Annotated in this window: 43 protein-coding genes (1 of these 43 only partly in view); 17 read left to right on the top strand and 26 right to left on the bottom strand. The window is 64.9% G+C overall.

Annotated elements, in window-relative coordinates:
* The 7 genes from EJV47_RS26780 to recO form a co-directional block, all read left to right on the top strand.
* Positions 1 to 856: the 3' portion of a DHH family phosphoesterase gene (locus EJV47_RS26780; protein WP_126696289.1), read on the top strand. It extends 173 nt beyond the left edge of the window; the window shows 856 of its 1,029 coding nt (coding positions 174-1,029); the start codon falls outside the window, past its left edge; the stop codon is at positions 854 to 856.
* A 181-nt stretch (positions 857 to 1,037) separates the two neighbouring features.
* Positions 1,038 to 2,051 carry an FKBP-type peptidyl-prolyl cis-trans isomerase gene (locus EJV47_RS26785; protein WP_126696290.1) on the top strand — a complete coding sequence of 338 codons (1,014 nt, stop codon included), beginning with the start codon at positions 1,038 to 1,040 and terminating at the stop codon, positions 2,049 to 2,051.
* 166 nt (positions 2,052 to 2,217) lie between these two features.
* Complete coding sequence (locus EJV47_RS26790; RefSeq protein ID WP_126696291.1) at positions 2,218 to 2,769, top strand: FKBP-type peptidyl-prolyl cis-trans isomerase; 552 nt, start codon at positions 2,218 to 2,220, stop codon at positions 2,767 to 2,769.
* A gap of 113 nt (positions 2,770 to 2,882) precedes the next feature.
* A complete protein-coding gene (locus tag EJV47_RS26795) occupies positions 2,883 to 3,299 on the top strand; it encodes an FKBP-type peptidyl-prolyl cis-trans isomerase (RefSeq protein ID WP_126696292.1) in 417 nt (138 codons plus the stop codon).
* A 132-nt stretch (positions 3,300 to 3,431) separates the two neighbouring features.
* Positions 3,432 to 4,061, top strand: coding sequence for a thymidine kinase (locus EJV47_RS26800; protein ID WP_126696293.1), 630 nt, complete (start codon positions 3,432 to 3,434; stop codon positions 4,059 to 4,061).
* Between the two features lie 57 nt (positions 4,062 to 4,118).
* Positions 4,119 to 6,452, top strand: a complete 2,334-nt coding sequence (porZ, locus tag EJV47_RS26805) for a type IX secretion system anionic LPS delivery protein PorZ (protein ID WP_126696294.1) — start codon at positions 4,119 to 4,121, stop codon at positions 6,450 to 6,452.
* 94 nt (positions 6,453 to 6,546) lie between these two features.
* On the top strand, positions 6,547 to 7,266 hold the full coding sequence (recO, locus tag EJV47_RS26810; protein ID WP_126696295.1) for a DNA repair protein RecO: 720 nt from the start codon (positions 6,547 to 6,549) through the stop codon (positions 7,264 to 7,266).
* A gap of 241 nt (positions 7,267 to 7,507) precedes the next feature.
* Here recO and EJV47_RS26815 read toward each other — a convergent pair whose 3' ends face one another.
* On the bottom strand, positions 7,508 to 7,831 hold the full coding sequence (locus EJV47_RS26815) for a 2Fe-2S iron-sulfur cluster-binding protein (protein ID WP_126696296.1): 324 nt from the start codon (positions 7,829 to 7,831) through the stop codon (positions 7,508 to 7,510).
* 40 nt (positions 7,832 to 7,871) lie between these two features.
* On the opposite strand from EJV47_RS26815, the gene EJV47_RS26820 reads away from it, so the two are divergent.
* Positions 7,872 to 9,170 (top strand): hypothetical protein, encoded by a 1,299-nt coding sequence (locus tag EJV47_RS26820; RefSeq protein ID WP_126696297.1) that lies wholly within the window; start codon positions 7,872 to 7,874, stop codon positions 9,168 to 9,170.
* 246 nt (positions 9,171 to 9,416) lie between these two features.
* Here the strand turns inward: EJV47_RS26820 and EJV47_RS26825 are convergent, their stop codons facing one another.
* The 8 genes from EJV47_RS26825 to purH all read right to left on the bottom strand — a co-directional run bounded on the left by EJV47_RS26825 (position 9,417) and on the right by purH (position 20,949).
* The gene (locus EJV47_RS26825; protein WP_126696298.1) at positions 9,417 to 10,886 is read right to left on the bottom strand and encodes an ArnT family glycosyltransferase; all 1,470 of its coding nucleotides are present in this window, start codon (positions 10,884 to 10,886) and stop codon (positions 9,417 to 9,419) included.
* Positions 10,886 to 12,415, bottom strand: a complete 1,530-nt coding sequence (locus EJV47_RS26830; RefSeq protein ID WP_126696299.1) for a hypothetical protein — start codon at positions 12,413 to 12,415, stop codon at positions 10,886 to 10,888. Before EJV47_RS26830 ends, EJV47_RS26825 begins: the two co-directional genes overlap by 1 nt.
* Positions 12,416 to 12,672: 257 nt before the next feature.
* Positions 12,673 to 13,962 carry a rod shape-determining protein RodA gene (rodA, locus tag EJV47_RS26835; RefSeq protein ID WP_279389080.1) on the bottom strand — a complete coding sequence of 430 codons (1,290 nt, stop codon included), beginning with the start codon at positions 13,960 to 13,962 and terminating at the stop codon, positions 12,673 to 12,675.
* 255 nt (positions 13,963 to 14,217) lie between these two features.
* Complete coding sequence (gene mrdA / locus EJV47_RS26840; RefSeq protein WP_126696300.1) at positions 14,218 to 16,065, bottom strand: penicillin-binding protein 2; 1,848 nt, start codon at positions 16,063 to 16,065, stop codon at positions 14,218 to 14,220.
* A gap of 517 nt (positions 16,066 to 16,582) precedes the next feature.
* On the bottom strand, positions 16,583 to 17,107 hold the full coding sequence (locus EJV47_RS26845) for a hypothetical protein (RefSeq protein WP_126696301.1): 525 nt from the start codon (positions 17,105 to 17,107) through the stop codon (positions 16,583 to 16,585).
* The gene (gene mreC / locus EJV47_RS26850) at positions 17,107 to 18,030 is read right to left on the bottom strand and encodes a rod shape-determining protein MreC (protein ID WP_126696302.1); all 924 of its coding nucleotides are present in this window, start codon (positions 18,028 to 18,030) and stop codon (positions 17,107 to 17,109) included. Before mreC ends, EJV47_RS26845 begins: the two co-directional genes overlap by 1 nt.
* A 90-nt stretch (positions 18,031 to 18,120) precedes the next feature.
* On the bottom strand, positions 18,121 to 19,143 hold the full coding sequence (locus tag EJV47_RS26855; RefSeq protein ID WP_126696303.1) for a rod shape-determining protein: 1,023 nt from the start codon (positions 19,141 to 19,143) through the stop codon (positions 18,121 to 18,123).
* A 225-nt stretch (positions 19,144 to 19,368) separates the two neighbouring features.
* Positions 19,369 to 20,949, bottom strand: a complete 1,581-nt coding sequence (gene purH / locus EJV47_RS26860; RefSeq protein WP_126696304.1) for a bifunctional phosphoribosylaminoimidazolecarboxamide formyltransferase/IMP cyclohydrolase — start codon at positions 20,947 to 20,949, stop codon at positions 19,369 to 19,371.
* Between the two features lie 284 nt (positions 20,950 to 21,233).
* Between purH and EJV47_RS26865 the strand changes: the two genes are divergently transcribed.
* The 3 genes from EJV47_RS26865 to EJV47_RS26875 all read left to right on the top strand — a co-directional run bounded on the left by EJV47_RS26865 (position 21,234) and on the right by EJV47_RS26875 (position 23,909).
* Positions 21,234 to 22,415, top strand: coding sequence for an acyl-CoA dehydrogenase family protein (locus tag EJV47_RS26865; RefSeq protein WP_126696305.1), 1,182 nt, complete (start codon positions 21,234 to 21,236; stop codon positions 22,413 to 22,415).
* Positions 22,416 to 22,487: 72 nt separating this feature from the next.
* Complete coding sequence (locus tag EJV47_RS26870) at positions 22,488 to 23,237, top strand: PIG-L deacetylase family protein (protein WP_126696306.1); 750 nt, start codon at positions 22,488 to 22,490, stop codon at positions 23,235 to 23,237.
* A 75-nt stretch (positions 23,238 to 23,312) separates the two neighbouring features.
* A complete protein-coding gene (locus EJV47_RS26875) occupies positions 23,313 to 23,909 on the top strand; it encodes a class I SAM-dependent DNA methyltransferase (RefSeq protein ID WP_126696307.1) in 597 nt (198 codons plus the stop codon).
* On the opposite strand, the gene EJV47_RS26880 is transcribed toward EJV47_RS26875, so the two are convergent.
* From EJV47_RS26880 to EJV47_RS26920, 9 genes are all read right to left on the bottom strand, one after another.
* A complete protein-coding gene (locus EJV47_RS26880) occupies positions 23,826 to 25,103 on the bottom strand; it encodes a glycosyltransferase family 2 protein (protein ID WP_126696308.1) in 1,278 nt (425 codons plus the stop codon). The genes EJV47_RS26875 and EJV47_RS26880 overlap by 84 nt on opposite strands.
* A gap of 109 nt (positions 25,104 to 25,212) precedes the next feature.
* On the bottom strand, positions 25,213 to 26,385 hold the full coding sequence (locus tag EJV47_RS26885) for a BamA/TamA family outer membrane protein (protein WP_126696309.1): 1,173 nt from the start codon (positions 26,383 to 26,385) through the stop codon (positions 25,213 to 25,215).
* 206 nt (positions 26,386 to 26,591) lie between these two features.
* Positions 26,592 to 27,797, bottom strand: a complete 1,206-nt coding sequence (locus EJV47_RS26890) for a BamA/TamA family outer membrane protein (protein ID WP_126696310.1) — start codon at positions 27,795 to 27,797, stop codon at positions 26,592 to 26,594.
* A gap of 143 nt (positions 27,798 to 27,940) precedes the next feature.
* Positions 27,941 to 28,837 (bottom strand): geranylgeranylglycerol-phosphate geranylgeranyltransferase, encoded by an 897-nt coding sequence (locus tag EJV47_RS26895; RefSeq protein ID WP_243651331.1) that lies wholly within the window; start codon positions 28,835 to 28,837, stop codon positions 27,941 to 27,943.
* 160 nt (positions 28,838 to 28,997) lie between these two features.
* Positions 28,998 to 29,192 carry a cold-shock protein gene (locus tag EJV47_RS26900; RefSeq protein WP_126696312.1) on the bottom strand — a complete coding sequence of 65 codons (195 nt, stop codon included), beginning with the start codon at positions 29,190 to 29,192 and terminating at the stop codon, positions 28,998 to 29,000.
* A gap of 112 nt (positions 29,193 to 29,304) precedes the next feature.
* Positions 29,305 to 29,787: a KdsC family phosphatase gene (locus tag EJV47_RS26905; protein WP_126696313.1), complete on the bottom strand. Its 483-nt coding sequence runs from the start codon at positions 29,785 to 29,787 to the stop codon at positions 29,305 to 29,307.
* 112 nt (positions 29,788 to 29,899) lie between these two features.
* Positions 29,900 to 30,136, bottom strand: coding sequence for a Fe-S cluster assembly protein IscX (iscX, locus tag EJV47_RS26910; RefSeq protein WP_126696314.1), 237 nt, complete (start codon positions 30,134 to 30,136; stop codon positions 29,900 to 29,902).
* Positions 30,137 to 30,269: 133 nt separating this feature from the next.
* Positions 30,270 to 30,602, bottom strand: a complete 333-nt coding sequence (locus tag EJV47_RS26915; protein WP_126696315.1) for a 2Fe-2S iron-sulfur cluster-binding protein — start codon at positions 30,600 to 30,602, stop codon at positions 30,270 to 30,272.
* A gap of 97 nt (positions 30,603 to 30,699) precedes the next feature.
* The gene (locus tag EJV47_RS26920) at positions 30,700 to 31,518 is read right to left on the bottom strand and encodes a Rossmann-like and DUF2520 domain-containing protein (protein ID WP_165903952.1); all 819 of its coding nucleotides are present in this window, start codon (positions 31,516 to 31,518) and stop codon (positions 30,700 to 30,702) included.
* Positions 31,519 to 31,724: 206 nt separating this feature from the next.
* Between EJV47_RS26920 and EJV47_RS26925 the strand changes: the two genes are divergently transcribed.
* Positions 31,725 to 32,774 (top strand): T9SS type A sorting domain-containing protein, encoded by a 1,050-nt coding sequence (locus EJV47_RS26925; RefSeq protein WP_126696317.1) that lies wholly within the window; start codon positions 31,725 to 31,727, stop codon positions 32,772 to 32,774.
* 92 nt (positions 32,775 to 32,866) lie between these two features.
* Here EJV47_RS26925 and ccsA read toward each other — a convergent pair whose 3' ends face one another.
* From ccsA to EJV47_RS26965, 8 genes are all read right to left on the bottom strand, one after another.
* On the bottom strand, positions 32,867 to 35,446 hold the full coding sequence (gene ccsA / locus EJV47_RS26930) for a cytochrome c biogenesis protein CcsA (RefSeq protein WP_165903953.1): 2,580 nt from the start codon (positions 35,444 to 35,446) through the stop codon (positions 32,867 to 32,869).
* A 118-nt stretch (positions 35,447 to 35,564) separates the two neighbouring features.
* Positions 35,565 to 35,990: a cytochrome c maturation protein CcmE domain-containing protein gene (locus EJV47_RS26935; protein ID WP_126696319.1), complete on the bottom strand. Its 426-nt coding sequence runs from the start codon at positions 35,988 to 35,990 to the stop codon at positions 35,565 to 35,567.
* Between the two features lie 109 nt (positions 35,991 to 36,099).
* The gene (locus EJV47_RS26940; protein WP_207896011.1) at positions 36,100 to 36,351 is read right to left on the bottom strand and encodes a CcmD family protein; all 252 of its coding nucleotides are present in this window, start codon (positions 36,349 to 36,351) and stop codon (positions 36,100 to 36,102) included.
* The gene (locus tag EJV47_RS26945) at positions 36,332 to 37,003 is read right to left on the bottom strand and encodes a cytochrome c biogenesis protein (RefSeq protein WP_126696320.1); all 672 of its coding nucleotides are present in this window, start codon (positions 37,001 to 37,003) and stop codon (positions 36,332 to 36,334) included. The genes EJV47_RS26940 and EJV47_RS26945 overlap by 20 nt, the downstream gene beginning before the upstream one ends.
* 99 nt (positions 37,004 to 37,102) lie before the next feature.
* Entirely contained in the window at positions 37,103 to 37,735 is a 633-nt protein-coding gene (locus EJV47_RS26950) for a heme exporter protein CcmB (RefSeq protein ID WP_126696334.1), read from the bottom strand.
* Positions 37,736 to 37,921: 186 nt separating this feature from the next.
* The gene (locus EJV47_RS26955) at positions 37,922 to 39,466 is read right to left on the bottom strand and encodes a T9SS type A sorting domain-containing protein (RefSeq protein WP_126696321.1); all 1,545 of its coding nucleotides are present in this window, start codon (positions 39,464 to 39,466) and stop codon (positions 37,922 to 37,924) included.
* A 198-nt stretch (positions 39,467 to 39,664) separates the two neighbouring features.
* Positions 39,665 to 42,922: a TolB-like translocation protein gene (locus EJV47_RS26960; protein WP_243651332.1), complete on the bottom strand. Its 3,258-nt coding sequence runs from the start codon at positions 42,920 to 42,922 to the stop codon at positions 39,665 to 39,667.
* Positions 42,923 to 42,956: 34 nt separating this feature from the next.
* Positions 42,957 to 44,051, bottom strand: a complete 1,095-nt coding sequence (locus tag EJV47_RS26965) for an NAD(P)/FAD-dependent oxidoreductase (protein WP_126696322.1) — start codon at positions 44,049 to 44,051, stop codon at positions 42,957 to 42,959.
* Between the two features lie 101 nt (positions 44,052 to 44,152).
* On the opposite strand from EJV47_RS26965, the gene EJV47_RS26970 reads away from it, so the two are divergent.
* The 5 genes from EJV47_RS26970 (at position 44,153) to EJV47_RS26990 (ending at position 52,246) form a co-directional block, all read left to right on the top strand.
* Positions 44,153 to 44,797, top strand: coding sequence for an MBL fold metallo-hydrolase (locus EJV47_RS26970; RefSeq protein WP_126696323.1), 645 nt, complete (start codon positions 44,153 to 44,155; stop codon positions 44,795 to 44,797).
* A gap of 6 nt (positions 44,798 to 44,803) precedes the next feature.
* Positions 44,804 to 45,559, top strand: coding sequence for a CDP-alcohol phosphatidyltransferase family protein (locus tag EJV47_RS26975; RefSeq protein WP_126696324.1), 756 nt, complete (start codon positions 44,804 to 44,806; stop codon positions 45,557 to 45,559).
* A gap of 132 nt (positions 45,560 to 45,691) precedes the next feature.
* On the top strand, positions 45,692 to 49,717 hold the full coding sequence (porU, locus tag EJV47_RS26980; RefSeq protein WP_126696325.1) for a type IX secretion system sortase PorU: 4,026 nt from the start codon (positions 45,692 to 45,694) through the stop codon (positions 49,715 to 49,717).
* A 49-nt stretch (positions 49,718 to 49,766) separates the two neighbouring features.
* Entirely contained in the window at positions 49,767 to 50,969 is a 1,203-nt protein-coding gene (gene porV / locus EJV47_RS26985) for a type IX secretion system outer membrane channel protein PorV (protein ID WP_126696326.1), read from the top strand.
* Between the two features lie 5 nt (positions 50,970 to 50,974).
* Positions 50,975 to 52,246: a M16 family metallopeptidase gene (locus tag EJV47_RS26990; protein ID WP_126696327.1), complete on the top strand. Its 1,272-nt coding sequence runs from the start codon at positions 50,975 to 50,977 to the stop codon at positions 52,244 to 52,246.
* Positions 52,247 to 53,052 lie beyond the last annotated feature (806 nt).

The following is a 53,052-nucleotide window of genomic DNA, read 5'->3' on the forward strand; positions in this document are numbered from 1 at the left end:
CCTCAGCTGGATGCCCGGCAACGAGGACGTAGTCGTTTTCGAGCCCGGCCGCAACGACCGGCGCATTCAGGACATCCTGGACCAGTGCGACGTGCTGTTCTGCCTGGATTTCTCGGCCCTGGGCCGCATCAACGAGCTGGGCGAGTACGTGCGCCGGGCCCGGGCCACCAAGGTCCTCATCGACCACCACGAGCAGCCCGAGCCCTTCGCCGACCTGGCGTTTTCGTTTCCGTCGGCGGCGGCTACGGCCGAGCTGGTGTTCGAAATCATCCGTGACCTGGGCGACCAGGCGCTGATTACGCCCGAAATCGGGGAGTGCCTGTACGCGGGCATCATGACGGACACGGGCTCGTTCCGCCACCCCAGCACCTCGCGCAACGTGCACATGATCATTGCCGAGCTGCTCGACGCGGGCATCAACCTCTCGGCCGTGCACCGGCGCATCTACGACTCGCACTCCGAGGAGCGGCTGCGCTTCCTGGGCTTCGTGCTCAAGGACAAGCTGCGGGTGCTGCGCGAGTACAACACGGCCTACATTGCCATTACGGCCGACGAGCTGCGCCAGTACCACTCCAAAACCGGCGACACCGAGGGCCTGGTCAACTTCGCGCTCAGCATCGAGGGCATTGTGTTTGCCGCCATTCTCATCGACCGCGTCAACGCCGTCAAGATTTCCTTCCGCTCGGTGGGCGAATTTTCGGTGAGTGAGTTTTCGCGGCGGCACTTCAACGGCGGCGGCCACCACAACGCGGCCGGCGGCATCAGCTACGAGCCCCTGGACGCGGCCGTGCAGCGCTTCCTCGATTTGCTGCCCGAGTACCAGACCCAGCTCGTCACGGCCCCGCTGACGGTGTAAAGGACGCTAGGTGAAGAACGAAGAAACCGGCCAAAAAGCAGCTGAATTACCTGGCTAACACGGCTTTTCCCCGTTAGACGCCGGCCTGATTTCAGCGGTTCCGCCTTTCGTCCTTCCCCATTCCTGCTTCCTCCTTAATCCGTCCTACCTTCGCCCCGCATTTTCTCTCTTTTCCTCATACATGCTCCGCAAATCCTTTCTTCTGTGGCCGGCCGTTGTGGCCAGCGCCGTCGGGCTGAATGCCTGTAACCAGGTCGCCAACTTTGCCAAGACCAAGTCGGGCATCGAATACAAGATTTTCGACAAGGCCGGCAAGGCCAAGACCATCAAGCCCGAAACGGCCGAGGCCGACTACAAAAAGAACGTAGGCCAGATCATTGCGCTGCACGTGGAATACCGCACGGCCAAGGACTCGGTGCTGTTCCAGTCGCGCAAGCAGCAGATGGGCTACCCGGTGCGCGTGCCGCTGCAGGAAGTAGCCCGCAAGGGCGGCCTGGAGGAGGCCATTTCGCTGCTGCAGCCCGGCGACTCGGGCGTGTTCCGCTTCAACGCCGACTCCCTGTCGCTGAAGACCACCGGCCAGCCGGCCCCGCCGCAGATCAAGAAGCACGGCAACACGATGACCTTGTACGTGAAGGTCGACGCCATCCAGAGCCAGGCCGACGCCATGGCTGCCCAGCAGAAGGCCATGCAGGAAATGCAGGCCAAGATGAAGCAGCACGAGGAAAAGCAGAAGCCCCTGGACGACAAGACCATTCAGGAGTACGTGCAGAAAAACAACCTGCAGGCCCAGAAAACGGCTTCGGGTATCTACTACATCATCACCCAGCCGGGCAGCGGCCCCAAGCCCACCCCGGGCCAGACGGTATCGGTGAACTACCGCGGCACCCTGCTCAACGGCAAGGAGTTTGACTCCTCGGCCAAGCAGGGCCGCCCGATTGAATTCCCCATCGGCGTGGGCCAGGTCATTCCGGGCTGGGACGAGGGCATTCCGCTGCTCAACAAGGGCGCCAAGGCCGTGCTGCTGATTCCGTCGAGCCTGGCCTACGGGCAGCGCGGTGCCGGCGCCGACATTCCGGCCGACGCCGTGCTGCGCTTCGACGTGGAGCTGGTAGACGTGAAAGCTGCTCCGCCCCAGCCGCCCATGGGCATGATGCCCGGCGGTGCCCCGCAAGGCGCGCCCCAGGGTCGGTAGCAGTTGCTAAATGGCCGGATGATTAAATGGCTGGTCGTGCCGACCACCGAGCCAGGAACCATTTAGCCATCTAATCATTTAACCATTCAACCACCGACGTAATGCAACCCGCTGGCGGGCGGCCGGCTCTACTAGCTGGCTGCCCGCCTTTTTTTCCGCTTTCGTTATGCAACCCACTCCCGCTTTTACCCTGCTGCGCCGCTTGCTGTGGGCCCTGATGCTGCCGCTGCTGCTGCTCGGCACCGCCGCCTGCGACGACGACAACAACTCCCAGGAAGAACTGAACCGGCTCATTGAAGAGCAGAAGGTGAAGGACGAAGCCGCCATTCAGGCGTACCTGACGGCCAACAACATCACTAACGCTACCCGTACGTCCTCGGGCCTGTACGTCATCCGGACCAACACCCCGGGTACGGGACCCACGCCGGTCGACAAGGCCCAGGTAAAAACCAAGTACATCGGCCGCTACTTCAGCTCGGGCCTGCGCTTCGACGCCTCCATCGACAACGGCACGGAGTGCGGCTGCGCCGTGTTTACCGTCGGCAGCGTGATTCCGGCCTGGAACGAAGTGCTGGTGACCATGCACAAAGGAGACCGGGTAACCATTCTGGTGCCCTCTCATTTAGGTTACGGCGCGGCCGGCAACCCCGGCGGCGGTATTCCGGCCTTCACCCCGCTCATGTTCGACATTGAGCTGATAGACTTCACCAACCCCTAAAACGCCGGTTGCGGCTTGCCCGCCGACGTTTTCCGACGCGGACCCTGCCCCAGGGTCCGCGTTTTTTTGTCGCTGGCCGCCGGCCCCGCGCCGTTCGGCTTACCTTAGCCCCGATGCTGACTACGGTTTTTCTTCTCGCTCTGGCGGCCCCTGGCTCCCCGGCCGCCGACACGCTGCGCACCCCGGGCGGCGTGCAGTACGTGGTGCACCAGCCGGGCCAGGGCCAGCCGCCGGGGCCTAAGGGTTCCGTGCGCGTGCACTACACCGGTTTTCTGCCCAACGGCAAGTATTTCGACACCTCGGCCACCGACCGCCGGCCGCTGCGGGTGCGCCTGGGCCGCGGCGAAATCATTCCGGGCTGGGAGGAGCTGCTGCCGCTGCTGCCCGCGGGTGCCCGCGTGTGGGCCCGCGTTCCGGCCCGGCTGGCCTACGGCGCCAAGGGCGTGCGCGACCCCGACGACGACACGCGCTACCGCATCCCGCCCGACACCGACCTGGTGTTCGAGCTGGAAATCGTGCGGGTGAATTGATTGCCGCTTGCAGGTGTTCAGGATCAGCACCTTTCCCGGGCCCACTCGGCCCGCCGCGGGTGGCCGACTTGATAAAGCGGCCCGCGGCGGTGTACCTTCGGATTTCCAAGCAGCCCGTTTTTCACCCCGCGCATGTTTATTGAACCCCGTGTCGGCAATGGCCGCGAGTTGCCCCGCCGGGGCTGGATTGAGGTGGTCGTCGGCTCGATGTTCTCGGGCAAGACCGAGGAGCTGATTCGGCGCCTGAACCGGGCCAAGATTGCCCGGCAGCGGGTCGAAATATTTAAGCCCGCCCTCGATACGCGCTACCACGTGGAGGATGTGGTGTCGCACAACGCCACCAGCATCCGCTCCACGCCCATCACCTTCCCGCAGGAAATGCTGCTGCTGGCCAGCAACTGCGACGTGGTGGGCATCGACGAAGCCCAGTTTTTCGACGCCTCGCTGGTGGAAGTCTGCAACCAGCTGGCCAACCACGGCGTGCGCGTCATCGTGGCCGGGCTGGACATGGACTACCTCGGCCAGCCTTTCGGACCCATGCCGGCGCTGCTGGCCGTGGCCGAGTACGTGACCAAGGTGCACGCCGTGTGCGTGCGCTGCGGCGACATTGCCACCTACTCCTTCCGCAAAGCCGCCTCGGCCGAGCAGGTACTGCTGGGCGAAACCGATTCCTACGAAGCCCGCTGCCGCCACTGCTTCCTGGAAGGCCAGCAAGAAAAAAGCGCGGCCGAAACCGATGCCGTGGCTACTACCAAGCACTAATTGGGGCGCGGCGGCGTTACGGGCGTACCCTTATCCGCTGATACTCTTCTTCGACGTATGACACAAGCGCTACGCTCTGCGCTGCTGCTGGCTTTCACGCTGCTGGCTGGCATCCTTTCCGCTTCGGCCCAGCGCACCGCCGCCTACGGCGACTGGCAGCTGCACCTGCCCACCAACCGCTCCCGCACGCTGGCCGACGCCGGCGACCGGATCTTCGTGGCGGCCGAGGACGCGTTTTACGTGTTCGACAAGCAGACCACCAGCATTCAGCGCCTCTCCCGCCGCGACGGGCTGAACGACGTGGACGTGGATGCGCTGGCCTTTGACTCGCTCACCCAGCAGGTGGTGGTGGTGTACCGCAGCGGCACCATCGATTTGCTTTCGCCCGAGGGCCGGGTCGTTGGTACGCTCTCGGACATCAAGCGCAAGGCCATCGTGGGCAAGACCATCAACAGCGTCAGCGTGGCGCGGCGCCTGGCCTACGTCAACACCAACTTTGGCATTGTGGTAGTGGACTTGCAGCGCCGCGAGGTGCGCGACACCTACTCCAACATCGGCGCCGGCGGCGTGGTAGCCGAAACGTTTGCCACCACCGTGCTCGGCGACTCGCTGTACGCGGCCACCAGCAGCGGTTTGCTGCGCGGCCGCCTCACCGACAACCTGCTGAACTACCAGAACTGGCGCGTCAGCCCGAGCTACGGGCCGCGGCCCGGCAACCCCTACCGCTGGCTGGTCACGCACCAGGGCAAGGTGTACGCGGGTATGTTCGGCGACAACGTGCTGCGGGCCGTGGGGAACAACTGGGTCCGCATCGGCTTTTACACCCCCGACGTGCGCGGGCTGCGTTCTTCGGCCGCCGGGCTCATCATCAATGAGCTGCAGCGCGTGACTATTCTGGACACGCGCACCAATACCGTGCGGCAGCAGGTGCAGAACCACCCGAAAATGCCCATCCCGCTGGACGCTAGCCGCAGCCGCAGCGGCCCCCTGTACGTGGCCGACTTCACCAACGGCCTGCTGCGCATCGAGGGCCAGAACGTGGAAAGCTTCGTGGCCAACGGTCCGGCCTCGGTGCAGGCCTTCAACATCCTGCCGGATGCGGCCAGTAAGACGGTGACGGTATTCTCGGGCGGCTACGGCAGCAACTACGCGCAGAATGGGTACCAGGATGGGTTTTACGTCTTCGATGAAAACGGCCGTTGGACCAACTACAACAGCCAGAACTACAGCGCGACGGATTTTCCGAATTTCAGAGACTTCAGCCGCGGCGTCCGCACGCCCGACGGCACCCTGTACGCGGCCAGCTACGGCTTTGGGCTGCTGGAGTGGAAAGGGCCGGGCCAGTGGAAGCAGTACACCTACGGCATGCCCGGCGTGCCCCTAAGAACGGCCAACAGCGGCGGCGACCCGGAATACACCCGCCTGACCGATGCCGCCACCGACCCCAGCGGCAACGTGTGGGTGGTCAACCGCTCGTTCGACCGCGGCGGCCCCGGCTTGTTCCGCTTCACACCCTCGACGGGCGAGTGGCAGTCTGGCCCCACCTTCGCCGGCTCCGACAACCTGGAGCGCCTTGCCATCGACGACCTGGGGCACCTGTGGGTGGCCCGCGCCCTGGCCCTGAATCCGGGGGTAGTGGCCTACAACCCCGAAACGGCGGCCCTGCGCAACCTCAACTCCACTGACGGCCTGCCCAACTCCTCGGTGCGCGACATCGTGAAGGACCGCCGGGGCGCCATCTGGGCGGCCACCAACGTCGGCGTGGCGGTGTACGATGACCCCAGCTCGGCCTTTACGCCGGATGCCGCCGGCTTCCGCACGCCCATCGTGCGCCGGGGCGCGGGCAGCGGCTACGCGGCCCTGTCGACGGAGGTGGTGCGCTGCGTGGCCGTGGACGGGGCCAACCGCAAGTGGTTCGGTACCGATAACGGGCTGTGGCTGTTCAACGAGGACGCCGACGAGGGCCTGCTCTACTTCACCACCGACAACAGCCCGCTGCCCTCCAACCGCATTGTGGACGTGGCCGTGGACGACCGGACCGGCGAAGTGTGGGTAGCCACGGAGGCTGGCCTGGTATCGTACCGCGGCTCGGCCACGGTGACGGAGGGCACGCCCACGGCCAAGAGCTGCGCCAAGGTGTTCCCGAACCCGGTGCGCCAGGATTTCAGCGGGCAGGTGGGCATTTCGGGCTTGGCCAACAACGCCGAGGTCAAAATCACCGACGTGAGCGGCAAGCTGGTGTACCAGACGCGCGCCACCGGCGGCACCGTGGTCTGGAACTTGGCCGACTACAACGGCCGCCGCGTGCAGTCGGGCGTGTACCTGGTACTGAGCGCCGACGCCGACGGCAAAAACGGCTGCATCTCGAAAGTGGCCGTATTGACCAAATAGAACGGCTAAATTGTTGAATTGTTAAATGGCTGGTCGTTCACGAATCGGTAGAACGGCCAGCCATTTAGCCATTTAACAATTCAACAATTGACCCATGCTGATCAAGACCCGGGGCATCGTCCTGAACTACCTGAAATACCGCGAAACGAGCATCATTGCGCGCATCTACACCGAGCAGCGAGGGGTGCAGTCGTACGTCGTGAACGGGGTGCGCAAGGCCAAGCCGCCGGGGCGCATTGCGCTGTTTCAGCCCTTCACCCTGCTCGACATGGTGGCCTACGTCTCGCCCCGCGGCGGGCTGACGCGCCTCTCCGAGTACCGCTGCCTGCGCCCTTTCCACACCCTGCCCTACGACGTGCGCAAGAGCAGCGTGGTGCTGTTCCTCTCGGAAGTGGTGAGCCGGGTGCTGCGCGAGGAAGAGGCCAACGAGGCCCTGTTCGAGTTTCTGTACCAGGCCATTGTGGCGTTTGACGAGCAGGAAGAGGGCTTCGAGAACTTCTCCCTGATGTTTCTGCTGCGCCTGGCCCACTACCTGGGTTTCGGCCCCGAGTCGGGCCAGCAGATAACGGAGCAGGTAGCCTTTGCCACCGACGCCAACCTGCCCGGCACCACCCGCCCCACGGTGCTGCGCTTCCAGGAGTTCGAGCATTTCTTCGACGAGCTGCTGGCCGGCGACCCCAACGCCTCGGTACCCAACGGCCGCGTGCGCCGCGAGCTGCTGACCATCCTGCTGCGCTACTACCAGCTCCACGTCGAAAACCTCGGCGACATCCGCTCCCTCGACGTGCTGTCGGACGTGCTGGCAGAATTGTAGTCACCGGTACGGGTGTCTGTCATTGCGAGGAGGCACGACGAAGCAATCCTTCCTCCAGTAGCACCGCCGAAGCAATGTTTGCTGACCGAAAACGCCCCGCCCGGAACCTCGTGTCTGAAGGTTTTGAGCGAGGCGTTTTTGAATATTACGGGTTGAACCGTCGTGCCACGAGGGGAAGGATTGGCTACGCCTTCCTACGGTTGCCGCGGCTTCGCCTCGCAACGACTGCCCGTGCGGCCGCCTATTCCACGTACTGCACGTGCGGCAGCTTGGTGGCCTCGGGCACGCGGCCGACTACCTCGCCCTCGGGCAGTTGGGCCTGGCAGGTGAGGCGGGCAGTGGCGGCCAGGCGGCCGGTGCTGAGGTAGCGCAGCTCGTGGGCGGTGGGCGGGGCCAGGTTCTCGGCGCCGCTCAGCAGCTCGATGCGGCAGGTGGTGCAGCGGCCGCGGCCCCCGCAGGCGTGCATCCAGTCGTGGCCGGCTTCGTGCAGGGCCCGAAGCAACGTCTGGCCCGGGCTTACGTTGATAGGGCCGCCGGGCAGATTCTGCACGGTTAGTGTAGGCATTTTGGCTAACTTGCCCGCTTGAAGCAGGCTTTTTCTGAGGATGCAAGATACGTATAGCAACGACCAGCTCACCGCCTACGGACGCCGGCTGGCCGCTCGCCTCTGCGACCAATACTTCGCCGCCCAACCGGTCGGCGCCACGCTCGACGGCCCGGCCGTGCTCAAACTCGCCCCGGTGCGCCAGCTCAATCTGTACGTGGTGCAGCAGCTGCTGGCCCAGTGGACCGGCGAAATGGGCCGGCTGCGCAGCCCTTATTTCGACTACGAAGACCCGGCCGTGCGCCAGGCCCTCACGCAGCTTATGAACCTGCTGAGCCGGCGCATCCGCCTCACGCGCAGCACCTACGAGCCCCTGCTGGCCCAGGCTGCCGCCGACACGCTGCGCACCGCCCTCGACCCGCAGGCCATCTTCGAAAGCAAGCTGCTGCCCGACGGCTTGTCGTCCGCCGCGCCCGCCCAGCTGCGCGACGCCCTGCGTTACGTGGACGTGAACAAGGCGCTGTTTCAGGACTTCATCGACAGCCTGCCGGCCGATTTGCCCCAGGAGCGGGACTTCCTGCTCAACCGCTTCCGCCTCTACCGCGACGCTCACTACAAGGACGCTACCCCCATCGGTGCCCTGCTCGACGAGCTGAGCCAGGTGCTGCCCGTAACGGAAGCCGAACTGCGCCCGGCCGCGGCGGCCCCGCAGCCGGCCCCTGCCCCGGCAGCCCCCGAAGTAGCCGCAGCCGCTCCGGCCCCGCCGACCGTCGCAGCCCCGGAGCCGGTGGCTGCCCCGGTGGTAGTGCCCCCGCCGGCCCCCGTTGCCGCGGCGGAGCCAGCCCCGGCAGTGGCCCCGACGCCCGCACCGGAGCCGCAGCCAGTAGTAGCCGCCGCGCCCGTTATCGAGCCGGTTGTAGTAGCTGGACCGGCCCCCGTTGTTTCGGCCCCCGAAGCCCCCGCTCCGGCGGCAGCCGAGAAGCCCAAGCCCCTGGCGGCAGCAGCCCCGGCCGCGCCCACCCTGGCCGACCGGCTGGCCGCTACGGCCAGCGGCTCCGGCACGCTGAACGAGAAGCTGGCCTCGACTGCGGCCCCGGCCGCCACGCTGGCCGAGGCTCAGCCCAAGGTGGAATCCTTGCGCAGCGCCATTTCCATCAACCAGCGCTTTAGCTTCATCAACGAGCTGTTCAACGGCGAAAACATGGAATACCACGCCGCCGTGGAGCACCTCGACGCCCTGCCCACGGCCGACGCTGCCAAACGCTACGTGACCGAAGACCTGGCCCAACGCTACCAGTGGACGCGCAAGGACGAGCACATCAACAAGCTGCTGCGCCTCATCGACCGGAAATTTGCCTGAACCAGGTGATGAGGTGACACGTGACAGGCACGGCCTCCGCCCGCGTGTCACGTTACCAGCCACCGGCAAGCGTAACTGATTTCGAGCTCCGTAGGAGCGGCACCTTGACTGCGTCGGTCGGGTGCCGCTCCTACGGAGCTCTTCTGTTACCGTAGCTCTTCGGGCTATTGACGTGACGCCGCTCCGCGGCTGGGGCCCAACCCGTTCCCACTCACCTGTCACCTGTCACGTGTTACCTGTCACGTGTTACCTGTCACCTCTCACCTCATAAAGGCGGAAGTACACCTGCCCGGCCCGCTCTTCGTGGCGCAGGTGCCAGTATTGCTGCAACGAATCCAGCGCGGCGTCGCCGAAGTTCATCACGTTGGATTGTAGCACGTAGCGGTTGCGGCGCAGGTCGACGGGGGCGAAGCGGCGGGCGTCGCCGGTGAGGTCTACGTCGTGCAGGGGGTAGGCGTTGGGGAAGCTGCTGCCGACGGTGCCGAGCGGAATGCCTTGCGCGTCGAGCCAGGCTATGCTTTGCTGGCGCAGGCGGAAGTAGGGCCAGTGCGCCAGGGAAGCGTCCCAGCCGTTGGCAATGCGGTCGGGATACACCCAGCAGTGGCCGCTGAGCAGGCCCAGCAGGGCCAGCGCGGCCAGGATGCGGGGCAGACCGCGGGCCGACGGCCGGGGCAGCGCCGCCAGCTCGGCCAGCAGGTGGGCTACCAGCAGGGCCAGCAGCAGCAGCGCGGGCAGGTAGTAGCGGTGGCCGATGGGGTTAGCGTACCACACCATCAGGCCGGACATGATGAGCACCGGCGGCAGCCACAGCGCCAGCAGCTGCCCGGTGCGCGGGCCGGGCCGCCAGCCGCCGCGCCACAGTAGCCCGGCGGCCACGGCCCCCACCAGCCACAGCGTCAGCCGGCCATTATCCACCAGCCGCCAGCCGATGATGACCACGTTGCGCAGCACCCCGGCCGGGCCGAGGCGCTGGTAGTTGCCGGCCCAGGGCGAGTCGGGGTTGTAGCCCACCCAGCCGGTGAGGCAGTAATGCAGCCCCAGCCAGCCCGCGGCCAGCAGTAACGCCGGCAGCAGGGGCCAGATTAGAGCCAGCAGGGTACGAACGGTCAAGTCGAAGCGTCGTTTGCCCTCGGCTGCGCGGCGCGGCCACCACTCGGGCCAGCGCAGCAGCAGAGCCGTGAGGCCCAGAGCGGCCCAGAGCAGCAGGCCGCGGGTGCTCAGCAGCACCAGCGGCGCGGTGCCGGCCGCGGTTTGCCCCGGGCGGCGGGCCAGCAGGCCGTTCAGGGCCAGCAGGTAGCAAAACGTCACGGCCACGTCGGGCGAGACGAGGGTGCTCTGGGCCAGCCAGGTGGCATCGAGCCAGACCAGCAGCAGGCCGGGCAGCACCCAGGCGGCGGGCAGAAAGCGGCGCACCAGCCGGTACAGCTGCCAGAGCGTGCCCAGCACCAGCGGCAGCATGGCCCAGTGGCTCACCGCTACCGACGGGCCGAACAGACGCCACACCCCGGCCAGGGCCAGCCCGAACAGCGGCGGGTGGCCGGCGTCGAATTCGGCGGGCAGCACGGGCCGCTGCAGGCCGTGCTGGTAGTACCACTGGGCGTAGCGCGAGGCCTGCAGCACGGCGTCCCAGAAGAAACCGTGGTGCCGGGCCAGGGCGGTGAGCAGGACGCTGCCGAGGGCCAGCGCGAGCAGCAGGAAGCGGTGCGAGCGGGGCATCAGCGCAGGTCGGTGAGGTAGCGGGGGCCGAAGAAGGTGGGAAACGAGTCGCGGCGCTGCTGGTGGAAGCCGCGCAGCAGCTCGGCGTCGGCATTCGACTGCAGGAGGCGGGCCCGGTCGAGCAGCTGGGGGCCGCCGAGGGCGTCGGTGCTGAGGCGGCGGCCGGCCTGCTGCTGGGCGCGCAGCCAGGCTTGCAGCTGCGCGGGGCGCCAGTGGCGCTGCTGGGCCAGCAGGGCGGGCGCGGGCAGCACGTTGGGCTGCCCGTCGCGGCCGGTGAGGTAGTGCAGGCGGTTCAGGGCCAGGTTGTGGTTGTCGAGCAGAAACCAGGTGCCCGGCTCCTGCTGCACCCGGCGCAGCAGCGGGGCGAGGTTGGTGTAGTCGAGCAGGTGACTGGGCAGCAGGCCGAAAGCCAGATTCCAGGCCAACAGAGCCGCCCCGGCAGCCAGCAGCGGGGTGGCGGGCAGCTGCGGGTACAGCCGGGGCCGGGCGGTCAGCACCACCGCCAGCAGTACCGGCAGCATCACCATAAACTCGGCGTTGCCCGAGGCCCAGGCCGCAAAGCCCAGGTGCAGCAGCAGAATCAGCCCGTGGGTGCGTCCGGCAGCCCGCAGCAGCGTGGGCGGCGCGGTGCTTTCGGCGCCGGCCGCCGATGCGCTCCGGCTGCGGCGGCGCCAAGCCCAGACCACGCCCACCAACCCGAGTAGCGGCACCAAGGCTAGCCAGGGAAGCCGGCGCACCAGCGCCAGGGTGGAGCCGTGCACCTGCGCGAAGCTGCGCACCAGGTTGGCCACGGTCAGCAGCAGGGCCTTGGCGGCGGAGGCCGGGGCGCCGGCCGAGCCGCTCACGAAGTCGTGCAGGGCAAAGCGCAGCAGGGCTGTCGGCGTCAGCGGCAGCTGCCAGTAGGCCAGGGCCAGCCCGTAGGCCAGCGGAATCAGCAGGGCCGGGGCCAGAAACCAGCGCACAGCCCGGCGGTGCGGGGCGTAGACCAGCGTCCCGATCAGCAGGCCCAACCACCACCAGGCGTGCAGTTGGTGCAGCAGGCAGGCCCCGGCAGCCCAGCCGCCAGCCGCCAGCAGGGCTCCGGCGCGGCCCGCCCGCAGGTAGCGCAGCCAGCTGCCGCTGGCCAGCACCGAGAGCAGCAGGGGCAGCATGTACGTCTCGTTTTCGGTGGCGAAGCGCAACAGGCCGAAGCTGCCGCCCGCCAGCAGCAGCAGGGCCAGGCGCAGCGCGGACGGCGCACCGAGCTGATGCAGAATGCCTCGCAGCCCGAGCAGCACGCCGCCGTAGGCCAGGGCGTTTAGGGCCAGCAGAGCCGCCAGGGCATCGGGGCCCAGGGGGCCGAGCAGCTGCAGCCACAGCCAGCCCACCGCGTTGTAGAGCAGGTGGTGGGGCAGCAGCAAATCGTGGCCGTGGCGCACGCAGGCGGCGTAGTACCAGGCGTCGGAGGTGCTGTTGCGGGTGGGCAGCAGCAGCACCAGCAAAGTCAGCAGCAGAATCAGCGCCCATTCGCGGCGCGCGGCGGAAAGCATCGGCGCAAGATATGGCCGGACGGCGGTAGGCGCCCTACCGGGGCATTTTCAATTGAAAACACGGCGGTAGGTACCCTACCGGGACGTTTTCAATTGAAAACACGCCGGTAGGGTGCCTACCAGGGCAAAACCGATTGATTTCGTCTTGGTAGGCATCCTACCAAGGCAAAATCAATTGATTCTGTCTTGGTAGGAGCCCTACTGAAGCAAAACCAATTGATTCCGTCTTGGTAGAGGCGCTACCAGGACGGCTCACGCTACCGCACCAAATCCTGCTTGCGGTAGGCATCGATGGCCAGCAAAATGAACAGCAGAATGGTAAACGACCAGAGCGAGGAGCCGCCGTAGGAGAAAAAGGGCAGCGGAATACCCACCACCGGGGCCAGCCCGATGGTCATGCCGATGTTGACGCAGAAGTGGAAGAAAATGATGCTGGCCACGCAGTAGCCGTAGGTGCGCCCAAACACCGATTTCTGCCGCTCGGCCACCACAATGACGCGGAAAATCAGGGCCATAAAGAGGATGATGACCGTCATGGTGCCCAGCCAGCCCCACTCCTCGCCCACCGTGCAGAAGATGAAGTCGGTGCTCTGCTCGGGCACGAAGTCGAAGCGCGTCTGGGTGCCTTCGAGGAAGCCCTTGCCGGCCAGCCCGCCCGAGCCGATGGCAATTTTGGACTGCGTCACGTTCCAGCCCACGCCCAGCGGGTCGGCCGAGGGATTCAGCAGCACCTCGATGCGCTTCTGCTGGTGGGGCTGCAGCACGTTGTTGTAGAAGAAATCCACCCCGAACACCATGCCCAGCACGATGCCGTACACGCCCACGGCCAGCGGCAGATGGTGGCGCAGCACCCGCGGGTTCAGGGCCAGCACCGCGGCCAGAATCAGCGTGAAGGCGCCCACCAGCCAGAGCTTGGGTACCAGCAGCGACAGAATGAGCACCAGCCCCGCCGCCGCCAGAATCAGCAGAATCAGCGGCGACATGCCCTCCCGGAAGTAAGCCAGCAGAAAGGCCCCGAACACCAGCGCCTGCCCCGTTTCGTTGGAGGCAATGATGAGCAGCGGGGGCAAAAGCGTGAGGCCCGCCAGCACCAGCTGCTGCTTGAAGGCCTGCTGGCGCAGGTTGATGCCCGCCATAAAGCGCGACACGGCCAGGGCCGTGGTGAACTTGGCAAACTCGGCCGGCTGCAGGCGCATGGGCCCCAGCTCCAGCCAGGAGCGGGAGCCGGCAATGGGCCGGGCAATGACCAAGGTGACGATGAGCAGCACAATCATGCCCCCGTACATGACGTAGGCGAAGGTGTCGTAGGCCTTGTGGTCGATAACGAGCAAGACCACGATGAGCAGCACGCTCACGCCAATCCAGACCAGCTGCTTAAACCAGTTGAAGGCCATCAGCCCGCTCCAGTCGGCCGAAAACACGCGCGAAAACGGCACCTCCGCCGCGTAGGAGGCGGCGTACACGTTCAGCAGGCCCACGCCCACCATGGTGAGGTAGATGAGCAGGGTCACCCAGTCGATGCTGCGGCTGTAACGGACTTGGTTCAAGGCAGGGAGGTGTGGTTAGGGGCAGACAAAGAGTAAATAGAACGTCATCCTGAGCAGAGCGAAGGACCTTCCTCCTACCCTGCACCAACGGTTAAGTCCTGGCTTCGACGTTCTGAATGTAAGAGCGTTGGTGGCTGCGCTTGTCGGTTGATGCGGCTATTAAATCAGCGTCAGCACTTCGTAGGTGGCGGCGGTGCAGGGTTGGAGGAAGGTCCTTCGCTCTGCTCAGGATGACGTTTTTTTCTCCCCATAGACTTACCGCCTATTCCTATTTTTTACAAACCGATCCGCCGAGCCGGGCAGCCACTCTTCCCAGCGGTGACGCCAGGGGGCCACTTTGCGGCGCAGGTACTTCTCCATCATCAGGCCGGCCATGGGCGCGGCCGAAGAGCCCCCGAAGCCGGCGTTTTCGATGAAGACCGAAATGGCAATTTTCGGGTCGTTGGCCGGGGCGAAGCCGCCGAAGGTGGCGTGGTCGATGCCGTGGTAGTTCTGCACCGTGCCGGTTTTGCCCGCTACCGAAATGCCCACGTCGAGCAGGCTGGCGTGCTCCCCGGTGCCGCCGCGGCCGTCGACCACCGCCACCATGCCCGGCACGATGGCGTTGAAGTGGCTGCTGTCGACGCTGGTGTAGTGGCGCTGCTTGAAGCGCTCCAGCGGCCCCTTATTGCCCACGCTGCGCACGAAGTGGGGCGGGTAGTAGTAGCCGCGGTTGGCAAAAATGGCCATGAGGTTGGCCATCTGCAGCGGCGTCACCTGAATTTCGCCCTGCCCGATGCTGAGCGAGTAGATGGTTTTGTAGGTCCAGCGGTTCTCGCCGTAGCGCTTGTTGTAGAAGTTGGGCGAAGGAATCAGCCCCATCCGTTCGCCGGGCAGGTCCACGTCGAGGTGCTGGGCCAGGCCGAAGGAGGTGACGTGCTTGCGCCAGTCGGCCAGCCCGAGGGCTACGTCCTTGAACTTGCTGGGGGAACGGCCGCGGCGCACCGTGGCAAACATCACCTGGTAGAAGTAAGGGTTGCAGCTGTTCTTGGTGGCAATGGTGAGGTTGCTGGGGTACTCGTGGCGGTGGGTGCAGCGCACCAGCTTCCAGTTGCACGGAAAGCCGGTGCTGGGCGTCACCACGCCTTCCTGCAGGGCAATGGCCTCGTTCACCAGCTTAAACACCGAGCCGGGCGAGTAGGCCGCCGCCAGCGGGCGGTTGAACAAGGGCCGGGCCGTGTCGCGCAGCAGCTCCATGTAGCGGTTGCCCGAGCCCTTGCCCGTGAGCATGGCCGGGTCGAACTCCGGCGCCGACACGAAGGCCAGGATTTCCCCGGTCTTGGGCTCGATGGCCACGATGGAGCCGCGCTTGCCCTGCATCAGGTATTCCCCGTAGGCCTGCAGCTCCGGGTCGATGCTCAGGTGCAAATCCTGCCCCGCCACCGACAGCGTATCGAACTCCCCGTCGCGGAAGGCGCCCTTCTCAATGCCGCGCACGTTCACCATGCGGTACTGCACCCCGCGCCGGCCCATCAGCTCCTGCTCGTAGTAGGCCTCCACCCCGCTGATGCCCAGAAAGTCGCCGGCCAGGTAGTGGGCGTACTTGGGCTTTTCCAGCATGGTGGGCGAAATCGGCCCGACGTAGCCCAGGGCGTGGGCCAGGTGCTGCGTCTGGTACGAGCGGGCCATGCGCGGCTTGATGCTGAAGCCGGGAAAGTCGATGAGGTTGTCCTGAATAGCGGCCAGCTCCCGGGTGCTCAGGTTCTGCACCAGCGGCGAGGCCTTGACGCGGGAGTAGATTTTGGCCGCCTTGAGCCCGTCGCGCAGCTCCTGCACGGGCATCTGCAGCAGCTGGCAGAAGCGCAGGGTATCGAGCTTCTTCACCTCCCGCGGAATGACCATGAGGTCGTACACCGGCGTGTTCTGCACCAGCAGCTTGCCGTTACGGTCGTAGATGAGGCCGCGGTAGGGCACCTGCACGATGCGCTGCAGGGTATTTTTGTCGGCGGCCAGCTTGTAGCTGCCGTCGAGCACCTGAATGTGGAAGAGCCGCACCGCAAACACCACCGCCACCGCCAGGAAGATGCCCAGCACGACAAATTTGCGGCCTTCTAAGTACTGCAAGACGCGTTACGTTCTGAAGGTGAGTTGACTGCCCGAGGGGCAATCAGCCCGCAAAGGTACCACCGCCACGCCGTTATCCCTACGTGCCCAGCCGATTCGCCCGGCAGTCGGCCCCTGAACAAACTGGGCGGCGGTTTTGCTCCCGAGCAGGTTCGGCGGGTTGGTAAAGCAGCGCTGTCAGGTCGGGCGCAGCGAGACGTCTGGGGCAGCTGCAACTGCCTTTACGTGTCGTCCCCAGCCGCAGCGCGGCGCTATATTGGTAGGAATACCAGCGCGTATGCACAACCGAGCTGCAACGCAGCGGCATGGCATAGCTGATGTTGAACGAGTGCGCTGACGTTCACGCGGCCCCTTTGCCATGCCGCTGCGCTGCAGCTCGATACGTTCTGCTGCGGCAGGCTACCAACATGGCGCCGCGCTGCGGCTGTAGTTCTGCGCTTCTACTGCTGGCGGAGTTCTACGCAGATAACAGCGTCCGCACCCAGATGGCTTGCTGCGCTCGACATGACAGGCCCGCCTACCGCCGGCGCCTTGCCGGGAACAGCAGCAGCTGCACGATGAGCATGGTCACGCCCGTAAACAGGGTGCTGGCCAGAATCTTGAGCAGCGTCAGGCCGATGGCCGAGAACGAGCCCAGCTCCAGGAAGAAGAACACGAAGTGGTGAATGGGTACCAGCACGCCCAAGAACACCCCGAACCACTGCCAGCCCATCTGGTGAATGTTCACCGCATCCTGGGCGTCGTACCCGTCGCGGGGGGTGAGGATGCGCAGCACCCAGGGGCGCAGGTAGCCCAGCAGCACCGCCGAGGCCGCGTGCAGGCCGCCGGTGTCGTAGAACAGGTCCATGGAGAAGCCCATCAGGAAGCTCACTACCAGCGTGACGACGATGGGCGTGGCAATGGGCAAAAAGAGCAGGAAGCCCAGGTAAAAAAAGCACCAGCCCACGTCGAAAAGCTGCAGGCGACTGATGAGCAGCACGTGCACGGCGGCGTAGAGCAGAAAGCGGCCGGCCTGCAGCAGGAGTTGCAATGCGTTACCCATTACGGCTTGCCTCCTTCCTCTTCCGCCGCGGCGCGCAGGCCCGAGCGGGTTTCCAGCGTGTCGCGCTCGGCCACCCGCGGCTGCGGGCCCACCACGTACACGTAGGTCAGCTTCGAAAAATCCACCGCCAGCCGCACCCGCACCGTCCAGAAGTTCTTGTCCGGCTCCTTGGCGAAATAATCAACGGTGCCAATCATGACGCCCTCCGGGAATACCTGGTTGTAGCCCGACGTTACCACCGTGTCGCCCATCAGCAGCTTGTTCTGGCGCGGAATGTAGTCGAGGATGACGTGGGTGGGGTCCTCGCCCAGCCACTTGATGGTGCCGAAGGTCCCGTCGTGGCGCAGCTTGGCCGATACATTGGTCTTGGAGTGCAGCACGGAGGTGACGGTGGCGTAATGCTCACTGACCTGCCGCACCCGGCCCACCACGCCCGCGCCCGTCAGCACGCCCATGCCCGCGCGCACGCCCTGCTGGGTGCCGGCGTTAAGGGTCAGGTAGTTATCCACCCGGCGCAGGGTCTGGTTGATGACGCGGGCCGGCACCAGCGGGTAGTCCGAGGAGCGGGTCAGCAGCTGCTGCAGGCCGACGAGTAGGGTATCGGGCCGCAGGCGGGTGCCGGTGGTGTCGCCGGAAGCGGCCAGGCTGTCGGGCATGCGGGCGGCCAAATCGGAGCGGTAGAGCTGGCGGCGCAGCTGGGCGTTTTCGGCGGCCAGGGCTTTGTTCTTGTCGATCAGGCTGAAGTAGTCGTACACCTGCGTGCGCACCTCCAGCACCCGCCCGATATAGGCGTTCGAAGAGTTGAAAAACGCTGCCCGCTGGTAGGCGCTGTTGCGAATAAACAGCACCAAACTCACGACTTCCAGCAACGCAAATACCAGGAAGCCCCGGTAGCGGTACAGAAAGTCGAGCAGGTTTCTCATGGGTTAAATTGTCAAATGGTTGAATGGTTAAATGGCTGGTCGTTCCACGTCGGAACGACCAGCCATTTAACCATTCAACCATTCAGCCATTTACGACAGCAGCACGCTGCGGAAGCCGGTAATGTTCTTGATGGCGGCGCCGGTGCCGCGCACCACGGCGCGCAGCGGGTCTTCGGGCACGTGCACGGGCAGCTTGGTCTTGGCCGCCAGGCGCTTGTCGAGGCCGCGCAGCAGGGCCCCGCCGCCGGTCAGGTGAATGCCGTTGTCGTAGATGTCGGCCGACAGCTCCGGCGGGGCAATTTCCAGGGCCTTGAGCACGGCTTCCTCGATTTTGGCCACCGACTTATCCAGGGCAATGGCAATTTCAGCCGACGTCACCTTGATAACCTTCGGAATGCCGGTCATCAGGTCGCGGCCGCGCACCTCGTAGTCGGGCGGAGTCACGTCCAGCTCGGTGAGGGCCGCGCCCACCTCGATTTTGATTTTTTCCGCGCTCCGCTCCCCGATCAGCAGGTTGTGCTGCCGGCGCATGTAATCCAGAATGTCCTGGTTGAACACGTCCCCGGCCGTCTTGATGGACTGGTCGCAGACGATACCCGACAGGGCAATAACCGCAATTTCGGTGGTGCCCCCGCCGATGTCGATAATCATCGAGCCCACGGGCTGCTCCACGTCGATGCCGATGCCGATGGCGGCGGCCATGGGCTCCTGAATCATCCACACTTCCTTGGCGCCGGCGTGCTCGGCCGAGTCGCGCACGGCGCGCTTCTCCACTTCGGTAATGCCCGACGGGATGCAGATAACCATGCGGTGCGAGGGTTGAAACAGGCGCGTGCCGGTGTTAATCATCCGGATCAGGCCCTTAATCATTTCCTCGGCGGCGTGGAAGTCGGCAATAACGCCGTCTTTCAGCGGCCGAATGGTTTTGATGTTGTCGTGGGTCTTCTCGTGCATCTGCTGCGCTTGCCGGCCCACGGCAATGACTTTATTGGTCGTTCGGTCTTTGGCAATAATGCTGGGCTCGTCCACGACAATCTTGTCGTTGTGGATGATCAGCGTATTGGCCGTACCCAAGTCGATGGCAATGTCGCTGGTGAAATTGAAGAATCCCATGGAGTAGCGGCTGAAAAGCAGCGGCGCAGAGCGCGCCACGCAAAAAGGTGGGCAAAGGTAAGCAAGGTTTCTGGTACGGCCTTGTATATGAATTGTCATCCTGAGCAAAGCGAAGGACCTTACCCCGTTAGAACGGAAATCGTTACAACGACTCGTTCCTCCGTGACAAGGTCCTTCGCTTTGCTCAGGATGACAGACGATTAACCGCTTGTCGAAACCACCCAATTAGTGTTTAAAGTGCCGCACGCCGGTCAGCACCATGGCCATGCCCAGGCGGTTGCAGGCGTCGATGCTGTCCTGGTCCTTGATGGAGCCGCCGGGCTGCACCACGGCGCGGATGCCGGCCGCGCCGGCAATTTCCACGCAGTCGGGGAAGGGGAAGAAGGCGTCGGAGGCCATGACGGCGCCCTGCAGGTCGAAGCCGAAGGACTTGGCCTTTTCGATGGCCTGCTTCAGCGCGTCCACCCGCGAGGTCTGGCCCACGCCGGAGGCCAGCAGCTGCCCGGCCTTGGCCAGCACGATGGTGTTGCTCTTGGTGTGCTTGCACACTTTCAGGGCGAATTCCAGCGCCTCTACCTCCTCGGCCGTGGGGGCGGTTTCCGTCACCGGGCGGAACTCGTTGCGGCCTTCTACCACGCGGTCGAAGTCCTGCTCCACGAAGCCGTTGAGCAGCGTCTTCACCTGCTTGGTGGGCAGCTCCACCGGCTTTTGCAGCAGCAGGATGCGGTTTTTCTTGCTTTGCAGCGTCGGCAGCGCATCAGCGGCGAAGCCCGGCGCGATGAGCACCTCGAAGAACAGCTTGTTCAGCTCCTCAGCGGTGGCCGCGTCCACTTCCTTGTTGACGATAATCACGCCGCCGAAGGCCGAAATCGGGTCACAGGCCAGGGCGTTGACGTAGGCCTCGTGCAGCGTTGCCGCCTGGGCCACGCCGCAGGCGTTGGTGTGCTTGAGGATGGCCACGGCGGGCTGGCCCTGCTGGAATTCCTGCATCAGCAGTACGGCCGCGTCCACGTCCACCAGGTTGTTGTAGCTGAGCTGCTTGCCGTGCAGCTGCTCGAACAGGGCCGACAGGTCGCCGTAGAAGGTGCCCTGCTGGTGGGGGTTTTCGCCGTAGCGCAGCGGCGTGGCGGGCCCCTCGCTGATTTTCAGCGCGGTGCCGGCTACTTCGGTGCCCTGGGCGAGGTAGTTGAAGATGTGGGTGTCGTAGTGCGAGGTCTGCTGGAAGGCGGCGGCGGCGTAGTGCCGGCGCTGCTCCAGGGTGGTGGCCCCGTTCTGGGCGGCCAGCAGCTCGGTCACGGCCGCGTACTGCTCGCGGGAGCTCACCACCAGCACGTCGCGGAAGTTCTTGGCGGCGGCGCGCAGCAGCGAGATGCCGCCGATGTCGATTTTCTCAATCACGTCCTGCTCCCCGGCGCCGCTGGCTACGGTTTCCTCGAAGGGGTAGAGGTCGACGATAACCAGGTCGATGGCGGGAATCTGGTGCTGCTCGGCCTGCTGCAGGTCGCCGGCCTCGTGGCGGCGGTGCAGGATGCCGCCGAACACCTTGGGGTGCAGGGTTTTCACGCGGCCGCCAAATACCTCCGGAAAGCCCGTCAGGGCATCAACGGCCGTTACGTCGGCGCCCAGCTCCTCGATAAACTTGAGGGTGCCGCCGGTGGAGTACATCTGCACGCCGTGCTGCTGCAGCAGGCGCACCAGCGGCTCCAGCCGGTCTTTGTAGTACACGGAAACCAGCGCCCCGCGGATGGGCAGCTGCGCGGCGGCAGCAGTTTCCGGGGTGGCGGCGGCGGGCGAAGACGAACTCATGGCAAACGAAAGGTTTGGGGGTGAAACGCGCCGCGAAGGTAGGTTTTCCCGCCCGGAGGCGCGGCCTGCCCCGGCGGAATTGTGCGGCCTCTCAGGGCTTTTGGCCTTCGGCTGTCATTGTCACAACCGACCGGCCCAGGGCTTGACAACTCGTCAACGGCCTTGCCTCCCCCCTCCGCCCCCGGCCACCCGCGCAGCACGGCCCAGGCGGCACGCAGCCCTTTGCCCGCTGGCTGCGTATTGCCGAGCTGGGGAGCCGCTTCCCCCGTAGTTGCCGCCCATCTATGCGTATTGCCATTGCCTGGCCGGACGCCCCGGCCCCCGATACTAATCCATTATTGCCCGCCGCGGCCGTAGCTGCCGCCGCCCAGCTTACTCCGCGCCTGCTGGCCCAGGCCCCCGAATCCGACCACGAAGGCGGCTTTCCGCGCCAGGAATTCGACTGGCTGCGCGCCGCCGGGCTGCTGACGGGCCCGCTGCCGCCCGGCCTCGGCGGGGCGGGCCTGAACCAGCCGGCGCAGCTGGCCGAGCAGCTGCAGGTACTGCGCCACATCGGGGCCGGCAACCTGGCCGTGGGCCGGGTGTACGAGGGGCACCTGAACGCGCTGCAGCTCATCGAGCGGTTTGGCACTCAGGGGCAGCTGCGGCGCTACGCGGCCGACGCGCAGGCGGGCCACCTGTTCGGCGTGTGGAACACCGAGGCCCAGGACGGGGTGCAGCTGATGCCGCTGCCCGACGGCCGCTTCCGCCTGCGCGGCGCCAAAACCTTCGGCTCGGGCGCGGGGCAGCTCACCCGCCCGCTGCTTACCGGCAAGCTGCCCGATGGCGGCTGGCAGATGCTGGTGCTGCCCGCCGACGAGCAGGTGCCCCGGCTCGACCCGAGCTTCTGGCAGCCGCTGGGCATGCGCGCCACCGCCAGCTTCCGCGTCGACCTCACCGGGCTGGAAATCGGCTCCGAGGACCTTGTGGGCCAGCCCGGCGACTATTACCGGCAGCCCTGGTTTAGCGGCGGGGCGGTGCGCTTTGCGGCGGTGCAGCTGGGCGGGGCCGAGGCCGTGCTCGACGCCACCCGCCGCTTCCTGCAGGGCCTGGGCCGCACCGACGACCCGTACCAGCGCCAGCGCCTGGGCGAAATGGCCCTGCTGGTGGAAAGCGGCCAGCTCTGGCTGGCGGGCACCGCCGCCCGCTACCCCGGCACCGACGAGGAAGAAGCCCAGGCCGAAAGCATCGTCGCCTACGCCAACATGGTGCGCACCGCCATCGAAGAAATCGGCCTGCGCGTGCTGCAGCTGGCCGAGCGCAGCGTGGGGGCCCGGGGCCTGCTGCGCCCGCACCCGCTGGAGCGTCTGCACCGCGACCTGACGCACTACCTGCGCCAGCCCGCCCCCGACGCGGCCCTGGCCGACATCGGCCGCTTCGCCCTGGCCCGGACTGAACCCGCCGCCCAACTCTGGCGGGCCATCTAAGCTCTGCGCACCTCCGCGCTATCCTCCGCGCACCTCGGCGAGAAACGCCACCCGCGCCGCTCGTTGCTGCTTATGACAAACCGCCCCGCCGCCCTGCTCGACCTGCCGCTGCGCCTCCCGGAATCCGCCGCCGCCCTCGGCCCCACGGCCATCCTCATCCCCCACCCCGACGATGAGTCTTTGGGCTGCGGCGGCCTGCTGGCCCTGCTGCGGCAAGCCGGTCTGCCGGTATCGGCCGCCCTGGTCACCGATGGCACCATGTCGCACCCGAACTCGGTGCGCTTTCCGCCCCAGGCCCGGCAGCAGCTGCGCGAACAGGAGCTGCGCCGGGCCCTGCACGAATTGGGGGTAGATGACGGCAACCTCCTGACGCTGAACTTACCCGACGGCGCCGCGCCGCACTCCTCCGCCCAACCGGGCTTCGCTGAGGCCGCCCAGCGGCTGGCGCACTGGCTGCAACAACAGCAGCCGCAGACCCTGCTGCTGCCCTGGCGCCGCGACCCGCACCCCGACCACCGCGCCACTTACGCCCTGGCCCAGGCCGCCCTGGCGCGGTTGCCGCAGCCCCTGCGGCAGCTGGAATACGTGGTGTGGGCCTGGCAGCGGGCTGCCGCCGACGATTTGCCCCGCCCCGACGAAGTGCAGGGCTGGCGCCTCGACGTCGGCCCCGTGCTGGCGCAGAAGCAGCAAGCCATTCACGCCCACCAGTCCCAGCTCGGCGGCCTGATCGACGACGACCCGGCCGGCTTTCAACTCAGCCCCGACATGCTGGCCCACTTCGCCCAGCCCTTCGAAACCTACTTTGAGGCCCTCCATTCCTGATGCCGCCGGCCTGCTACAGTTTTTCAGTCCTTGCAAAAACTGTAGCAAGCGCCCGTCTTTCCCGCTCCGCTATCTATGAATCCTAACCAGCCCCATACCCTCGGCCCGGAGTATTTCGACGAGGTGTACCGCGCCAATGCAGACCCCTGGAACTTCGAAACCAGCCCTTACGAGCACGCCAAGTACACCGATACCCTGGCCGCACTGCCCGATGAGCACTACCCCCACGCCTTCGAAATCGGTTGCTCCCTGGGGGTGCTGACGGCCCGACTGGCCCCACGCTGCGGGCACCTGCTTAGCGTGGACGTCTCGGAGGCGGCCCTGTCGGTGGCCCGGCGGCGTTGCGCAGCCCTACCGCAGGTGGAGCTGCGCCGCCTGCTGGTGCCCACGGAGTTTCCCGATGGGCAATTTGAGCTGGTGCTGGTGTCGGAGGTGGGCTACTACTGGGATGCGCCCACGCTGCAGCAGGCCGCCGACCGCATCGTCGGGGCCCTGCCGCCGGGCGGGCAGCTGCTGCTGGTGCACTGGACGCCTCTGGTACACGATTACCCCCTCACCGGCGACGAAGTGCACGAGTATTTCCTCGGCTTAAGCGGGCCGGGCGGTGCTTTGCGCCACCTGCACGGCCACCGGGCGGAAACGTACCGGCTCGATTTGCTGGCCCGCCGCTGAGGCTTCGGCGGCCGCCAGCAGGCTCCGCAGCTCGGCAGCAGCGGCAACCAGCGGCAACGCGGGCCAGCGCTGCGCCCAGGCCGCCACGGCTGCCGGCCGCAACGCCTCCCACAGCGTTCCGAACGTAGCGGCGGTGCGCAGCTGCCGCAGCAGTGCGGCTGGTGAAGCGGCCAGCGCCGCGGCCAGGGGCAGCAGCTCGGCCCACTCCACCGCGCCCGGCCCGGTTTGGGGCCGTTGCCAGAGGGCCCGCAGCCAGCGCCGCGCCTGCCACTCGGCGGCCAGGCGGCGCGGGTGTTCCGCCTGCGGCTCCCGGCCCGCGGCGGCATCCTCGGTCCAGACGCGCAGCTGCCACGACAAGCCCACCGCCACCCGCCCCTGCTGCCGGGCCGAGGTGTGCACCCGCACCAATGGGCTGTGACGCAGGCGCAAATCGTGGCGCCGCAGCAGTTGCCACAGGGCTTCATCTTCCAGAAACGGCACCACCGGCAGGCCGCCCACGCGCTGGTAGGCTTCCACCGTCAGGGCCAGGCTGCCGCCAAAGTGCTGGTGGTGGCGCGGCCAGGGGTCGGCGGCGCAGGGGTCGAGCAGGTGCTCCAGGCGGGCCAGGTGCAGGCGGTGCACGGCGTCGCGCAGGTGCAGGCGGCGGCTGGGGCAGCAACGGGCCGCCGGGGCCTCGGGCAGGATGCGGCCGCCCACGGCGTCGGCACCGGCGGCAAACTCGGCTTGCAGCGCGGCCAGCCAAGTAGGCGCCACGCGGGTATCGGCGTCGGTGGAGGCGATGATGCCACGGGGGCGGCGGGCCAGCGTCAGGCGGCGGGCGGCTTCGTCCATGAGCAGGCGCCGGGCGCGGCCCACGTGGGCTTCGGCGGCGGGCAGGGTGGCTTCGAGCACGTGCAGGCGCAGCTGCGGGTGCTGCTGGCCCCAGGCCCGAGCCGCGGCGGCCGTATGGTCGGAGCAGTTGTTGGCCAGCACGATGACTTCGTAGCTCTCGGGCGGGATGGGCCGGCCGGCCGCGTCGATTTGCGCGGCCAGGGCTGCCAGCGTGGCGGGCAGGTTTTCGGCTTCGTCTTTGGCGGGGATGATAACGCAGATATCCAGCGCAGAGGCCGGCGCGGTGGCAACCGACGGCCGGTCGGCCAGCGGACCGGCCTGTTCGGCGGACCCGTGGAAACGGTAAGGAAGCGGCAACTTCATACCGGCCGTACGCGCCGCAAGCTCGACAGGGTACGTCAGCTGGGCAGTAGCAGCAAAAATCCGTATTTACCGCTAGGCAGCCCGCCGGCCCCCCACCCCATCGGCGACCTTAAAAGGCTTCGTTGAAGGCGAAATACAGCCCGCTCGACTGCCCCGAGCCTACGGCGTAATCGACGCGGATGGCGAGGCGGTCGGCGCGGTTGACGGCCACGCGCAGGCCGGCGCCGCCGGCCACGTTGAACTGCCCCGGCCGGAACTGGCTGAGCTGGTCGCGCACCTGCCCGGCAGCTCCGAACACGGTGCCGCCGATGCGCCAGAACAGCTGCTGGCGCAGCTCGAGCTGGGCGGCCACCATCTGCCGGTCGCGGAAACGACCTTCGTAGATGCCGCGCATCATCTTCTCGCCGCCGAGGTTGGCCAGCTCCCGGAAGGGCACGTGGCCGCCGGCGTTGAACTGCATCTGCAGCTGCCCGGCCAGGATGGTGCGGTCGGAGTTCTTGCGCAGGGGGCGGAAGTGGCGCGCATCGAGCAGGAAGCGGGTGAAGCCGTAGTCGCTGCCGAGGTACTTGCCCATGACCAGGGCACTGGCTTCGAGGTAGCTACCGCGGTAGGTGCTCAGCACGTTGTCGCGGCTGTCGTAGAGGAAAATCGGGCCCAGACCGGAGGTAATGGTGGTTTGCCGCTCGCGCGCATCGCGCAACAGCAGCAGGTTGGGCCGGGTACGGTCGTCGGTGGAGTCGTCGTCGAGGCGGATGTGGTGCAGGTCGGTGAGGCGGAAGCTCAGGCCGGCGAAGGTGTGCGGGCGCAGCTTCTTGAGTACCCGCTGCGTGACGATGACCACCTTGTAGGAAATGTCGCTCTTCTCCGCTTTGCGGGTATCGTTGCCGGTGCCGTAGTAGTAATAGGGAAAGTTGAAGTAGAAAGCCTCGCCGCTCAGGATGTATTTTTCCTGCGGGGTGAAGATGTTGTAGGTCAGCGAAAGGCTGGACTGCTTGCGCTGGGTGTAGTAGCCCAGCAGGCGGGCGTTGGAGCTGCGCGTGGTGGTATCCGGCCCGAAGCGCCACACCGGCAGCACGGCCGCCCCGTAGGCCAGGCCTGTTTCGGGCTGCGAAAACACGATGGGCAGGGCCGCCACCTTCACCCGCTTGGGCTTGCGCGGGGGCTTGGGCGCGGGCACGGCGGCGGGCGTTTCGGCGGCGGTGGGCGGTGGGGTGGTCTGGGCCTGAGCGGCAGCGGCCAGCAGCAGGCCACTCAGGGCGAAGAAGGATAAGCGACGACGCATCGGTAAACAACAGCAGCCGCCCAACTTGGACGGCTGCTAAATGTACCAGATTGTTGCACAGATTATCCTATCGGCGGGCGCCAAATGCCGCGGTAAGCTGACTTTATCCCACCGCAGACCGGTGGCACAGAACCCAGGCCAGCGCGGCGCCAGCTGTGATAAGGCGGTTTTTTTTCAGACGTTAGCCGGTGCGGCAGTGAGCCGGCTCAGAACGCCTCGTTGACGCCGAAATACAGCCCCGAGCTGCCGCCCGAGCCCACGCCGTAGTCGAAGCGGATGTTGATCCGGTCGCGACGGTTGAACTGGAAGCGTACCCCGGCCCCGCCGGCCACGTTGAACTTGGAGCCGAAGTCGTCGAGGTGCGAGGCCACCTGGCCCGCGCCCACGAAGCCGGCCACGTTGATGCGCCAGAACAGGTGGTGGCGGATTTCCGTCTGGGCCGCAATCAGCTGCCGGTCGCGGAAGCGGCCCTCGTAGATGCCCCGCAGCAGGCTGATGCCGCCCAGGTTGGCCAGCTCCCGGAAGGGCACCGAGCCGTTGTGAAACTGCGTGTACACCTGCGAGGCCCAGATGGTGCGGTTCGAGCCCAGGGGCTGGTAGTGGCGCGCATCGAGGGTGTAGCGGCTGAAGGTGTAGTCGCTGCCGAGGCCCTTCACGTTGAACAGCCCCTGCACGTCGAGGTAGTTGCCGTGGTAAGTGCTCAGGATGTTGTCGCGGCTGTCGTGCACGATGGCCGGCCCCAGGCCCGAAATGGTGGTGTTCTGCCGCTGCCGCTCGTCGAGCAGCAGCAGCTGGTTGATGCCGTCGTCCTCGTTGTCCAGGGGCTTATCGGCCTTGATGCTGCGCGCGTCGGTGAGGCGGTAGGTCAGGCCCGCAAACCAGTGCCGGCGGAAGCTCTTGAGCCCGCGCTGCTGAATGATGAGCAGCTTGTAGCTGATTTCGCTTTCGTTGTCGATATCGGTGTTGTTGCCGATGCCGTAGAAGAAAATCGGGTAGTCGTAGAACTGAATGTCGCCGCTGACCAGGTACCGCTCCTGCCGGGTAAAGATGGTGTGCGAAATCTGCAGGTTCAGCTGCTTTTTCTGCGAGTACCAGCCCCCGAAGCGGCCGTTGGACTTGCGCACGGTGGTGTCGCGGCCGTGGCGCCAGGTGGGCAGGAAGGTCACCCCGGCCGCGGCGCCGGTTTCGGGCTCGTAAAAGAGCACCGGGGCGGGAATAAAGCTGGGCTTGTCGTTCGGGTCCTTGGGCGGCCGCGTATCAGCCGGGTTCTGGGCGGTGGGCCGGTTATCGAGCGTCACCTGGTCGACCTTCGGCACGTCGCCGGGCGGGGTGGTCGGGTTATCCTGGGCATGGGTGTAAGTGGGCCGGGCCAGCAGGCCCAAGGCCAGTAGCAATAGTAAGCGGGGCTTCATAAACAGGTTGGTGAGGAGGCCGCTGCGGAAGCGTCCCGAGGCCGGTACAGGCCGGTCTTCAGGTCGGGCAACGCTCCGCTAACGGCCGGCCCCGCCCCACGGTTGCCCCGACAGTAAAACCTGCTATCTTGCCTGCTTACAATTTAGCGCCCCAGCACCAGCATCGACAGCACCCCGGCCAGCATAATCAGCTTGCAGAGCATGCTAAGGCGGGCAAAATCGCGGCGGCGGTCGGCGCGCAGCAGCTGCCGACCCAGCAGCACCGAAGGGGCCAGCACCGTGCCCAGCAGCCACAGGGCCAGGCGCCACTGGCCCTGCTGAAAACCGGCCAGCACCCCGCCGCTGAGCAGCCCGATCATGACCAGCAGAAACAGCCCGGCCACCCACTTGCTGCGCGCCACCCCCAGCACGATGGGCAGGGTGCGGCAGTCGTGCTGCGCGTCGCCGCGCATGTCCTCGATGTCCTTCACGATTTCGCGCACCACCGTGAGCAGGAACGCGGCCAGCGCGTAGGCCCACACCGCCGCCGAGCCGGTGCGGCGCAACATCTCGGGCAGCAGCACCGAGGCCGCCGTCAGGGCCCCGATGCTGAGGTTGCCCACCAGCGGCAGGCGCTTGAAGCGGGCCGAGTAGCCCCACAGCAGCAGCGCCGCCCCCACGGTAACCAGGCCCACCAGCTTGCTCAGCACCCCGGCTACCACAATGCCCTCGAACGACAGCACCAAGTGGGCCAGCATGGCCGAGCGCCGCCCCACGGCCTGGCCCACCACCAGCGTACCCGGCCGGTTGATGGCGTCGATTTTGACGTCGTAGTAGTCGTTGATGATGTAGCCGCCGGCGGCTACGCACAGCGTGGCCAGCACCAGCAGCAGGAAGCGCACGTCGAGCAGGGCGGCCAGGGGCTGCTCGGGCGCCAGCAGACAGGCCTGCACCAGCGTGAGCGTCAGGGCCATGATGAGCAGGTTGGGCAGGCGCACCAGCCGGGCCAGGTGTAGCCAGCGGGCTGCCAGCCCGGCCCCAGCCGCCGAAGAATCGCGCACGGAAGTAGACATAGATAAGCGCAGTACCGGGCCCAGCGCCCGCGCCGCCCGGCAAAGCTACGGCCCGGGCCGGGCCGGCGCGCCTACGGGCCGAAAAAAGCCCCGGCTGCGGCGCAGCAGGGGCTTTTGCAACAAAAGAGAATCGGTAGTAGCAGTGTCCTCAGACTTTCTTCACGTTTACGGCGTTGACGCCCTTGCGGCCTTCGCGCGTCTCGAACTCCACGCGGTCGTGCTGCTGCACCTGGGTGCCATTCAGGCCGGTGATGTGCACGAAGAAGTCTTCCTTGGTTGCCTCGTCCGTAATGAAGCCGTAGCCCTTGGCTTCATTAAAGAATTTGACGGTTCCTGTTTTCATTGGTAAGCGGAATGGAGAAAGGTGAACAAAATGTCCGGTAAATGTACCGGAATATCGCACACTTGCAAGTTCCCGCCAGCCAAGGTGTTGTGAACTAATTGTGAACCGCCCGCTACCAGCGGCCCTGGGCTTTCAGCACGGCCTCGATCAGCTCGCGCGCGGCGCCGCGGCCGCCGGGCAACTGGCTCACGTACTGACTAATGGCGCGCACGTCGGTGGCCGCGTCGGCGGGGCAGGCGGCCAGCCGGCAGCGCTGCATCACCTCCAGGTCGGGCATGTCGTCGCCCATGTAGGCCACGCGGGCCGCATCGAGGCCGCAGGCGCCGAACACCTTGAGCTTGTCGTCGACGCCAAGGTAGATTTCCGTCACGTCCAAGGACTGCAGGCGGCGGCGCACGCCTTCTTCCTCGCGGCCCGAGATGATGATGACCCGGTAGCCGCGGCGCAGCGCGTGCCGGATGGCGTACCCGTCGCGGATGTGGAAGGTGCGCGCCTGCTCGCCGGTGCTCAGGGCCAGCAGCGTGCCGTCGGTCAGCACCCCATCCACGTCGAACACGAAGGCCTCGATGGCGGAAAAGTCGATTTCAGGTGACATGTGACAGGTAACACGTGACAGGTTGTGGGTGACAAGTAGCAGGTGACACGTGACAGGTTCTTCGTTCTCACCTGTCACGCGTCACCTGCTACTTGTGACGTGTCACCCGGAATTATTGATTATCCCGCCACTCGTACACCCACTTGGCCTGGATTTGCTCCAGGTGGCCTTCGTTGGCCTGTTCGCGGGTGCCCTCGAAGTTGGGCAGGCTCAGCACCCAGTCCAGCAAATCGGTGAAGCGGATGCGGTAGATTTTGGCTTCGGTGAAGTCGTCGCCAAACTTCTCGTACAAGGCCATGGCAATGTCCTCATGGTCCGGCCAGTTCATCGGCGGCTCGAAGTGGGTCATATCTTCTGAATGTGAGAAATGTGGATGAATGTGATGAAATGTGGAGAATGAGCTGATGTGCCAGCAATCAGGCCGAGGGCCGGACCGCATTCCGCACATTACTTACATTCAATCACATTCCGCACATTAAAACTTAGTGGCCCAGGAAGTCTTGTTTGGGAATTTCGATGACGAGGTTTTCGGTGGCGGACTGAATGACGCACTGGCAGGCCAGGCGGGAGTTCAGGCGCGGGTTGACGGCGCGGTCAATGAAGTCTTCTTCCTTGTCGCTGATTTCGGGCAGCTCGTCGCCGCCCTGCTGCACGTACACATGGCAGGTGCTGCAGCCGCAGACGCCGCCGCAGTTGTGCTGCAGCTGAATGCCGTTGTTCAGGGCCACGTCCAGCACCGACTCGCCCTCCGCGGCCACGTGGGTTTGTTCGGGCTGCCCGTCCGAAAACTTGAAGGTGATATTGACGGCTTTCACGAAGGTGGGAGGCTTGCGGGTATGAAAATGAGGCGCAAAGGTAGGCACGCCGCCGCATAAAGCCTGAACCCCACCCGGATGTTTGCCGCAACGGCCATTAAACCTGCGGCTGCGCGCTATTCGTCTCGGCCGCCGTGGCCTGAATGCTGGCCGTGAGCTGGGCGTACAAGGCCTGCCAGCGCGGGTGCGCAGCCAGCGCGGCCGTGTGCGCGGCAATGGTGGCCGCGTCGTGGCGGATGGCCGGGCCGGTTTGCACCGTGAAGGGCGGGTGGTGCAGAGCTTTGTCCACGGTTTCGCGCACCAGGGGCGTGAGCAGGCCGGCCGGCAGGTGGGCTTCGGTGAGCAGGGCATCGGCCAGGCCCAGCAGGTGATTGGTGAAGTTGCTGGCAAATACGGCGGCCACGTGCAGCTGCCGGCGCTGGGCCGTGGCCACGGGCAGCACGCGCTGGCTGAGCGAGGAGGCCACGGCCGTGAGCGTGGCCAAGCCGTCGGCGTCGGCGGCTTCCAGCAGCAGGGGCACGGCGGGCCAGGCGATGGCGCGGCCGGGGCTGAAGGTCTGCAGCGGGTAGAACACGCCCCCCCGCAGCTCGGGCCGGGCCTCGAACAACGCCAGCGGCAGGGTGCCGGACGTATGGGCCACCAGGGCGCCGGCGGGCCAGCGGGCGGCGGCCAGCACCTGGGGCGCGGCGTCGTCGGGCACGGCCAGCAGGTAGAGGTCGGCGGCGGGGGCCTGGGTGAGGTCGGGCGCGGGGCCGCTGAGGGCCACGGCCCCGAGCGGGGCGGCCAGCGCGGCGGCCGAAGCGGCCTGCCGGCTCCACACGGCCACAATTGGGTAGCCGGCCCGGGCCAGGGCGGGGCCCAGCTGGCCAGCGACGCGGCCGGCGCCGAGCAGCACGATGCGAGGGTTAATGGGCATGTAGCGGACCTCGAAAAAGGAAGGACGGCCGAAATTTCGCTTTTTGTGGCCGCAATGCCGGTCAACGCCGGCTTGTTTTGCCCCGCCGTCGTCGGTATCGGCAATCCGTACGTAGTGAAATCGGTACCGGCTTCTAGCTAGCTGTTTGTTCACTGGCATTGGCTCCAGCTCTGCCTCAGCCCCAACCCCTCACCATTTCCAGCTTTATGAAAGCACTCTACTCCCCTCTTCTGCATCGCGGCTGGCTGACCGGCCTGGGCCTGTTGGCTGGCATGCTTACGGCGCAGGCCCAGAACCTGAATTTCGGTACTGGCTCGGCCGCTATGAGCACCGGCACCTTCACCAGCCTGGGTACCACCGGCACGGCCATCGTGGTGGGCGACGACGACGACGACAACTCGGCGGCTCAGAACATCGGCTTCACCTTCGGCTACAACGGCCAGGCGTTTACCCAGTTCGTGCTGAACACCAACGGCGCCCTGAAGCTGGGCAGCACTCCGCCCAGCGCTGACTTCGAATACTTCGAGGCGTCGACCGACCCGGACGACGTCAATATGCTGTTTCCCTTCCACGTCGACTTGGTTGCCGCCTCGGCCACAACCAGCTTCCGTTCCGCTACCACCGGCACAGCTCCCAACCGCGTCTGCACCATTGAGTGGTCGGGTATGCGGGAGTATTTCCCGGCTGGTTCGGCCACGCAGTTCACCAACTTCAGCTTCCAGGTGAAGCTGTATGAAACCACCAACGCCATCGAATTCGTGTACGGCCCCGCCACCGCCGGCACGCCTGACGTCGGCTTTGCCGCCGTGGGCCTGAAGGGTTCGGGCCCCGCCGCCGGGCAGGTGCTGCTGGCCACCAAGCCGGAAACCGCGGCGGCTACCACGGCCACCTTCCAGACCACCAACTACACCACCCAGGCCTTCGATTATACCACTACCACTCTGCCGGCGCCCGGTTTCACGTTCCGCTTCACGCCCACGGTCACGGCCTTGCAGGATGCGCAGCTGGCCCGGGCCATCAGCGTGTTCCCCAATCCTTCGGCCGGCAGCTTTACGCTGAAGGTGCAGGCCGCCGGCGCGCAGCAGAGCCTGCAGGTGGAGGTGCTGAACCAGCTCGGCCAGCGCGTGTACGCCACCACGGCCCGCGACAATTTCCGCACCGAGCTGAACCTGGAGCAGCTGGCCGCCGGCATGTACCAGCTTAAAGTCTCGCGCGGCAATGGCTTTGCGGTAAGCCGGATCAGCATCCAGAAGTAAGCCCGCGGCGCTGCTTTGCCCCCAACGACAACGGGCGGCCCGCGTGGTGCGGGCCGCCCGTTTGGCTTCTTGAGCAGCGAAGGTGAAGGTATTTAGGCCACCTGCGCCCGTTTGGCGCCCAGTGGCACCTTGGCGGCGGGGGCGGCCTTGGGCTTGCGCCCGCGCTGCACCACGGCTATGCCGAAGCCCAGGCCCATGAGCAGGGTGCCGCTCCAGAGCAGGTTGATGAAGGGCTTCTCCATGGCTTTCAGGATAACGTAGTCCTTCTGGGTGGTGCTTACGCCAAAGGTGAACTTGCCCTGCTGCGGGTCGATGTTGTCGAGGGTGATGCGCAGGCCCAGGTCTTCCACTTCGTCGGCCACGCGGCCCACCATGCCGTTCTTGACCAGGAACACCGGGTGTACGTGGTACTGGCGGCCTTTTTCGCCGTACACGATGATGTCGCCCTGCACGGCAATGTCGTCCTTGGCGAGGCCCAGACCGGCGGTGTTATGCGCGGCCTCGGCGTTTTTGAACACGGCGAAGTAGTCGTTCAGGAACAGCGTGTCGTTCATGGCCACCACGAACTGCTTGGCCTCCGACCAGTCCTTTTCCTTGTTCGGATCGGGCACCGACGACACGTGCGAGTACACGTCATGGTCCCAGAACAGCTTGATGTCGGGCGAGGCCAGCAGGCCGCCCATTTCCTCGTTGGCCTGGGCCCGCGGGAACAGCACGAACTCCTTGCCGGTCTTCGTGTCCTTGTAGTTGACGCGGTAGTACGTGTCCTCGGGGCGCACTTCCAGCGTGTCGCCGGACTTGTAGTAGGTCTTCTCCCCTACCTTGATTTCGCCGCGGGCAATGGCCTTATACTCGTCGTTGGCTACCGGGAACAGCAGCTCCTTGTTCACGTACTCCGGCACGCCGGGCACGTCGAAATACTGCCCGGTGTAGGTTAGCTCGTACTTGCCCATTTTGGCCGCGTCGTTGCGCCAGAGCAGCACGTTGTCGCGGTTCAGCTCCTCCGAAAACTCCCGCGAGTACAGCAGGCCGGAGGTGTTCTGCGAAATAATCTTGGAGTAGCCGGCCGAAGCCAGGATGCCAATCAGCATCAGCGCAATGCCGATGTGCGACACGGCCCCGCCCGAGAGGCGCACCCCGCGGCGCACGAGCTGAATGAGCATGCTCACGTTGGCCAGCAGCCCGAACAGGCCGGTGGTCAGCAGGGCAATGTAGGGCAAGGACATCTGCTTGTCGCCGTTCTGGCGCACCAGCAGAATCACCAGGCTGGCTCCGAGCAAAGTCAGGATGGCCGGAATGGTGAAGGTGGCGCTGACGGTTTCTTTGTCGTTGCGCTGCCACCAGAGCAGCTGGGCAATACCCGACAGCAGGGCCACGAACACGCCCAGCCAGAGCTGAATCTTGGTGTAGTGGGCAATCTGGTCGGCGGGCAGGGCTAGGTTCGACTTCACCCCGAAAAAGCCCACCAGCGCGTTGTACACCGGAATGCTGGTGGTGACGAGCACTTGGAAGGCGCCCAGGCACAGCACCGTGGCGCCGATGAACACCCACAGCTCGGGGTGGTACATGGTCAGCTCCTTTTCCGACACCGGAATCTGCTTCCAGCGCCACACCAGCAGCCCGATGCTCAGCACCACGAAAGCCAGCAGGTAAATCAGCAGCTGCCCAGACAGGCCCAGGTCGGTGAAGGAGTGCACGGAGGCGTTGCCGAGCACGCCCGAGCGGGTGAGGAAGGTAGCGTAGAGCACCAGCAGGAAAGTGGCTACGACCAGGCTAAAGGCAGTGCGCAGGCCGGTTTTGCCGCGCTGCCAGAGCACCAGCGCGTGCAGGGCCGCCACCAGCACCAGCCACGGGATGTACACGGCGTTTTCCACCGGGTCCCAGTTCCAGTAGCCGCCGAAGTTCAGCGTCTCGTAGGCCCAGTAGGCGCCCATCATGATGCCCACGCCCAGAATGCCGCCCCCGACAAGGCTCCAGCGGATAGCCGGCTGCACCCAGTTGGTGAGCTGGCCTTTCCACAGGCCGGCAATGGCGTAGGCGAAAGGCACCAGCGTGAGGGCGAAGCCCAGGAACAGCGTGGGCGGGTGAATCACCATCCAGTAGTTCTGCAGCAGCGGGTTCAGGCCGGTACCGTCCTGGGGTACGAAGTCGGGGTTGAGCTTGTACACCGGCAGATCAGGCATGAACTCCTTCATCAGGATGAAGGGCGAGGAGCCCAGCTTCAGGCTGCCCAGCATCACGCCCAGAATCATGGAGGTGAGGAACAGCTGCACGAAGGCAAACACGGCCATAACCGGCGCCTCCCACTGCTTGGCCCCGCGAATCAGCCAGAAGCCGATGAGCACGTGCCAGAAAATCCAGAGCAAAAACGAGCCTTCCTGCCCTTCCCAGAAGCAGGAAATCATGTAGTACACCGGCAGGTGGTTGCTGCTGTGCGACCAGGCGTAGTAGTACTCGTAGCGGTGCCCGTGAATGATGCCGAACAAGGCCACGATAACCCCGATAACCGCCACCCCGTGCACGATGAAGGCGCCCCGGCCCAGCCGCTGCCACGAAGCATCCGCCTCGCCCAGCGCCCGGCCGCGCGCCGCCATGAAATATCCCAACGCCGACACCACCGCCGCCACGAAAGCCACGATGACGCCCAAATGTCCCCAGTCCCCTATGTTCATGTCTTCCAATTAAAAATTGAGAATTAAAAATTAAAAATTGAAGACTGTACTCCGGCCAACCGCTTCCCAGCGTAGCCAAGGCACATTTTTAATTCTTCATTTTTAATTTTTAATTGATTTACCGCGCGGCGGTGGCGCCCTTCACGTCCTTCTCCACGTACTTCGACGGGCACTTGAGCAGGATTTTGTCGGCCACAAACACGTTGTTGCGCATGTTGCCGGTAATCACCACTTGCTCCGACTTCTCGAAGTCCTGGGGCTTGGGGTTGAAATACACCACTTGCTGCTGCACCTTGTTGGTGTCCACCAACATGAAAGTGAAGTAGTTCGGGTCGACGGTGGGGTTGTACTGCATGCCCACGATGTTCTTCTGGGCGTCGTGGGGCAGGCGGCCTACCACGTGCACTTTGCGCAGGTCACCGTCGGCGGCCAGCTCTTTGGCTTCGCCGAAGGACACGTACACCGAGGCGTCGCTGGCGGTGGCCATGACGACGCTGATGGCAATGGCAATAACGACCAGGGCCAGTAGATGTGTTTTTTTCATGGTGCTTACGGCGACTCTCGCCGGAGAAATCGGACCAACCGCCCGGCAGTCAGCCCATTGAAACAACCACGAAGGGCGGAAAAAATCCGGCCCCTCGAAATGATTTTTGTTAGTCGCGTACTTCCCGCTCCAGGCGGCCTACTTTCCGGTCGATGCTGAACAGGTAAGCCAGCAGGCCGACGAGGACGATGAGGATGACGCCCACCACCACGTAGATTTTGCCGTCCTGGCGCATGGTATCGGCCATTTCGGGGCCCGCCGCGGCGGTTTGCTGGGCCAGGGCCGGCAGCAGTGGCAGTAGCAGAGCCGCCAGGGCCAGTAGCAGGCGGCGGGCGGCGCGGTTAAGCCAGTTGTTTTTCATACAGCTTTTGTTTGACGAGGGCCAGGCGCACGGTCACTTCGGTAATCCAGACGCCGAGCAGCGTCCAGGCAAAAACGGCGGGGTAGAATACCGGCCGCATGAACTTGGCCTGGTCGTAGTAGTTGAAACCGGGGTTGCCGCCCGCACCGGGGTGCAGGGAATCGGTGAGGCGGGGCAGGATGAACAGCAGCGGAATGGCCGCGCAGAAGGCAAAAATGTTGTACACCGCCCCGATGCGGGCACTTTGCTGCTCGTCGGCAATGGAGGAGCGCAGCACCAGGTAGGCGCAGTAAATGAGCATGGCCACGGCGGCCCCGTTCAGGCGCGGGTCGGGCGTCCACCAGGTGCCCCAGGTGTAGCGCGCCCACAGGCTGCCCGTGGCCAGGCCCAGCAGCCCCATCACCACCCCCGTGCGCGCCGACTCGTAGGCCAGCACGTCGAGGCGGTACGAGGGCCGCAGCAGGTAGCGGATGGAGTTGACGAGCGAGGCGGTGAAGATGATGGTCATGCCGAACCACATCGGCACGTGGAAGTACAGGTTGCGGATGGTTTCGTTCAGAATGGCCAGCCGCGGCACCGGCCCCAGCAGGCCCATCACCACGGTGTAGACCAGCAGAACCACCGTCAGCACTTTCCACCAGGCGTTTTTCATTCTTTTTTGGGTGACAGGTAACAAGTGACAGGTGACAAGTTTGGCAAACCAAGGTGGCAACGTGTTCAGCTTGTCACGTGTCACCTGTTACTTGTCACCCTAAGTGCGCCACAAAAAGGGGTACAACAGGTAAGACACGGCCACCACCAGCAGGTTCATGCCCAAGAGCATGTACACCGGCTGCGGCGAGGCATCGAGGCCGTCCAGGGCGTTTTTGGCGGCCTTGATGAGTTGCAGCAGGATGGGAATGACCACCGGGAAGCCCAGCACCGGCATCAGGGTATTGCTGTTGGCCGCTTTGGCCGCAATGCCCGAAATCAGCGTCAGGGCCGAGGCAAAGCCCAGCGCCCCCACCACCACCACCAGCAGGAAGCGCGGCATGTCCTGCACCGGGTTGCCCAGCACCAGGGAATAGGCCCCAAAGGCCAGCAGCCCCAGCAGCAGCAGCAGCAGGGCGTTGTAGCCGATCTTGGCCAGAATCACGGCCTCGGGCCGGACCAGCGTGTAGTAGTAGAGCAGGCGGCCCCGGCTTTCCTGCAGGAAACTCTTGGCTACGGCGTTGGTGGCCGAAAACAGCAGGATAATCCACAGCAGCGCGTTCCAGGCCGGGGCCGGCAGCTGCCCGCCGCGCACGAAGCTCAGGTAGCAGACGTAGACGGTGCTGCCCACGTACAGCAGCATGCCGTTGAGGGCGGCGCGCTGCCGCCATTCCAGGCGGAAGTCCTTCTGCATCAGGTACCAAATCTCGCGTAACAGCTGCACGGCCGGTCGGTGGGTTTGCGGGACTGCAAAGATACAACCCAGTCGCCGGAAAGGGGGTGTTGCGGCTTGAATATGTGGTACTCAGCCGCCCCAAAAGCGGCGAGCCGGCCCCCAGAAGAGGCCGGCTCGCTCAAATATGTCAGGCTACAGGCGGGGCTATTCCACCAGCAGGCGGCCCGTGGCGGTGCGCCCACCCTGCTCTACGCGGTACAGATACAGCCCCTGGCCCAAGCCGTTGACTGACAGCACCGCGCGCCCGTCGGCGGTGGCGCTGAGCTGCTGGCGTACGGTGCGGCCCTGCGCATCGAGCAAGGTAACGGCCAGCGGGCCGGCGGCCGGGGCCTGCAGCGTCACGCGGGTGCGGGCCGGGTTGGGATACACCTCCAGGGCCAGGGGCCGGGCGCCGCGCACGGCCAGCGGGCCGGTGGCACGGAAGGGGTTGTAGTCGACGAAGCCGAAGGTGGCGTCATCGGTTTTGTGGGTGATGCGCGCCTCCACGTCGGCGGCCAGGGCCGAGCCCCACCAGTTGTTTTCAGCCCGAATGGTGTCGGTGGTGACGTTGTTGTTGTACAGCTCGTAAATCGTGCCGCCGTTGCCGTTGCCCAGAAACTGGTTGAAGCCGCGGTTGGTGGTGTCGGCCGAGGCCAGGTTGCCGAAGCTGATGCGCGGCCCCCCGGCGGCCGTCGTGCTCGATTTGATGACGGTCACGCCCCAGAGGTTGCCGCGGATGATGTTGCGCGACACCACGCCCACCTGCGACTGTACCCCGCTGAAGCTCATGCCGCTGCCGCTGGTCAGGGCATTGGAGTTGGTATTGTTGTCCTCAATGAGGTTCTGGGTGATGTAGGCGTTGAAGTTCGAGCCGATGACCGTCAGCCCGTAGCGGTTGTTGCGGATAACGTTGCGCCGCATCAGCACCTGCGTCACGCCGCCCCCGCCCAGCAGGTTCGACACGCCAATGCCGCCGCCCATGTTGGTGGCCGCGCCGCCGCCCACAATCAGGTTGCGCTCAATCTGCACCTGCTGGCCGGCGGTGCCCGGGCCCAGGTTGATCTGCGGGTAGTTGCCGTTGTCGGTGTTGTTGACCAGGAAGCGGCTGTCGACGATGATGGGCGAGGTGGTAATGTTGGCCGGCGAAATAATGGCCGAGCGGGCGTTGCGCACGAAGCGGCAGTTCTGCACCAGCGCCCGGTTGCCCGAGAGGCTCAGCGCCCCGTTGCTGATGCTGCGGGTGGTACCGTTGACGTTCAGCGTGGCCACGTTGCGCCGCAGCGTGCAGTCGATGAGCTGGATATCGGCCCCGATGACGCGCAGGCCGGTGCCGTACTCCACCACCGTGCGCCGCAGCCGCGAGCCGCCAGCCGTGCTGGAAAACCACATGCTGTGCCAGGGCGCGGCCGTATTCTGGGCCATGAATTTCACCGTGTCGGGCGGATTAATCAGCAGCGTGCCGTCGATGTACACCAGGGCCAGCGCGGCCACGCGGATGGTTTCGTTGGTGGTGATGCTGAGCGTATCGGTGGCAGCCAGCCGGATGGTGTCGTTGATGCGCCACTCGGTGCCCGACTGGGCCACGTAGGCGGCGCCGGCGGCCGTGCTTAGCTGGGCCAGCGTAAAGCGCCGGCCGGTGCCGGGCGTCTGGTACTGGGCCTGGGCCGCCGCGGCTAGCAGCAGCAGCGCGAACAGTAGGAGTTTTTTCATGACAACGGGTGTGTGTTGGGCGTGGGTAGTACGCAAAGAACGAAAACTACCGGCAGCCGTCCTGGTTTCGGCGCACGCGCCAAAGCCCCACAAAAGACAGCGCCCCCGCCAGCCGAAGCCAGCAGGGGCGCTGTGCGAGTCTGGGTGCAACAGAACGAATCCGTTTTATCCGCCAACTCATCCGCCGAATCTGCGGTCCTAGAAGTCGTAGCCCAGCGAGAGGTAGAATTTCGGGCCTTTCTCCACCCCGTTTTCGCGGGCCCAGGCCACGTCCAGCTTGCCGTAGAAGCCCAGCAGCGTGGTGCGCATACCCGCCCCGTAGCCAATCAGGAAGGGGTTCTGGAAGTTGGTCACGGTGCCGGAGAAGGCGTTGAGGCCGCTCGGGTCAATCTGCACGGTGTTCACCGAGTTGTTGAAGTTGAACGGGTTGACGCCGCTGTAGGCCGTGCCCGCATCGGCGAAGCCGGTCAGCTGCAGGTTGCGGAAGAAACCGGAGTAGATGGGCTTGCGCGAGAGGTACTGAATGATGGGAATGCGCAGCTCGGAGTTGAACAGCACGTATTTCGGGCCGGAGCGGGCGTTGTAGTTGAAGCCGCGCAGGTTGGTCACGAACTGCTGGTAGAAGAAGTCGGCCGGCGAGGCGCCGTTCTGCGGGGCCACCTCGCGGCTGTCGTCGGTGCGCTGGTTTAGCCAGTTATCCATGCCGCCGAGGCGGAAGACCTTGGGCGAATTGCCGAAGAACTGCCCGTAGCTGGCCCGGTTGGCCCAGATAATCTGCCGGTGTACCTTCTGGTAGTGGCGCACGTCCACGTAAATCTTGCCGAAGTCCTCCTCCGAGTTCTTCATCTGCTTCAGCTTCAGCACGCCCACTTTCATGCGGGTGCCCTCCAGCATGTTCACGCCGGTGGCAATGGAGTTGTCGAACACCAGCTCGCCGCTGCCGCCCAGGAAATGGTCCCGCCGGTCGGAGGTGCCCAGGTCGTCCAGGTTGGAGTACAGCGAGTTGACGTAGCGCAGGTTGCCGCGCACGCTGATGTTGTGCGAAAGCGGGTACGAAATGCCCGGCGTCAGCTCGTAGCGGCCCATGTACAGGTTGCCCGACGTCTCGTTGGCCACGTAGTAGCTCTGCTTCTGGAAGCCGATGCTCCAGTCGTAGCGGTGCTTCAGGTTGGTGTACTCCGCAAACATGTTGCTGGTCCGCAGGTCCGTCAGGGCGAAGATGCCGGCGCGGATGCGGTGGTCCTCCATCAGGTCCGACATGGTAGCCTGCCCGATGAAGCCGAAGCCCAGCAGCGGGTCGGTGTAAATGGTCGACACCACGTTGTCGAGGCTGAAGCGGGTGTCGTAGGGCACCGGGCCGGTGATGCCGGGCGTCACGGCCGTGGGCTTCTGCACCACCGTGGGCGTGCGGCGCTGGCGCTGAATGCGCGGAGCATCCTCCTCAAACTGGTAGTCGCTCACGTTCACGCCCTGGTCGGTGCGCTGGGGCGGCCGGATCTGCTGCACGCCGCCGGCCAGGTTGGAGCCGCTGGTGGCGGGTTGCGGGGCCGGAGCTGTCGGCTTGGGCCGGGGCCGGCTGGCCGCGGCCGAGCGGTCCTCCAGAATTTCCTGGCGGGCCGTCTTGCTCAGGGTCAAGAACTCCGGCAGCTCGTACTTCGGGTAGGAATACACGAAGTCGCGGGCGCGGTCGGCCGCCACAAAGCCCAGGGCCCCGGTGGTGGCGTTGTAGTCGAAGCTCTTGAGGTTGTTGATGAAGTTGGTGACGGGGCTGCGCTGCCGGGTCGTCAGGTTGTAGCGGTACACGCTGCGCACGCCGCTTTCCTCGCTCAAAAACAGCAGCTCGTTCTGCGACAGCACGCGCGGGCGCGTCTCGTTCGAGATGGTAGCCACCAGCTGCTCCACCGGCTGGGCAGCGCCGTCGAGGCGGTAGCGGAACAGGTCGTAGTTGTTGACCACGCCCTTGAAGTTGCCCTTGGCCGTGCCGGCCGAGTCCAGCCAGCGGTTGGAGCTGAAAATCAGCGACTGGCCGTCGGGCATGAACACCGGCTGCACGTCGTCGAACACGTCGTTGGTCAGGCGCTCAGGCTGGCGCGAGCCGGCGCGCAGCAGGTACAGGTCGGCCTGCCCGTTGCGCACGCCGCTAAAGGCCAAGGCCTTGCCGTCGGGCGAGTAGCCCATGCTCAGCACCTGCGAGTAGGGGTTGAACACGCTGCTGCCCCGGTCGCCGATGAATGGCAGGGACTCTTTCAGGCGCACAATAGCGCCGAAGGGGCCGCTGTTGGAGGAGCGCACCCGCAGCACCATCTTGCCGCGGGCTTCTTCGGCCACGGCCAGCTGAGCGTTGTTGCGCCAGGCCAGCACCGGCAGGCGGCGGTCCACCTCCTGGTCGGGCGACTTGTAGCCCCCGCTGTACACGATGTGCTTGCCCGAGCCGTCGACGTTGGCCACGATTACGCGGTAGCGGCCGCGGTCGGTGGTGGTATAGGCCAGCAGCTGCCCGTTGGGGCTGATGACGGGCTCGTTGAACGAGAGGCCGCGGCGGTTGCGGTTCATCAACTGGTGCTGCTCGTCGGGGTGCTGCAGCACGGTTTCGGGCTGGGCGTTCAGCTGGCGGTAGTAGGCCAGCCAGTCGCGCAGAAACTGCTTGTAGGGCACGTTCAGCGAGGAGCTGATGCCCGTTTCCACGTCGCGGGTGATGCGCGTCAGGTTCAGAATGTTCTGGACGCTGGTGTAGCCGTAGCGCTCCGCAATGTAGTTCCAGAGGCTCTGGCCGGCCAGCTCGGGGTTGCGCACGAAGAACTGGGCCGCCTTGTCCTTTTCAACCTTCTGCGTCATGTCGCGCATGTAGTCGTCCATTTCCACGCTCCAGCCCTCGGCGGCGTAGGCCGAAGCCCCGCCCACAAACCAGTCGGGCAGCTGCAGCAGGTAGCTGCTCTGGATGACTTCCTTCAGCGAGCCGCCGTACATCATGTCGTTGAGCAGCACCTTGGTGACCTGGTAGCTCAAATCGCGCTTAAACAAGGTCTGCTGTCCCTGAAACGCCAGCTGCACCTTGGTCATGCGCAGCAAAGACGTCTCCCCGCCCATCGAGTACTTGTCGTCGTTCAGGCCCACGTTGCTCTGGCGCAGGTCGCCCACCGAGTTGTAGAGCATCACGGTGGTTTTCGAGTACGGGTAGTAGCCGATGAGGGAGGTAATGCGCTGCAGCTCCTGCTCGGCGTACTCGGCGGCGCGGCGGGCCATGGCTTCGCCGCCCTGGTAGTAATACACGTTGAAGTTGGCCGTGCTCAGCAGCTGCCAGTCAAAGTTTTTGTACTGGATGCGGGTGCGGCCAAAGCTTTCCTGCGCCGTCTGGGCCTGCACTGCCCCGGCAGAGGTCAGAAACACCAGCCCCAGGGCCGGCAGGCTCAGCATGCCCCGGCGCAGGCGGGGCGAGAAATCGGACAAGTGCATCATAACAGCTGCAAAAGGCAGGGCGGGAGAGAGAAGGTCAGGCGGGCGTCGCGGCTGGCGGCAAGGTAACCGGATACAACGCCTGATAACGAATAATATTGACTTCCGGCCACAGTTCCGCGCCGGTTTCTAAGGCGTCGGCCAGCAGCTCCGCCAGGCGGGGCGCCAGCAGCACACCTTTCGAACCCAAGCCGTTGAACACGGCCAGCGCCGGATGCGCCGGATGCGTGCCCAGCAGCGGCTTCCGGTCGCGCACGGCCGGCCGGATACCCGCCCGCTGCCCCGTCACCCGGAAGGGCGTGCGGGTCAGCTCGTGCAGGCGCTGGCTCAGCTCCGCGCGGGCTTCGGCCGTGGGCTCGGGGCTAAACGGGGGCCAGCGGTACGTCGCGCCCACCCGTACGCGCCCCTCGCCGACGGGCACTACGTAGGCGCCGCGGTTGAGCACGTAGTCGGTGGGCAGGTCGGGCGCTTCCACGTCGAGCACTTCGCCCTGGTTGGGAGTCAGCGGCAGCCAGCCAAACCACGGATTGGCGGTGGCGGCGTGGCCTTCGCAGAACACCACGCGCCGCACGCGCAAGCCGGGGCCGTAGCTGGCACCGCCTGCGTCGGCAACAAGCAGCTCGGGCTTAAAAGTTTCGGCGCGCAGCCAGCCGTTTTGGCGGCCGTCTTCGGCCAGCCCGTCGAGCATGGCCGCGGTGTCGAGCCAGCCGCCGTGGCGCAGCTCCAGCCCGCCGAAGGGCTGCTCCAGACCGGGCACTTCCGGCAGGGGCTGGGCGGGGTCGGCCACGTAGTCGCCCCAGGGGTTGCCGGCCGAGCGGGCCAGCACGTCGTTTTGCTCGCGCACCGAGCCGAACAGCTTCAGAATGGGTTTTTCGTGGTAAAGCGGGCGGCCCAGCTCGGCTTCCAGCTCCTTATAGAACGCCCGGGCGGCGGGCAGAAAATCCTGGATGCGCCAGGCCAGGGCAAACCGCTTGCCGGCCACGGGGTTGATGAGGCCGGCCGCCACCCGGGTGGCCGAGTCGGGCTGGTACTGGTCGAGCACCAGCACGCGGCGGCCGCGGCGGCGCAGCGTGTAGGCCAGGGTGGCCCCGGCCAGGCCGTGGCCGATGATGAGGTAATCAGCTTCTTGCATTGCGGGCAAAATACGCACTTTGCCCGGCCATCCGCGGCCGATTGCGTAACTTACCCTCCCGTTCTTTGCCTGCCCTTCACGGCGGGCTTTTCCCTTTCTGCATGATTGTTTCGGGCTTTACGTTCAACGCCTTTTCCGAAAACACCTACCTGCTGCACGACGCCACCGGCGCCTGCGCCATCGTCGACCCCGGCTGCTACGCGCCGCAGGAACAGCAGGCCCTGAAGCAGTTTATCGAAGCGCAGGGGCTGCGCGTGGAGCTGCTGCTGAACACCCACTGCCACATCGACCACGTGCTCGGCAACCAGTTTGTGCTCGACACCTGGCCCGGCACGCCCTTCCTCATTCACGAGGCCGACGCGGCCACGCTGCGCGCCGTGCAGACCTACGCCTCCAATTACGGCTTCCCGCTCTACGCCCCCGCCGAGCCCACCGGCCGGCTGACGCCCGGCGAGCCGCTGCGCTTCGGCGAGACGGAGTTGCAGGTCATTTTCGCCCCCGGCCACGCGCCCGGCCACGTGGTGTTCTACCACGAGCCCACCAAAACGGTCATCGGCGGCGACGTGCTGTTCCGCGGCAGCATCGGCCGCACCGACCTGCCCGGCGGCGACTTCGACACGCTCATCCGCAGCATCCGGGAGCAGCTCTTCACCCTGCCCGACGACGTCACCGTGTACCCCGGCCACGGCCCGGCCACGACCATCGGCCACGAGCGCGCCACCAACCCCTTCCTCCGCAGCAAATAATTACCGATGGCTATTAAAAACCATTTGCCCAACGCGCTGACCTGCCTGAACCTGCTCTGCGGCTGCGTGGCGCTGACGCTGATTCTAGGCTTTGACGCGGGATTAGCCACTTTTTCGCAGCAACCAGCTTTTTTGCGCTGGCATCCGATGGTGAATGCGGCTTTTCTCATCGGTATTGCCGCCGTAGCCGACTTCTTCGACGGCCTCGTAGCCCGGGCGCTGCACGTCTCCTCCCCTATTGGTAAGGACCTGGATTCCTTAGCGGATATGGTGTCGTTCGGCGTGGTGCCGGGCGCCGTCCTGTTTAAGCTGCTACAGTACATCCTGCCGCAGACGCAGCTGCCCAACAGTCTGGCCTACCTGGCTTTCACCGTGAGCATCTTTTCGGCCCTGCGCCTGGCTAAGTTCAACAATGACACCCGGCAGTCCGACTCTTTTATCGGGGTGCCGACGCCGGCCAACACCATGCTTATCGTGTCGCTGCCAGTTATTCTGGCCCACGACAAGTTCGGCCTGAGCGGGCTGATTCTGAACCCCTGGGTGCTGCTGGGCCTGACGTTTCTGATGTCGGGGCTGCTGGTGGCTGAGTTGCCCTTGTTCGCGCTGAAGTTTAAAAACTTCAAGTGGCAGGACAATTCGCTGCGTTTCGTGTTTCTGCTGTTGAGCTTGCTGCTGCTGGTGCTGCTACAGGCCGCGGCCGTGCCGCTCATCATTCTGTTGTACGTCGTGCTGTCGGTCGTGCGGCGGCCGGCCAAGGCATAGCGGCCACACAATATTTTCCGGCTCAAGTAGTTCTATGGTCCGATAACTGAACGCACCGGCCGGAACGATTGTTGAGGAGGCCGCCGGGCGGCTTGTTTTGCAGCGTCACACCACTCTGTTTTTCTATCGTTTATGCGGTTTTCTACTTCGTTGCTGCTGGTCGTACTGTTGGGCTGGGCCTGGCAGGTGCGCGCCCAGCAGCCGGTCACCCAGGTTAGCCTGCAGTGGAAGGGTCAGGCCAAGATATTCCCGCGCGGTCCGCAGGCCGTGAAGGTGCCCACCTTTGCCGGGGCCTCGTACGCGCCGGGCCAGTGGCTGCCCAGCGTGTGGCTGTCGATAGAGGGCTACGCCACCGACGTGCAGCTGCAGAACGCCCAATACGAAGCCTTTACCGCGGCCGAAGCTGCGCTGTTCAACGGCGCTCCGACTACGGTGCCGGGCATCAGCCTGCACCACGGCTTGCAGAACCGCCAGTACCAGACCCGGGCCCGGGTGCCGGCCGTGCGCCGCAATCCGCAGAGCGGGCAGTTGGAAAAGCTGGTCAGCTTCGGCTACACCTACCGCAACGACACGCCCCCGCAGAGCCGCACCACCGCCCGTACCTACGCTACCAATTCGGCCCTGCGTAGCGGCGACTGGTACAAAATCGGGGTAACCAATACGGCCCTCGGCACCGGCACCGTCTTCAAGCTCGACAAAACCTTCCTGAGCACCCTCATGGGCCAGGCGGCAGTCCAGAGCCTGGACCCGCGCAAGCTGCAGCTCTTCGGCTACGGCTTGGGCATGCTGCCGCAGGCCAACAACATCGACCGTCCCGACGACTTGGCCGAAAACGCCATCTACTTCGCCGACAACGGCAGCAACAACGCCACTTTCGAGGACAACGAATACTTCCTGTTCTACGCCCGCGGCCCGCACACCTGGTCGTACCGGAGCGTAAACTCGACCTCGACGCCGCGCTTCATGCACGAGCAGAACCTCTACTCTGATACCACCTACTACTTTATCAACGTTGGCACCACCAACGGCCGCCGCATCAGCGCCCAGCCGGCCGTCAGCGGCACGGCCACGGCCACCATCAGCGAGTACACTGACCACTTCTTCTACGAGCGGGAGCTGATTAACCTGCTGCGCTCGGGCCGCCGCTGGCTGGGGGAAGGCTTCAACAAGGACGCGCAGAAAACTTTCAGCTTCGCGGGGGTTTCCAACCTAGTGCCCGGCTCGCCCCTGCTCGTATCCTCGTCGGTAGCCGCTACGGCCCTGCCGCGTACGGGTGGTACCAACTTCGAACTGCAGCTCAACGGCACTTCCCTGGGTGCGGCGCAGCGTGTGATTCCGCAGGGCTGCGACCCGAGTACCCCCGACTGCCACCCGGAAGTGGCTATGTTCAACCTCGCCACCTACACGACGACGGCCCCGAGCGGTACTTCTACCCTGCAGGTGGGCCTCACCTACAAGGGCGCCATTTCCGACCCCGGTGCCGTGGGCTACCTCGATTACCTCGAAATCCAGGCCCGCCGCCAGCTTACGCTCGGCACCGAGCCCCTGGAGTTCCGCTCCCTCGATAACATCGGGCCGAACAAGTTCAGCACCTTCGCGCTGCAGAACGCCCCCGCCGGCACGCTGGTGTGGGACGTGACGGACCCGCGGCAGGCCCAGAGCGTGGCGCACACCAACGGCCGCTTTCTGGCCCGCACCGACGCCCTGCGCGAGTACGTAGCCTTCACGCCCAGCGCCAACTTCGCGGTGCCCCGCGCCTTTAGCCGCGTGGCCAATCAGAACCTGCACGCCATTGGGGCTACGGCGCCCATCGATTTGATTATCGTCACGCCGCAGATATTTCTGGCCCAGGCCCAGCGCCTGGCCGAGCACCGCCGCACCTACGACGGCCTGCGCCCGACCGTGGTAACCACCCAGCAGATTTACAACGAGTTCAGCTCCGGCGGGCAGGACATTACCGCCATCCGGGACTTTATTAAGATGATTTACGACCGGCCCAACGGCCGGACCGGTCGCCTGTACGTAGTGCTCTTCGGCGACGCTTCCTACGACTACAAGGGCAAGCCCAGCAACGACGAACACATCCGAGCGGGCAACGGCTTGTTGCCCAGCTGGTGGACCAGCCGCCAGATGCGCGACATCGAAAACCAGAACTTCGTGCCCACCTACGAGTCGGTGTCTTCGTTTGCCCGCGTAGGCGGCACGCTGGAAGGTCCGTCCTATTGCAGCGACGATTACTACGGCTTTCTGGACGATAACGAAGGCGAATGGTCGGAAATAGGCACCCTGGCCAGCGCCGACATGCTCGACGCCGCCGTGGGCCGCCTGCCGATTCGCTTCCCGCAAAATCAGCCCGGCTCCGTCGCCATGGCCGATGCGGTGGTCAACAAGCTGATTCAGTACGACGACAAAACTTCCCAGGGCAAATGGCGCAACCGCCTCACCTTCGTGGCGGACGACGGCGACTACAACCTGCACCTGACGGATTCCGAAACGTCGGCCAACCTGCTGATGGCTACCAAGCCGGCTTTCAACATCGGGAAGGTGTACCTCGACATGTACCCCCAGCAGAGCATTTCGGGCGGTCAAAGCTCCCCAGATGCCAACGCGGCGCTGGACGCGGCCATTGAGCAAGGCTCCCTGCTGGTCAGCTACGCCGGCCACGGCGGCCCCTCGGGCTGGACCGATGAGAAGATGCTGACCAATGCCTCGGTGCTCCAGCTGCAGAACCGCCAGAACCTCACGTTTATGTTCACCGGCACCTGCGACTTCGCCTGGTACGACGACCCGCAGGTTAAATCCGCCGGCGAGCAGGTGCTGACCGACACGCCCGGCGGCGCCATCGGCCTGCTCACCACCACGCGCCTGGTGTACGCCAACAACAATCAGGCCCTGGCCCGCGCCTTCTATGCCGAGTTGTTCCAGCGTAACGCTGCCACCGGGCAGTGGCCCCGCCTCGGCGACGCGCTGGTAGCGGGTAAGGACAACGATTCGCAGGACGTGTACAACCGCAACTTCACCCTGCTCGGCGACCCGAGCATGCGCCTGGCCATGCCCTACTACTCGGTGCGCGCCACCCGCATCAGCAACGCCGACGACCCCACGCACGCGCCCATCGACACCCTCCGGGCGTTGCAGCGGGTGCTGCTGGAGGGCGAGGTGGTGCACCCGGTTTCCTCGACCCGGCAGAATTTCAACGGCGAGGTGCAGGTGACCGTGTACGAGAAGCCCTCGACCGTGCGCACTTTGGCCAACGAAAACCCGGGGTATGAGGCCAGCGTGCCCGTGCAGAAGGATGTGGTGTACGACGGCAAAGCGACGGTGACCAACGGGCAGTTCCGGGTGCAGTTCGTGGTGCCCAAGGACATCAACTATAGCTTTGGCTTCGGCAAAATCAGCTTCTACGCCAACGACCCGGCCCAGAACGTGGACGCCCACGGGGCCAACGCACGCATCGTCGTCGGTGGCGCCAGCACCACGGCCCTCAACGACAGCATTCCGCCGCTCATCCGCCTGTTCATGAACGATGACACCACGTTCGTGTACGGCGGGCTGACCCCGCAGAGCAGCATGATGCTGGGCTACATCAGCGACGACAGCGGCATCAATACCGCCGGCACCGGTATCGGCCACGAGCTGACGGCTACGCTCGACAACGACCCCAGCAAGGTGACCGTGCTCAACGAGTACTACACGGCCAACCTCAACTCCTATACCAGCGGCAAGGTCCGTTACCTGTTCAAGAACCTGTCGCTCGGCCCGCACGTGCTGCGCGTCAAGGCCTGGGACACGTTCAACAACTCCTCGGAGAAGGAAATCGAGTTCATTGCTGCCCGCGACGAAAAGCTGGCCCTCGACCACATCTTCAATTACCCCAACCCCTTCGCTGGCCACACCACCTTCCTTTTCGACCACAACCGCAGCGGGGAGGAGCTTGATGTGCAGGTGCAGATTTTCACCGTATCGGGCAAACTGGTGCGCACCCTTTCGGCGCACCTGTTCAACAGCGACTCTCACGTGCGCAGCATTACCTGGGATGGCCGCGACGACTACAATGATCAGCTGGCCCGCGGCGTTTATGTGTACCGGCTCAGCGTACGTGCCCCGCGCGACGGTTCGCAGGTCAGCAAATTTGAAAAGCTGGTGCTGCTCAACTAAGTTTTCCTCGTTTTCCTGATTTCGAATTCCCCGACTTTTTCACTCGCGTATGCTTTTCCCGAAACCCACGGCTTCGTACCTGCTGCTGCCGGCCCTGCTGGGCGTCGCCTCCGTTGCCCAGGCGCAGCAGCCCACCACCAACACCATCACGACGGCCGTGCCCTTCGTCACCATTAGCCCGGATGCCCGCTCTGCCGCCCTGGGCGACGCCGGGGCGGCCATTTCGCCGGATGCCAACGCCCCCTTCCACAACGTGGGCAAGCTGGGCTTCCTGCAGAACCCCTACGGGTTGTCGGGCTCTTATACCCCGTGGCTGCGCAACGTGACCGACGACATGAGCATCTCGGCGGTTTCGGGGTACAAGAAGTTCGGCCAGCGGGCGGCCCTGGCAGCCTCGCTCACTTACTTCGACCTAGGGGAAATTCAGTTCCGCGACATCAACAACGTCGAAACCGGTAGCTTCAATCCCAAGGAGTACTCGGTGGCCATATCCTACGGGCAAAAGCTGAGCGACAATTTTGGTATCGGTGCTACGGCCCGCTACATCCGCTCTAACCTTACCGGCAACCAGGGTCAGGACAGCCGCCCCGGCAACGCGCTGGCCGTGGATCTGGGCGCGTACTACTCGCGTGACCTCACTATTGGCGCGGCTGACTATAACCTGGCACTGGGCGGGGCCGTGTCCAACATCGGCAACAAAATCACCTATACCCGCGCCGACCAGGCTGATTTCCTGCCCACCAACCTCAAGCTCGGGGCGGCCATCACGCGCGAGTTGGACGCCTACAACAAGATTACCTTCACCGTCGACGCCAATAAGCTGCTCGTCCCGACGCCCTACTACATCGAGGGCAAGCTGCCCAACGACCCCGAAGTAATTGCCGAAAACGACCGGCGGTCTAACCTCTCGATTACCCGCGGCATCTTCAGCTCTTTCAACGATGCCCCCGGTGGCTTCAGCGAAGAAATGAAGGAAATCAACCTCTCCGCCGGCGCCGAGTATTGGTACAATGATTTGCTGGCTGCCCGCGTAGGGTATTTCTATGAGAACAGCTTCAAGGGCGACCGGCAGTACCTGTCGCTGGGTCTGGGGCTGCGTTATCAGGTTTTTGGGGCCGATGCGGCTTACCTGGTGCCCAACTCGAAAGCCAACCCACTAGCTAATACAATTCGCGTATCCTTGCACTTCAATTTCAACGGCAACCAAGGCGGCGACGCCGCTCCGGCGGACGACACGACGCCCACAAACTAACCTTGATGCTCAATCGACTCATTGCACCTCCGACCCGGCCACTTGGCCGGGTCGATTTGCCTACGGCCCAGGTATCAGAGTTGCCCAACGGCGCCCGGCTGCACGTCATGGCTCACTCCGCGCAGCCAGTCGTGCGCCTGCAAATCCTGCTGCCGGCGGGCCGTTGGTACGACAGCAGCCCCGGTACCTCGCTGCTCACGGCTCGGGCCCTCCTCGAAGGCACCACCACCCGCACTGCCCGTCAGATAGCGGAGGAAGTGGCCTTCTACGGTGCGTCCCTCGAATGCGAGCAGGGCTTCGACCGGGCTACGCTGACCCTGTATTGTCTAACCCGTCACCTGGGCCAGCTGCTGCCAGTAGTGCAGGACGTGCTGCTCAACGCGACGTTCCCCGAACTGGAAGTAGAGCAGCTTAAAACCCGCACCATCCAGAACATCCGCGTCGAGCGTCAAAAGACTAGTTACCTAGCGGCTGAGCGCTTCTCCCAGAACCTGTATGGTGCTAAGCACCCCTACGGCCAAGTTTTTGACGAGCATTCATTCCAGCAGCTCACGGCAGATGACCTGCGGCGCTACTACCGCCAGGCCTATAGCCTCGCCAAAGCTGAGATACTGCTCTGTGGCGACGTAACCGATGCCCAGGTAGCAGCGGTTGTCGCCAGCCTTTCAATACCCGCTCAAACCGAGCAAACGCCCTCCGGCCTGTACTCATCCCCTGCCGACACAGCCACCACCGACTACGTGAAAGTGCCGAACAGCCTCCAGGCTTCGTTGCGCCTAGGCCGGTTGTGGCCCAATGCCAGCTATCCGGATACGCACGGCCTGCAGGTTCTGGTTAAAGTACTGGGGGGCTATTTCGGCTCCCGTCTCATGAAGAATATTCGGGAGGACAAAGGTCTTACCTACGGTATATATGCCAGCATTTCTCATCGTGAGCATGCTAGCTCCTGCATCATCGGCTCAGATGTTAATGCCACCAATGCGCAGTTGGCAATTAATGAAATCCATCGGGAGTTGCACACATTGCAGGAAGCACTGATTCCAGAAGAGGAACTTGAAACGGTTAGAAATTACATCCTGGGCAAATTCCTGAACGAGCTGGGCACCATCTTCGAGCAAGCAGATAAATACCGTCACATCATAGCTCTCGGTCTGCCAAGTACTTTCTACCAAGATTTCTTGGCGGAAGTAGAAAGCATCTCCCCCAAACGTCTCCTGGAGTTGGGTCAAGTTTACCTCACTCCGCAACTATTCACTGAAGTAGTAGCTGGCCCATAGCTTTCCAAAATAAAGTACCCTGAGGCCTGCACCTCTGAGCCCAATCGAAAATTCTGTTGATTCCAGATAAAGGGGTCTGACTGCTTAAAAAGCAGGCATCTGCTTAAACTTTAGCACTTCCTGAAAGGAAATAAAAAAAGCTGCCCCCATCGGGAGTAGCTTTTTTTATTTCCTTTCAGGAAGTTACTACATGCCAAAGCTTCAAGCCACACTGCGTGCTAAGAGTCTCTAACAAAATCTGCTTTCAGCAAGCCAAGCTAGGCAATTGATGCGACTCTACAGGAAGGTTTTGTTAGAAGCTCCAAGATTAAGTAGCCCTATCGTACTTGATTGCTGTCTTGTAACATGCCACTACCTATCACCACGTTAAGCGCGGAAGATGGTTCTCGTTTAGAAATGTGCAGCCAGCACGGGCCACACCGGCGCATCCGGCGGTGGGCGCTAGCCGTGCCGGGGCACTATCAGGGCCAAACGTTGCCGCAATTAACCACGCTCTGTGCTGTGCGATACGCCCTGTGCACGAGTAAGCCGCAATCACAGCACTGGGGGCCTGCAGGGCAGGCGCAAGCGGCCATCAGCTGCAACGAGCAGCTCACGCGGGAGGAGTGCGCGTAAGGGTCGGGGTACCGCGCGGCCCGTTGCGGCCGGCGGGCTCCGGCGCGGGGCCCGCCGGCCGCGAGCCCGCGGGAAACGGGGCCCTTAAACGGCGACAGCCCCGCGGTCCGGGGCTGGACCAGCGGGGCTGGGGCGTGACAAGGTTGGCGGCGACCGACTCTCCCGCCGGCGAAGGCAGTACCATGGGCGCT

Origin of the sequence: Hymenobacter gummosus, assembly GCF_003970915.1 — a bacterium.
In the GTDB taxonomy this organism is placed as follows: Bacteria; Bacteroidota; Bacteroidia; order Cytophagales; family Hymenobacteraceae; genus Solirubrum; species Solirubrum gummosum.

Bases quoted from the DNA above. Each gene is read 5' to 3' on its own strand.
- EJV47_RS26785 (WP_126696290.1), top strand. From the start codon at position 1,038: ATGCTCCGCAAATCCTTTCTTCTGTGGCCGGCCGTTGTGGCCAGCGCC.
- EJV47_RS26790 (WP_126696291.1), top strand. From the start codon at position 2,218: ATGCAACCCACTCCCGCTTTTACCCTGCTGCGCCGCTTGCTGTGGGCC.
- EJV47_RS26795 (WP_126696292.1), top strand. From the start codon at position 2,883: ATGCTGACTACGGTTTTTCTTCTCGCTCTGGCGGCCCCTGGCTCCCCG.
- EJV47_RS26800 (WP_126696293.1), top strand. From the start codon at position 3,432: ATGTTTATTGAACCCCGTGTCGGCAATGGCCGCGAGTTGCCCCGCCGG.
- porZ (WP_126696294.1), top strand. From the start codon at position 4,119: ATGACACAAGCGCTACGCTCTGCGCTGCTGCTGGCTTTCACGCTGCTG.
- recO (WP_126696295.1), top strand. From the start codon at position 6,547: ATGCTGATCAAGACCCGGGGCATCGTCCTGAACTACCTGAAATACCGC.
- EJV47_RS26815 (WP_126696296.1), bottom strand. From the start codon at position 7,831: ATGCCTACACTAACCGTGCAGAATCTGCCCGGCGGCCCTATCAACGTA.
- EJV47_RS26820 (WP_126696297.1), top strand. From the start codon at position 7,872: ATGCAAGATACGTATAGCAACGACCAGCTCACCGCCTACGGACGCCGG.
- EJV47_RS26825 (WP_126696298.1), bottom strand. From the start codon at position 10,886: ATGCCCCGCTCGCACCGCTTCCTGCTGCTCGCGCTGGCCCTCGGCAGC.
- EJV47_RS26830 (WP_126696299.1), bottom strand. From the start codon at position 12,415: ATGCTTTCCGCCGCGCGCCGCGAATGGGCGCTGATTCTGCTGCTGACT.
- EJV47_RS26845 (WP_126696301.1), bottom strand. From the start codon at position 17,107: ATGGGTAACGCATTGCAACTCCTGCTGCAGGCCGGCCGCTTTCTGCTC.
- mreC (WP_126696302.1), bottom strand. From the start codon at position 18,030: ATGAGAAACCTGCTCGACTTTCTGTACCGCTACCGGGGCTTCCTGGTA.
- EJV47_RS26855 (WP_126696303.1), bottom strand. From the start codon at position 19,143: ATGGGATTCTTCAATTTCACCAGCGACATTGCCATCGACTTGGGTACG.
- purH (WP_126696304.1), bottom strand. From the start codon at position 20,949: ATGAGTTCGTCTTCGCCCGCCGCCGCCACCCCGGAAACTGCTGCCGCC.
- EJV47_RS26865 (WP_126696305.1), top strand. From the start codon at position 21,234: ATGCGTATTGCCATTGCCTGGCCGGACGCCCCGGCCCCCGATACTAAT.
- EJV47_RS26870 (WP_126696306.1), top strand. From the start codon at position 22,488: ATGACAAACCGCCCCGCCGCCCTGCTCGACCTGCCGCTGCGCCTCCCG.
- EJV47_RS26875 (WP_126696307.1), top strand. From the start codon at position 23,313: ATGAATCCTAACCAGCCCCATACCCTCGGCCCGGAGTATTTCGACGAG.
- EJV47_RS26880 (WP_126696308.1), bottom strand. From the start codon at position 25,103: ATGAAGTTGCCGCTTCCTTACCGTTTCCACGGGTCCGCCGAACAGGCC.
- EJV47_RS26885 (WP_126696309.1), bottom strand. From the start codon at position 26,385: ATGCGTCGTCGCTTATCCTTCTTCGCCCTGAGTGGCCTGCTGCTGGCC.
- EJV47_RS26890 (WP_126696310.1), bottom strand. From the start codon at position 27,797: ATGAAGCCCCGCTTACTATTGCTACTGGCCTTGGGCCTGCTGGCCCGG.
- EJV47_RS26900 (WP_126696312.1), bottom strand. From the start codon at position 29,192: ATGAAAACAGGAACCGTCAAATTCTTTAATGAAGCCAAGGGCTACGGC.
- EJV47_RS26905 (WP_126696313.1), bottom strand. From the start codon at position 29,787: ATGTCACCTGAAATCGACTTTTCCGCCATCGAGGCCTTCGTGTTCGAC.
- iscX (WP_126696314.1), bottom strand. From the start codon at position 30,136: ATGACCCACTTCGAGCCGCCGATGAACTGGCCGGACCATGAGGACATT.
- EJV47_RS26920 (WP_165903952.1), bottom strand. From the start codon at position 31,518: ATGCCCATTAACCCTCGCATCGTGCTGCTCGGCGCCGGCCGCGTCGCT.
- EJV47_RS26925 (WP_126696317.1), top strand. From the start codon at position 31,725: ATGAAAGCACTCTACTCCCCTCTTCTGCATCGCGGCTGGCTGACCGGC.
- ccsA (WP_165903953.1), bottom strand. From the start codon at position 35,446: ATGAACATAGGGGACTGGGGACATTTGGGCGTCATCGTGGCTTTCGTG.
- EJV47_RS26935 (WP_126696319.1), bottom strand. From the start codon at position 35,990: ATGAAAAAAACACATCTACTGGCCCTGGTCGTTATTGCCATTGCCATC.
- EJV47_RS26940 (WP_207896011.1), bottom strand. From the start codon at position 36,351: ATGAAAAACAACTGGCTTAACCGCGCCGCCCGCCGCCTGCTACTGGCC.
- EJV47_RS26945 (WP_126696320.1), bottom strand. From the start codon at position 37,003: ATGAAAAACGCCTGGTGGAAAGTGCTGACGGTGGTTCTGCTGGTCTAC.
- EJV47_RS26950 (WP_126696334.1), bottom strand. From the start codon at position 37,735: ATGCAGAAGGACTTCCGCCTGGAATGGCGGCAGCGCGCCGCCCTCAAC.
- EJV47_RS26955 (WP_126696321.1), bottom strand. From the start codon at position 39,466: ATGAAAAAACTCCTACTGTTCGCGCTGCTGCTGCTAGCCGCGGCGGCC.
- EJV47_RS26960 (WP_243651332.1), bottom strand. From the start codon at position 42,922: ATGATGCACTTGTCCGATTTCTCGCCCCGCCTGCGCCGGGGCATGCTG.
- EJV47_RS26965 (WP_126696322.1), bottom strand. From the start codon at position 44,051: ATGCAAGAAGCTGATTACCTCATCATCGGCCACGGCCTGGCCGGGGCC.
- EJV47_RS26970 (WP_126696323.1), top strand. From the start codon at position 44,153: ATGATTGTTTCGGGCTTTACGTTCAACGCCTTTTCCGAAAACACCTAC.
- EJV47_RS26975 (WP_126696324.1), top strand. From the start codon at position 44,804: ATGGCTATTAAAAACCATTTGCCCAACGCGCTGACCTGCCTGAACCTG.
- porU (WP_126696325.1), top strand. From the start codon at position 45,692: ATGCGGTTTTCTACTTCGTTGCTGCTGGTCGTACTGTTGGGCTGGGCC.
- porV (WP_126696326.1), top strand. From the start codon at position 49,767: ATGCTTTTCCCGAAACCCACGGCTTCGTACCTGCTGCTGCCGGCCCTG.
- EJV47_RS26990 (WP_126696327.1), top strand. From the start codon at position 50,975: ATGCTCAATCGACTCATTGCACCTCCGACCCGGCCACTTGGCCGGGTC.